Origin of the sequence: Azospirillum sp. (assembly GCF_035628975.1) — a bacterium.
Lineage (GTDB): Bacteria > Pseudomonadota > Alphaproteobacteria > Azospirillales > Azospirillaceae > Azospirillum.
Genome location: NZ_DASPIS010000031.1, coordinates 1 through 57,671, shown reverse-complemented (window position 1 = coordinate 57,671; position 57,671 = coordinate 1). Strand labels below are relative to the sequence as shown.

Annotated in this window: 46 protein-coding genes, 3 tRNA genes and 1 rRNA gene (1 of these 50 running past the window's edge); 24 read left to right on the top strand and 26 right to left on the bottom strand. The window is 68.6% G+C overall.

Features of this window, described 5'->3' with window-relative positions; translation table 11 throughout:
* On the bottom strand, nt 1-1,115 hold the 5' portion of the coding sequence (icmH, locus tag VD964_RS06550) for a type IVB secretion system protein IcmH/DotU (protein WP_324866778.1). 124 nt of this gene lie to the left of the window's left edge; only the first 1,115 of its 1,239 coding nucleotides appear in the window; its start codon is at nt 1,113-1,115; its stop codon lies off the left edge, out of view.
* A 228-nt stretch (nt 1,116-1,343) separates the two neighbouring features.
* Nucleotides 1,344-3,761 carry a penicillin-binding protein 1A gene (locus VD964_RS06545; protein ID WP_324866776.1) on the bottom strand — a complete coding sequence of 806 codons (2,418 nt, stop codon included), beginning with the start codon at nt 3,759-3,761 and terminating at the stop codon, nt 1,344-1,346.
* A 378-nt stretch (nt 3,762-4,139) separates the two neighbouring features.
* Between VD964_RS06545 and VD964_RS06540 the strand changes: the two genes are divergently transcribed.
* Both VD964_RS06540 and VD964_RS06535 read left to right on the top strand, forming a co-directional pair.
* Nucleotides 4,140-5,339 (top strand): extracellular solute-binding protein, encoded by a 1,200-nt coding sequence (locus VD964_RS06540; protein WP_324866774.1) that lies wholly within the window; start codon nt 4,140-4,142, stop codon nt 5,337-5,339.
* 148 nt (nt 5,340-5,487) lie between these two features.
* On the top strand, nt 5,488-6,555 hold the full coding sequence (locus VD964_RS06535) for an ABC transporter ATP-binding protein (protein ID WP_324866772.1): 1,068 nt from the start codon (nt 5,488-5,490) through the stop codon (nt 6,553-6,555).
* A 244-nt stretch (nt 6,556-6,799) separates the two neighbouring features.
* Here VD964_RS06535 and VD964_RS06530 read toward each other — a convergent pair whose 3' ends face one another.
* The 4 genes from VD964_RS06530 to VD964_RS06515 form a co-directional block, all read right to left on the bottom strand.
* Complete coding sequence (locus VD964_RS06530; protein WP_324866770.1) at nt 6,800-7,894, bottom strand: Tim44 domain-containing protein; 1,095 nt, start codon at nt 7,892-7,894, stop codon at nt 6,800-6,802.
* Nucleotides 7,895-8,008: 114 nt separating this feature from the next.
* Complete coding sequence (locus tag VD964_RS06525) at nt 8,009-8,440, bottom strand: RNA-binding S4 domain-containing protein (RefSeq protein ID WP_324866768.1); 432 nt, start codon at nt 8,438-8,440, stop codon at nt 8,009-8,011.
* 273 nt (nt 8,441-8,713) lie between these two features.
* A complete protein-coding gene (locus tag VD964_RS06520; protein WP_324866766.1) occupies nt 8,714-11,251 on the bottom strand; it encodes a helicase-related protein in 2,538 nt (845 codons plus the stop codon).
* Nucleotides 11,252-11,448: 197 nt separating this feature from the next.
* Entirely contained in the window at nt 11,449-12,075 is a 627-nt protein-coding gene (locus VD964_RS06515) for a Spy/CpxP family protein refolding chaperone (RefSeq protein ID WP_324866763.1), read from the bottom strand.
* Nucleotides 12,076-12,331: 256 nt separating this feature from the next.
* Here VD964_RS06515 and VD964_RS06510 point away from each other — a divergent pair, with 256 nt between their 5' ends.
* Together VD964_RS06510 and VD964_RS06505 are read left to right on the top strand one after the other, a co-directional pair.
* Nucleotides 12,332-13,075: a response regulator gene (locus tag VD964_RS06510; RefSeq protein ID WP_324866761.1), complete on the top strand. Its 744-nt coding sequence runs from the start codon at nt 12,332-12,334 to the stop codon at nt 13,073-13,075.
* A complete protein-coding gene (locus VD964_RS06505) occupies nt 13,072-14,619 on the top strand; it encodes an ATP-binding protein (protein ID WP_324866759.1) in 1,548 nt (515 codons plus the stop codon). The genes VD964_RS06510 and VD964_RS06505 overlap by 4 nt, the downstream gene beginning before the upstream one ends.
* A gap of 26 nt (nt 14,620-14,645) precedes the next feature.
* On the opposite strand, the gene VD964_RS06500 is transcribed toward VD964_RS06505, so the two are convergent.
* The 9 genes from VD964_RS06500 to VD964_RS06460 form a co-directional block, all read right to left on the bottom strand.
* Nucleotides 14,646-15,572 carry a diguanylate cyclase gene (locus VD964_RS06500; RefSeq protein ID WP_310118876.1) on the bottom strand — a complete coding sequence of 309 codons (927 nt, stop codon included), beginning with the start codon at nt 15,570-15,572 and terminating at the stop codon, nt 14,646-14,648.
* A gap of 116 nt (nt 15,573-15,688) precedes the next feature.
* Nucleotides 15,689-17,221, bottom strand: coding sequence for a chromosomal replication initiator protein DnaA (gene dnaA, locus VD964_RS06495; protein WP_324866754.1), 1,533 nt, complete (start codon nt 17,219-17,221; stop codon nt 15,689-15,691).
* 612 nt (nt 17,222-17,833) lie between these two features.
* Nucleotides 17,834-18,094 (bottom strand): 30S ribosomal protein S20, encoded by a 261-nt coding sequence (rpsT, locus tag VD964_RS06490; RefSeq protein WP_044549314.1) that lies wholly within the window; start codon nt 18,092-18,094, stop codon nt 17,834-17,836.
* A gap of 195 nt (nt 18,095-18,289) precedes the next feature.
* Nucleotides 18,290-19,066: an enoyl-CoA hydratase gene (locus tag VD964_RS06485; protein ID WP_324866751.1), complete on the bottom strand. Its 777-nt coding sequence runs from the start codon at nt 19,064-19,066 to the stop codon at nt 18,290-18,292.
* 106 nt (nt 19,067-19,172) lie between these two features.
* Nucleotides 19,173-19,604 carry a hypothetical protein gene (locus VD964_RS06480; protein WP_324866749.1) on the bottom strand — a complete coding sequence of 144 codons (432 nt, stop codon included), beginning with the start codon at nt 19,602-19,604 and terminating at the stop codon, nt 19,173-19,175.
* Between the two features lie 12 nt (nt 19,605-19,616).
* Nucleotides 19,617-20,459 (bottom strand): bifunctional DNA-formamidopyrimidine glycosylase/DNA-(apurinic or apyrimidinic site) lyase, encoded by an 843-nt coding sequence (gene mutM / locus VD964_RS06475; protein WP_324866747.1) that lies wholly within the window; start codon nt 20,457-20,459, stop codon nt 19,617-19,619.
* A gap of 78 nt (nt 20,460-20,537) precedes the next feature.
* Entirely contained in the window at nt 20,538-21,488 is a 951-nt protein-coding gene (pip, locus tag VD964_RS06470; protein ID WP_324866745.1) for a prolyl aminopeptidase, read from the bottom strand.
* A gap of 128 nt (nt 21,489-21,616) precedes the next feature.
* Nucleotides 21,617-21,693: transfer RNA gene (locus VD964_RS06465), tRNA-Arg, on the bottom strand.
* A 185-nt stretch (nt 21,694-21,878) separates the two neighbouring features.
* Nucleotides 21,879-21,955 (bottom strand) — tRNA-Arg (locus tag VD964_RS06460).
* 231 nt (nt 21,956-22,186) lie between these two features.
* On the opposite strand from VD964_RS06460, the gene gpt reads away from it, so the two are divergent.
* A complete protein-coding gene (gene gpt, locus VD964_RS06455; RefSeq protein ID WP_063636029.1) occupies nt 22,187-22,681 on the top strand; it encodes a xanthine phosphoribosyltransferase in 495 nt (164 codons plus the stop codon).
* Between the two features lie 167 nt (nt 22,682-22,848).
* The gene (locus VD964_RS06450) at nt 22,849-24,501 is read left to right on the top strand and encodes a hypothetical protein (protein WP_324866742.1); all 1,653 of its coding nucleotides are present in this window, start codon (nt 22,849-22,851) and stop codon (nt 24,499-24,501) included.
* A 39-nt stretch (nt 24,502-24,540) separates the two neighbouring features.
* On the opposite strand, the gene VD964_RS06445 is transcribed toward VD964_RS06450, so the two are convergent.
* The 4 genes from VD964_RS06445 to VD964_RS06430 all read right to left on the bottom strand — a co-directional run bounded on the left by VD964_RS06445 (nt 24,541) and on the right by VD964_RS06430 (nt 29,180).
* Nucleotides 24,541-25,365: an ABC transporter permease gene (locus tag VD964_RS06445; protein ID WP_324866740.1), complete on the bottom strand. Its 825-nt coding sequence runs from the start codon at nt 25,363-25,365 to the stop codon at nt 24,541-24,543.
* A gap of 166 nt (nt 25,366-25,531) precedes the next feature.
* A complete protein-coding gene (locus VD964_RS06440; protein WP_324866738.1) occupies nt 25,532-26,482 on the bottom strand; it encodes an ABC transporter permease in 951 nt (316 codons plus the stop codon).
* 27 nt (nt 26,483-26,509) lie between these two features.
* Nucleotides 26,510-28,015 (bottom strand): ABC transporter substrate-binding protein, encoded by a 1,506-nt coding sequence (locus VD964_RS06435; RefSeq protein ID WP_324866737.1) that lies wholly within the window; start codon nt 28,013-28,015, stop codon nt 26,510-26,512.
* A gap of 127 nt (nt 28,016-28,142) precedes the next feature.
* Complete coding sequence (locus VD964_RS06430) at nt 28,143-29,180, bottom strand: NAD(P)/FAD-dependent oxidoreductase (protein WP_324866735.1); 1,038 nt, start codon at nt 29,178-29,180, stop codon at nt 28,143-28,145.
* A 300-nt stretch (nt 29,181-29,480) separates the two neighbouring features.
* Between VD964_RS06430 and VD964_RS06425 the strand changes: the two genes are divergently transcribed.
* From VD964_RS06425 to trxA, 7 genes are all read left to right on the top strand, one after another.
* Complete coding sequence (locus VD964_RS06425) at nt 29,481-29,909, top strand: hypothetical protein (RefSeq protein WP_324866733.1); 429 nt, start codon at nt 29,481-29,483, stop codon at nt 29,907-29,909.
* A 55-nt stretch (nt 29,910-29,964) separates the two neighbouring features.
* Complete coding sequence (gene tsaE / locus VD964_RS06420) at nt 29,965-30,447, top strand: tRNA (adenosine(37)-N6)-threonylcarbamoyltransferase complex ATPase subunit type 1 TsaE (protein WP_324866731.1); 483 nt, start codon at nt 29,965-29,967, stop codon at nt 30,445-30,447.
* Complete coding sequence (locus tag VD964_RS06415; protein ID WP_324866729.1) at nt 30,447-31,475, top strand: aminoglycoside phosphotransferase family protein; 1,029 nt, start codon at nt 30,447-30,449, stop codon at nt 31,473-31,475. The genes tsaE and VD964_RS06415 overlap by 1 nt, the downstream gene beginning before the upstream one ends.
* Before the next feature lies 1 nt (nt 31,476).
* Nucleotides 31,477-32,217, top strand: a complete 741-nt coding sequence (locus tag VD964_RS06410; RefSeq protein WP_324866727.1) for a nucleotidyltransferase family protein — start codon at nt 31,477-31,479, stop codon at nt 32,215-32,217.
* Nucleotides 32,218-32,405: 188 nt separating this feature from the next.
* Nucleotides 32,406-35,384 carry a double-strand break repair protein AddB gene (gene addB / locus VD964_RS06405; protein ID WP_324866725.1) on the top strand — a complete coding sequence of 993 codons (2,979 nt, stop codon included), beginning with the start codon at nt 32,406-32,408 and terminating at the stop codon, nt 35,382-35,384.
* A gap of 160 nt (nt 35,385-35,544) precedes the next feature.
* Entirely contained in the window at nt 35,545-39,066 is a 3,522-nt protein-coding gene (gene addA, locus VD964_RS06400; protein WP_324866723.1) for a double-strand break repair helicase AddA, read from the top strand.
* A 149-nt stretch (nt 39,067-39,215) separates the two neighbouring features.
* The gene (trxA, locus tag VD964_RS06395; protein WP_324866722.1) at nt 39,216-39,539 is read left to right on the top strand and encodes a thioredoxin TrxA; all 324 of its coding nucleotides are present in this window, start codon (nt 39,216-39,218) and stop codon (nt 39,537-39,539) included.
* Between the two features lie 253 nt (nt 39,540-39,792).
* Here trxA and VD964_RS06390 read toward each other — a convergent pair whose 3' ends face one another.
* Entirely contained in the window at nt 39,793-40,617 is an 825-nt protein-coding gene (locus VD964_RS06390; RefSeq protein WP_324866720.1) for a hypothetical protein, read from the bottom strand.
* 112 nt (nt 40,618-40,729) lie between these two features.
* On the opposite strand from VD964_RS06390, the gene VD964_RS06385 reads away from it, so the two are divergent.
* The 5 genes from VD964_RS06385 to gyrB all read left to right on the top strand — a co-directional run bounded on the left by VD964_RS06385 (nt 40,730) and on the right by gyrB (nt 48,752).
* Complete coding sequence (locus VD964_RS06385; RefSeq protein WP_324866718.1) at nt 40,730-41,605, top strand: SDR family oxidoreductase; 876 nt, start codon at nt 40,730-40,732, stop codon at nt 41,603-41,605.
* Between the two features lie 168 nt (nt 41,606-41,773).
* Complete coding sequence (locus VD964_RS06380) at nt 41,774-43,486, top strand: hypothetical protein (RefSeq protein ID WP_324866716.1); 1,713 nt, start codon at nt 41,774-41,776, stop codon at nt 43,484-43,486.
* A gap of 306 nt (nt 43,487-43,792) precedes the next feature.
* A complete protein-coding gene (gene dnaN / locus VD964_RS06375) occupies nt 43,793-44,923 on the top strand; it encodes a DNA polymerase III subunit beta (protein WP_324866714.1) in 1,131 nt (376 codons plus the stop codon).
* A 64-nt stretch (nt 44,924-44,987) separates the two neighbouring features.
* Entirely contained in the window at nt 44,988-46,172 is a 1,185-nt protein-coding gene (gene recF, locus VD964_RS06370; RefSeq protein ID WP_324866796.1) for a DNA replication/repair protein RecF, read from the top strand.
* Between the two features lie 90 nt (nt 46,173-46,262).
* Nucleotides 46,263-48,752 carry a DNA topoisomerase (ATP-hydrolyzing) subunit B gene (gyrB, locus tag VD964_RS06365; protein WP_324866712.1) on the top strand — a complete coding sequence of 830 codons (2,490 nt, stop codon included), beginning with the start codon at nt 46,263-46,265 and terminating at the stop codon, nt 48,750-48,752.
* Nucleotides 48,753-48,960: 208 nt separating this feature from the next.
* Here the strand turns inward: gyrB and VD964_RS29835 are convergent, their stop codons facing one another.
* The 3 genes from VD964_RS29835 to VD964_RS06355 form a co-directional block, all read right to left on the bottom strand.
* Complete coding sequence (locus VD964_RS29835; protein WP_349255953.1) at nt 48,961-49,185, bottom strand: helix-turn-helix transcriptional regulator; 225 nt, start codon at nt 49,183-49,185, stop codon at nt 48,961-48,963.
* Nucleotides 49,125-49,463: a hypothetical protein gene (locus VD964_RS06360; RefSeq protein WP_324866710.1), complete on the bottom strand. Its 339-nt coding sequence runs from the start codon at nt 49,461-49,463 to the stop codon at nt 49,125-49,127. Before VD964_RS06360 ends, VD964_RS29835 begins: the two co-directional genes overlap by 61 nt.
* Before the next feature lie 448 nt (nt 49,464-49,911).
* Nucleotides 49,912-50,379 carry a winged helix DNA-binding protein gene (locus VD964_RS06355; RefSeq protein WP_324866708.1) on the bottom strand — a complete coding sequence of 156 codons (468 nt, stop codon included), beginning with the start codon at nt 50,377-50,379 and terminating at the stop codon, nt 49,912-49,914.
* A gap of 559 nt (nt 50,380-50,938) precedes the next feature.
* Here VD964_RS06355 and VD964_RS06350 point away from each other — a divergent pair.
* The 6 genes from VD964_RS06350 to VD964_RS06325 all read left to right on the top strand — a co-directional run bounded on the left by VD964_RS06350 (nt 50,939) and on the right by VD964_RS06325 (nt 55,768).
* The gene (locus VD964_RS06350; RefSeq protein WP_167393416.1) at nt 50,939-51,355 is read left to right on the top strand and encodes a curli assembly protein CsgF; all 417 of its coding nucleotides are present in this window, start codon (nt 50,939-50,941) and stop codon (nt 51,353-51,355) included.
* An 88-nt stretch (nt 51,356-51,443) separates the two neighbouring features.
* Nucleotides 51,444-52,532 (top strand): CsgG/HfaB family protein, encoded by a 1,089-nt coding sequence (locus tag VD964_RS06345; RefSeq protein ID WP_324866704.1) that lies wholly within the window; start codon nt 51,444-51,446, stop codon nt 52,530-52,532.
* A gap of 178 nt (nt 52,533-52,710) precedes the next feature.
* Complete coding sequence (locus tag VD964_RS06340) at nt 52,711-53,301, top strand: hypothetical protein (protein ID WP_324866702.1); 591 nt, start codon at nt 52,711-52,713, stop codon at nt 53,299-53,301.
* 131 nt (nt 53,302-53,432) lie between these two features.
* Nucleotides 53,433-54,104, top strand: coding sequence for a hypothetical protein (locus VD964_RS06335; protein WP_324866700.1), 672 nt, complete (start codon nt 53,433-53,435; stop codon nt 54,102-54,104).
* Nucleotides 54,105-54,345: 241 nt separating this feature from the next.
* Nucleotides 54,346-54,720 carry a hypothetical protein gene (locus VD964_RS06330; RefSeq protein ID WP_324866698.1) on the top strand — a complete coding sequence of 125 codons (375 nt, stop codon included), beginning with the start codon at nt 54,346-54,348 and terminating at the stop codon, nt 54,718-54,720.
* Between the two features lie 280 nt (nt 54,721-55,000).
* Complete coding sequence (locus VD964_RS06325; RefSeq protein WP_324866696.1) at nt 55,001-55,768, top strand: response regulator transcription factor; 768 nt, start codon at nt 55,001-55,003, stop codon at nt 55,766-55,768.
* Nucleotides 55,769-56,359: 591 nt separating this feature from the next.
* Here the strand turns inward: VD964_RS06325 and VD964_RS06320 are convergent.
* The 3 genes from VD964_RS06320 to rrf form a co-directional block, all read right to left on the bottom strand.
* Nucleotides 56,360-57,265, bottom strand: a complete 906-nt coding sequence (locus VD964_RS06320; protein ID WP_324866694.1) for an NAD(P)/FAD-dependent oxidoreductase — start codon at nt 57,263-57,265, stop codon at nt 56,360-56,362.
* 143 nt (nt 57,266-57,408) lie between these two features.
* A tRNA-Met gene (locus tag VD964_RS06315) sits at nt 57,409-57,485 on the bottom strand.
* A 79-nt stretch (nt 57,486-57,564) separates the two neighbouring features.
* A 5S ribosomal RNA gene (gene rrf, locus VD964_RS06310) occupies nt 57,565-57,671 on the bottom strand; the annotation flags it as partial.

Below are 57,671 nucleotides of genomic sequence, written 5' to 3'. Positions count from 1 at the left end.
CGCTCAAGCAGCTTGCGCACGGCGTCGGCGCGGGCCTCGGTCAGGGTCCGGGCGGTGGGCAGCCGGCCTGTGGCCGGGGTCTGGTCGTCGGTGTGGGCGACCACCAGGACGCTGCCGGGCTCCGCCGCCAGGGTCTGGCCCACCCGTTCCACGATGGCGCGGTGGCGGGCCTTCACCGCCTCGCTGCCGGTGGCGAACATCGCCGCCGCGGGGATGCGGATCACCAGGGCGCCGTCCTCCCCCGCCAGGACCTCGACGGCGCCGATGCGGATTTCCGGGGCGAGCTGGCCGGTGATGCGGGCGATCAGGGCGGGACCGGCGGTGGGCGGCGGCGGCGGAACCATCCGCGCGATCTCGATCGGGCGGTCGGGCAGCAATGCTTCGATGCGTGCCGCCACCGGCTCCGCCTGCCGGTCGAGGGCGCCGGCGAGATGGACATAGAGGCCGGACAGGCCCAGCGCCACCGCCGCCCACAGGATCCAGCCGGGCAAGGCAGCGCCCAGGGTGATGCCCAGTGGGCGGAACGGCTCCGCCACCCCGGCCCAGGCCGGCGACAGATCCGCCGCCACGTCGCCGCGGGCGCGGCGCAGGATGCGGTACAGCTCGTCGCGCAGGCGGGCGAGGTCATGGGCGCCGCCGGGCTTGTCGCGGAACCGCCCCTCGAAGCCCAGGGACAGGCAGGCGTAGAACAGCTCCAGCGCGTGGCGGTGACGGCGCGGGTCGCCCAGCATGCCGTCGAGCAGGTCGAAGAAGCGCACCCCGGCACCGGGCTCCGCGACCGAGGCTCCGCCATGGCCGGCGGCGCGGGCGACATCGTCCAGCGTGGCGGCCAGCGCGACACGGGCGGCGGCGATGTCGTCCGGGTCGAGGCCGGCGAGGGCGGCTTCGCGGTCGAACCGCTCCAGCGCCGCGGCGGCGGCAGAGCGCGGGGAGTCGGCAAGAGCACGGTCGCGCAAGCTCCCGGCCAGCGCCAGCACCGGGGCGGCGACGGTCAGCAGGGGGTTGAGGGAGTCGCGGGGACGGGGGCGCAGGGGCGGATTGGTGGCGTCTCGGATGGGCGGAGGCGCGGCCTCCACCAGCAATTCCGCTCCGCCCGCTCTTTCTTCCGCCTTCATGTCTCGTCCGCTGTGGGGGAAATTCGGGGGAGGTATAGCAGCGTCGGGGCGGTGGGGGGAACCTGGGGGTAGGGCGCCGGCTGCGGTTGCCCCCTCCCCATCCCTCCCCCCTCGGTCGGCCGAAGGCCGATCCGATCGCGGGAGAGGGTGCCTTGTGCGAAGCGGCGGCAGTCCCCTCCACCTCGAAGAGGGGGAGGGTTAGGGAGGGGGCAACCGCAGCCAGCTCCCCTACCGCACCCCGCTGTTGCTGTAGTCGTACTGCACCCGCGGCGCGGTGGCGGGGGTGCCGGCGATCTTTTCGATCAGGGAGCCGATGCCGCCCGACCTCGGCTCGGCGGAGGCGACCGGGACGCCGCCCTGCGGCACCGCACCGGGCGGCGGGCTCCAGGCGGGGGCGCCGTCCAGGCCGGGGAGCGGTCGGGCGGGCTTGCCGGCGTGGGCGTCCATCATGAAGTCGCGCCACAGCTTGGCCGGCAGGCTGCCGCCGGTGACCTTCTTCATCGCGTCGTTGTTGTCGTTGCCCAGCCACACCCCGGCGACCAGATCGGCGGTGAAGCCGACGAACCAGGCGTCGTGATAGTCCTGGGTGGTGCCGGACTTGGCCGCCGCCGGGCGGTTCAGCCGGGCGCTGCGGCCGGTGCCGTAATCCAGCACGCCGCCCATCATCTGGGTCAGCTGCACCGCATGGGCGGGATCGACCACCGCCCCGCCGCCGCCGCCCTGGCGCCGGTACAGCACGATGCCGTCGCGGCTCTTGATCTCGGTGATGGCGTAGGCCCAGACCGGGGCGCCGCGATTGGCGATGCCGGCATAGGCGCGCACCAGTTCCAGCGGCGTCACCTCGCTGGTGCCGAGCGCCAGCGACAGGTCGCGGGTCAGCGGCGAGGCGATGCCGAGGTTCGACGCGATGCGCCGCACCCGGTCGGTGCCGACCCGGTCGATCAGCCGCGCCGTCGCCGTGTTGGACGAATGGGCCAGCGCCGCGGCCAGCGTGACGGTGCCGCGATACTTGCCGTCATAGTTGCCGGGGCTCCAGGTGCCGAGCTGGACCGGCGCATCCTCGATCGCGCTGTCGGGCGACCAGCCGGCCTCCAGCGCCGCCAGATAGACGAAGGGCTTGAAGGCGGAGCCCGGCTGGCGCATCGCCTGGGTGGCGCGGTTGAATTCGCTGCTGTCGTAATCGCGGCCGCCGACCAGCGCGCGCACCGCGCCGTCGGGGCTCATGGCGACCAGCGCGCCCTGGCGGACATTGGCGGCGGCACCGGGGCCGGCGAGCAGGGCCTCCATCCGCTGTTCGGCGGCGCGCTGCATCTTCAGGTCCAGCGTGGTGCGAACGATCACGTCGCCATGGTCGGGACCGGCGAAGCCCGACACCAGATCGGTCACCCAGTCCGCGAAATAGCGGCCGTCGCCGCCCGGCTTTCGCTTGGGCGAGGGCTTGGCGGCGCGCGCCGCCTCATATTGCGCCTGGGTGAGGTAGCCGGCGTCCAGCATCGCCGCCATCACCACCCGCGCCCGTTCCGCCGACTCGTCGGGGTTGGAACTGGGGGCGTAGCGGGACGGCGCCTTAAGCAGGCCGGCCAGGACCGCCGATTCGCGAACGTCGACCTCGGTCGCCGGCTTGCCGAAATAGGTGCGGGCGGCGGCGTCCACCCCGAAGGTGCCGGCGCCGAGATAGACCCGATTCAGGTAGGCGGTGAGGATCTGGTCCTTGGTGAAGCGGCTCTCCAGCCACAGCGCCAGCATCGCCTCCTGGATCTTGCGCTTCAGCGACTTCTCCGGCGTCAGGAACAGGTTCTTGGCCAGCTGCTGGGTGATGGTCGACCCGCCCTGCACCGCCCGGCCGGAGCGCCAGTTGACGTAGACGGCACGCGCCAGACCCAGTGGGTCGATGCCGAAATGGCCGTAGAAGCGGCGGTCCTCGATCGCCAGCACGGCATCGACCAGATGCGGCGGCAAGTCGCGCACGCTGAGCGTCGTGCCGTGCAGGTCGCCGAAGCGGGCGAACTCCGTCCCGTCGGCGGCCAGCACGGTGATCGAAGCGCGGCGTTCGAACTGCGCCACCTTGGAGATGTCCGGCAGGTCGAGCGCGAACCAGGCCAGCACCATGCCGAGGGCGATGCCGCACCAGATGGCGGCGACCAGCCCCCCCTGCACAAGCCGCCTGCCCCACCCCCCGCCCTTGCGGGGAGGCTGCGGCGCCCGGCCGGGACGCCCGGCGGGCGGGGCCGGCGGCTGCGGCGGCTGTGCGCCGCCGGACCGGTGGGCGGACGGCTTGGACGAGCGGAGCTTAGACGAGCGGAGCTTGGGCGCGCTGAGCTTGGGCAAGGAGATCCTTGGCAAGGTGAAGGACGGCAGCGTGAAGGACGGCAGATTGAAGAGGGGCAGCCCGGACCGGCGGCGCGGCCGCTGGACCGGCTTGTAGGGCGTCGGCGGCGGGGCGGCCGAGGGCGGCGGCGCCTTGCGGCGCGGCTTTCCGCGGACGAGCGACGCCAGCGCGGCGGACGCGATGTTGCGGGCGATACCGCCAGCCGACAGCTTGTCGAGCGGCGACGGGTCGTCGCGGGTGCGGACAGGGCGGGGGCCGGCATAAAGCTGACCCGTCCGGTGCTGCTCCGTCATGTGGTCCGGTCGGTCGGCGGTCACGGCGTGCTCGCAAAGCCCAGTAAGGTCGGTGTCATGCCAAGGGGAACGTCCCCCGCAAAGGTCCTCATACGCCCACGCCCGCTTCGCCGAAAGACCGCTGGCGGGCGGGCGATTATTTGTCCCGCGACCGTGGCGAAAGAATGACGCTGTCCACAATTGCGGAGTAGCGCCCGGGAACGGCGGCTGAGACCGATATGACGGCTCTATGAAGTTTGTCGGGTGCCCGACTTCCGGCATGGACGGGGCGCTTTCGTCTCAGGCACACTTTGCGCCTTGAGCGGGGCCGCGCCGCCGGCCGAGACACCAACCCGTCTGAACGCCACCCCTTCAAACGCCACCCCTTCAAACGCCATGCAAGAGCCAGGGAGACCGGACGTCATGTCCAAGATCGAGAACACCCGGATCGATCACGCCAAGACCGAGTCCCAGCGGTCCAGCGCCGAGACGCAGCGCGCCGCCAAGAGCTTCACCCGCCGCCTGCTGCTGCAGAGCGCCGCGGCTGCGGCCGGCGTCGCCTCGGTCGGTCCCTTCGTGCTGCGCGAAGGACGTGCCGCGTCGGGATCGGTGAAGATCTTCTCCTGGGCCGGCTACATCAGCCCGGACATGCTGGCCGATTTCGAGAAGAAGACCGGCGTCAAGGCGACCCTGACCGAATACGGCACCAACGACGAGCTGCTGAACCAGTTGAAGGCCACCGGCGGCGCCGGCTTCGACATCATCCATCCCACCGTCGACCGCGTGCCGAACTATGTCGAGTTCGAGCTGGTGCAACCGCTCGACGAATCGAAGGTGAAGTGGGAGGGCTGCCTGAAGTCATCGGTCGAGGGTTCCGCCGGGATGGGCGGTGTCGTCGGGGCCAAGCGCTATTTCGCCCCGGCCGACTGGGGGACGGAGGCGCTGGCCTTCGACATGAAGAAGGCGCCGCTGGCCTACGGCACCGCCAGCTACGGCGACCTGTGGGCGCCGGCCAACGCCGGCAAGGTGACGGTGCGCGGCCATTCCTCGCTGATCGGCATCGCCCTGTGGCTGGAAAGCCAGGGCAAGCTGCCCCACCCCGTCCGCGACCAGTTCAAGGACGAGGCGAAGGCCCGCGCCAACTTCGACGCCATCCTGAAGGTGGCCGCCGCCAACAAGAAGTCGGTCGCCCAGTTCTGGACCAACGAGAACGAGGCCCAGGGCGCCTTCCGCACCAACGGCTGCGTCATCGGCCAGACCTGGGACAGCAGCGCGGTGGCGCTGCGCAAGGAAGGGCTGCCGATCCGCTTCGTGGCGCCGAAGGAGGGTGCGCTCGCCTGGATGGAGGGCTTCGCCATTCCGAAGAAGGCGGAGAACCTGGAGAACGCCTATGCCTGGATCAACTGGTTCTACACGCCCCAGGCCGGCGCGCTCTACACCAACCATTCCGGCATCGCCAGCACCTCGGTCGGCGCCGAGGCGCACCTGACCGACCTGAACAAGCAGTTCTTCGCCGACGCCTATCCGGGCGACGCGCTGCAGAAGCTGTGGTGGTGGCCGATCCAGGAGGCGTGGTACGTCTCCATCCGCAACGAGTACCAGGATCGCTTCCTGGCGGCATAACGTGCAGATCCCCTCTCCCCCCCGGGGAGAGGGTTAGGGTGAGGGGGACGCGCGGCAGGATTTCAACGAAGGTCCCGCGATGCTTCCCCCTCACCCCGACCCTCTCCCCGGGGGGGAGAGGGAGATAAGTCCGCATACAGCAGGGGCCATGAGCCAAGACGTCCAACTCGACCACGTCACCATGCGGTTCGGCGACACAGTCGCCGTCCGCGATGTGTCGCTGACCATCGGGGCCGGGGAGTTCTTCAGCTTCCTGGGGCCCTCCGGCTGCGGCAAGACCACCATCCTGCGCATGATCTCCGGCTTCATGGAGCCGACGGCGGGCGCCGTCCGCATCGGCGGCCGGGACATGAAGGGAATCGGGCCGAACAAGCGGCCGACCGCGCTGATCTTCCAGAACCTGGCCCTGTTCCCGCTGATGACGGTGGCCGACAACATCGGTTTCGGGCTGGAGGTGCGCGGCGTACCGACCGCCGACCGCAAGCGCCGAGTGCGGGAACTGCTGGAACTGGTGGCCCTGCCCGACACGGCGGACAAGCGGGTGACCGACCTGTCCGGCGGCCAGCGCCAGCGCATCGCCATCGCCCGCGCGCTGGCGGTGGAACCGGCGGTGCTGCTGCTGGACGAGCCTCTCTCCGCACTGGACCTCAAGCTGCGCCAGCACATGCGGGCGGAACTGCGTGACCTCCAGAAGCGCACCGGCGTCACCTTCATCTACATCACCCACGACCAGGGCGAGGCATTGACCATGTCCGACCGGATCGGCGTGATGTCGCGCGGCGTGCTGGAGCAGGTGGGCGACGGCAAGACCATCTACGACCATCCGCAGACCGCCTTCGTCGCATCCTTCGTCGGCGAGTCGAACCGCTTCTCCGGACAGGTCGCGGAGGCGGCAGAGGGCTGGGCGGTGCTGGACACCGCCTTCGGGCGTCTGCGCGGACGCAACCCGCGGGGACTGGCGGCGGGCGACCGCGCCACCCTGTTCGTCCGGCCGGAACGGCTGGCCCCGGAGCGTCTGGGGGCGGGCGAGAGCGACAACAGCCTGAGCGCCCGCGTCAGCCACAGCGACTTCGAGGGCGCCTTCGTCAACGCCTTCCTCGACGGCGGGCTGACCGTGCAGATGCCGCATCTGGGCCAGGAGCCGGCCTTCGTCCCCGGCGAGACGGTGCGGCTGGGCTTCCGGGCTACGGACGCGGTGGTGTTGCCGACGGGGTGAGATATGCCCTCTCCCATACCCCCCTCTCCCCCCCGGGGAGAGGGTCGGGGTGAGGGGGATGCACAGCGTGGCTCTGGTGGAAACCGGGGGGTACGCAATCCTTGAAGATCCTCGCCGCGCGCCCCCCTCACCCTAACCCTCTCCCCGGGGGGGAGAGGGGATATCTTCGCGGTTAAACAGCGCACAAACGAAAACGCCCCGGCCGATTGGCCGGGGCGTTTGGCATTCCTATAACCCGCAAGCCTTAGCTGGCCTGCTGGATCGCCGACAGCTGCCACTGACCGCCGCGCGGGCGGACGAAGGTCCACAGCTCCGTCGCTTCGGTCGGCTGCGAGGCATTGCCCTCCACCACGCGGCCGCTGGCGCGGTCGACAGTGGTGTCGATCAGCGAGAAGCGCATGGCGACGGTGGCGTATTCCTGCGCCCCTTCACGCCAGCCCTCGGCCAGATCGCCCTGCAGCAGGCGGACGTCGCTGACCTTGTTGACCACGCCCCGGTTGCGGTTCTCGGTCAGGTCGTCGGTGAAGTAGGCCAGCATCTCCGGCGTCGTGGCGGCGCGCAGGGCGTCCACATCCTCACGCCCGTAGGCGGTCTGGACGGTGACGAGCAGACGCTCGAACGACTCGAAGTCCGCGGGCTGGATGCCGATCTCGTCGGAAGCCTGACGGCGCTGGGCCGGGCCGGCATTGCCGCCGCCCATCGGGGTGCCACCGACCGGGTTGTAGCGGACGTCGGCCGCGTCGCGGTTCATCTGGCCGCCCTGCGGGCCGCCGGCATAGGCCGGGTTGCCGCCGCCCATCTGGTTGCCGAGCGGGCCGCCGGCCGGCGCGGTGTTCGCCGTTTGCGAGCGGCTGCGGAAGAAGCGGATGGCCAGACGGACCAGGAAGACGACCAGCAGGATCTGCAGGATGAAGCCCAGGATGCCGGCGAAGCTGCCGAGCCCCTCGAAGAAGCCGCCGCCGAACAGCATCGCGCCGATGCCGGCGCCGATCAGGCCGCCCATCAGGCCCGACATGAAGCCGCCGCCGAAGAAGCCGCGCGAGGGTGCCGCCGCCGGGGCGGTGGCCTGCGAGCCGGGGCGCTGCACGCCCGGAGCAGCCGCCGGGGCGGCGGAGCGCTCCATCGGCGAGACCGCGTTGGGCGCGGTGGAGGTGGCGGCCGGCGCCTCGGTCGTGCGGCTGCCGCGGCTGCCTGAGGAGCTGCTCTTGCCGGCGCGGGCGTCGGCGGTGCCGGCGGCCAGCGCCATCACCAGCGCAACCGCCACGGCGGTGGCGGCGCGGGCGCCGCGCATCTTGGTGGAGGTGGCGGAAAGGCTCGAAGGTCGGGTCTTCTCGCTCATGATCGTGCTCGCTTGTCGCATCTGGTCGGTTATCCAGCCTTCCCACATGGGGGTGGTGGCCGCCCCGTTTAAGAGGCGGTCTCACTTTTTTCCAGCAACAATCGGTGCCGCCGCTTAATCAGTCTCATTTTGCAGCGCACCATCCATCATCGGATCGCCCTTCAGGGCCTCGATCGCCCGCCGGTCGCGCTTGGTCGGGCGTCCGGCGCCGGGCTGCTGGAACGGCGCACGGTAGGGATCCTGCAGCCGCTCCTCCGGCACCGGCGGGGCGAGATCCTCGTACAGCGCCTGAGCCTCCGGCGCCGGTCCGCGGCGGCTGCCCAGCGCCACCACCTTGATGACGCGGATGTGCCGTCCCTGGGCGAAGGTCAGCACGTCGCCCGGCTTCACCGACGCATGCGCCTTGGTCACCACCGCCCCCGACAGCCGCACGCCCCCGTCGTTGCACAGCTTGGCGGCAAGGCTGCGCGTCTTGAAGAAGCGCGCGTACCAAAGCCACTTGTCGATCCGCAGCCGGCCGGGGGTGGAGTCGTCGGTGTCGGTCATCGTGCGCCCCCCGTCCAAGATCCCCTCTCCCCCCCGGGGAGAGGGTTAGGGTGAGGGGGACGCGTTGCAGAGATCTTCAAGAATCGCGCACCCCGGCCCTCCTGTGAAAATCCACGCTGTGCATCCCCCTCACCCCGACCCTCTCCCCGCTTTCGGCGGATCTTCGATCCGCCTGTCGCGTCAGCGCAAACGAAGTTTGCGCGTGAGCGGGGGGGAGAGGGGGAAAAGGCGCTGATCGATTGTGCGTTCATTCCACCCCCTTAGAAAACCGGTTCACATCCCCGACAGCTGCCGCAGCTTGGCAAACGGGTGGTCCTCGTTCGTCGGCTTTTCCCGCCGCTGCCGGTTCGCCTGCTGCTGGCGGGAGGGCCGCTTCCGCTTCCAGGTCACCGCCCCGTCCTCGGCCACCATCCGCACATAGCCGAGCCCGGTCAGCACCGCGCCCAGTTCCTCCGCCGACAGGCCGACGCGCTGGCCGAGCGCCACCTCGCGGATCGGGGTGTTCGACTTGGACGCCGTCAGCAGTTCCGTCTCCAGCCGGTCGAGCATGTCCACGCGCAACGCCCGGCCGCCGGCCAGCGGGTAGCCGATGGCTTCCCAGAAGGCGGGCGGCGCGCCGCCGTCCTTGACAGGCGGGGCTTCCACCGACACGCGGCCGGGCGGCGGGATCGGAACCGGCAAGGGATGGCCCTTCGACACCGCCCACAGCAGCCCGCGCAGGCTCACCGCTGCCGGCTTGGCGAGCGCCGTCAGATAGAGGTGGGACACGCCCAGCCGGACGCCCAGCTTGCCCAGCGCCTTGCGGTCCTCGCGCTCCAGCTGTTCGACCATGGCGGCGACGGGTGCGCGCGGCAGCACGCCCAGCCCTTCCACCAGCTGGAAAGCCACCCCGCGGCCCGGGCCGGACAGACCCTCCGCGACGGAGAGGGCGAACAGCGGTTTCAGCCGGGCGGCAATGTGGTCCTTCAGCCAGCGGTCCAGCCGGGCCCGCACGCGCTCGCGCTGGGCCTGGTCCAGCATGCCCTCGTCGAACGGCACCACCAGCGGCGCCAGCACCGACGGCCCGGCGGCCAGCCGCGCCACCGGCAGATCGTCGGCGCTCAGCACCCCGTCCGGCCCAAGGGTGAAAACGTCGTCGGGCTCGGCCTCGAAGGCGCGCAGGCGCTTGGCCAACTCGTCGCGCAGCGCCCGGCGGGCGGCGGTCAGCAGCGACTTCGCTTCGTCGGAGCGGTCGGGCGCGTCGGGGACGAAGCGGAAGCCCTCCAACCGCCCCACCACATGCCCCTCCACCACCACCTCGCCGTCGGCGCGCACGCCGCCCAGCAGCGAGCGGCCGTCCTTCAGCGTGCGAGCCAGCGTGGCGGAGCGGCGGTCGATAAAGCGCTGGGTCAGCCGTTCATGCAGGGCATCGGACAGCCGGTCCTCGATGGCGCGGGTGCGCTCCTGCCAGTGCAGCGGGTCCTTCAGCCATGTCGGCCGATTGGAGATGTAGGTCCAGGTGCGGATATGGGCGATGCGGGCGACCAGCGCGTCGATGTCGCCCTCGGTCCGGTCGAGCCGGGCGATCTGCTTCGCCACCCAATCGTCGTCCAGCCGGCGTAAGGGCGCGCGCAGGCTGCGAAAGATCTGGCCGAGCAGCTTGGTGTGGGCATCCGACAGCACCTTGCGGAAGTCGGGGACCTGACAGACCTCCCACAGCAGCTTCACGGCATCGCGACCGCGCGCGAGGTCCATGATGTCGGGATCGCGCACCAGCGCCTGCAGGGCCAGATGGTCGTCGGCCTCGCGCACGCGGGACAGTTCCTGGATCGGCGCCCGTTCCTCCAGCGATTTCAGCAGGAAGCCCGGCGTGTCGAAACGCAGGTCGCTGTTGCGCCAGGACAGCGCCTTGACCGTCTCGAACTCGTGGTTCTCGACGCGGGTGACCAGATCGGCGTCCAGCTCCCCCACCTCGTCGGTGGTGCCGAAGGTGCCGTCGCGCATGTGCCGCCCGGCACGGCCGGCGATCTGCGCCACCTCGGCGGGCCTGAGCCGGCGCGGGGCGAAGCCGTCGAACTTGACGATGCGGGCGAAGGCGACATGGTCGACGTCCATGTTCAGCCCCATGCCGATGGCGTCGGTCGCCACCAGATAATCGACCTCGCCCGCCTGATACAGCCCCACCTGCGCGTTGCGCGTGCGCGGGCTGAGCGCCCCCAGCACCACGGCGGTGCCGCCGCGCTGGCGCCGGATCATCTCGGCGATGGCATAGACGTCGGTGGCGGAAAAGGCGACGACGGCGGAGCGCGGCGGCAGGCGCGTCAGCTTCTTGTAGCCGGCATAGGTCAGCTGGGAGAAGCGCGGCCGGCTGATGAACTCCGCCTTCGGCACCAGCCGGCGGATCATCGGCTGCATCGAATCGGAGCCCAGCACCATCGTCTCGACCATGCCGCGGGCGTTCAGCAGCCGGTCGGTGAAGATGTGGCCGCGTTCCGGATCGGCGCAGAGCTGGATTTCGTCCACCGCCAGGAAATCGACGGCGCGGTCCAGCGGCATCGATTCGACGGTACAGACCCAATAGGACGGGTTGGGGGGCAGGATCTTCTCCTCCCCCGTCACCAGCGCGACCGCGTTCTTTCCCTTGATCGAGACGATGCGGTCGTAATTCTCCCGCGCCAGCAGGCGCAGGGGAAAGCCGATCATTCCGGACCGGTGACCGAGCATGCGCTCGATCGCCAGATAGGTCTTGCCGGTGTTGGTCGGCCCCAGCACGGCGACCACACGGCCCCCCCGCCCGAGACCGCCGCCCGCCGAAGCGTGAGAGGACGTCATGGTGTTAAGCTTTGGGGTGCGGAAGCCCGCAATGCAAGCGGCGGCTTGTCTTTATCGCCTTCTGCTATGCCGCAAGGAATCTCTATCTCCCCCAAACGACAAGGGCCGCCGAATGGGGGTTCGGCGGCCCTTAGTCTCACGGCGGCTGCGTTGGGGGGCTTGGGATCGCCGCCGGGAGCTTGTCCTTTCCTGTTACGTCAGTTCTTGGGCTGCTCCTGCGGAGCTTTTCCCGGACCGTTTCCGGGACCCATGCCGCCGGGACCCATGCCGTGGTGGCGCGGGCCGTCATGGTCGCCCCAGCCGCCATGATGGCCGCCCATGTGCTTGCCCATGTGACCGCCCATATGGCCGCCCGGGCCCTGGTTCAGCATGCGGTCGGCCTGCTTCTGCTGGTCGGGCGTCAGCTGGGCATAGAGGTCGGTCAGGGCCGGGCGGACGGTCTGGACCTGCTGCAGGTGGGCCTGCATCATCTGCTCGGCGCGTTCCAGGCGCTGCGGCAGGGCGGCGGGACGGGGGGCGTCCTTGAACTTCACGCACAGATCCTGCGTCGGCTTCAGGCTGGAGCGGGCGGCGTCGGCGAACTTGGTCCAGGCGGCGCGCTGCTGTTCGGTGATGTTCAGCTTCTTCTCCGCATAGGCCAGCTTGCCGGCCAGACGGGCCTCCTGGTCCTCGCACATGCGGGCGAAGTGGCGGTCGGGTCCACCGGCGCCGGGCCCCATGCCGGGGCTGGGACCACCCGGCTGCGGGCCACCCTGAGCGAAGACCGGAACGGCCACGCCGAGACCGGCGACCAGCAGGGCGGACGTCAGAAGGGCGCGTTTCATGGTGACAACTCCTCAGTGTTTGGACCGTGCATCACGGTGCTCTCTAAACCCCGGATGGAGGGGGCTTATTCCGTTGGGACGTTGCCGGCTGCATCGCCGCCGCTGTCCCGATGACCAGACAATGGGCGCCAAACGTTGCGGCCGAATGTCCGCAAACCCGCCATTTGGTAACAGAGTGTAACCGCCCGCCCTCCCGTAACCCGGCGTTACACATTTCCCCTTCACCCCCGACGCCCCTCGCCCGATCATGGGAGCCATGGACCGCACGCCCCACCTCCTCGTCGTCGACGACGACCGCGAAATCCGCTCTCTCGTCGCCCAGTTCCTGACCAAGCACGGCTTCCGGGTCACCGGGGTGCGGGACGGGGCGGAGATGATGCGCACGCTCGACGGCGCCCGCGTCGACCTGATCGTGCTGGACCTGATGCTGCCGGGGGAGGACGGTCTGTCGCTCTGCCGCCGCCTGCGCGCCGCGCCGCAGACGGCGCAGACCCCCGTCATCATGCTGACCGCCATGGGGGAGGAGACCGACCGCATCGTCGGGCTGGAGATGGGCGCCGACGATTATCTGGCGAAGCCGTTCAGCCCGCGCGAATTGCTGGCCCGCATCAAGGCGGTGCTGCGCCGCGTCTCCGCCCCGCCGGTGGCGGGCGCCCCGGCGGCGGCCGGCACGGTGTTGCGTTTCGAAGGCTGGTCGCTGGATCTCACCAAGCGGGAGCTGCGGTCGCCCGACGGCGTGCTGGTCCAGCTGTCGGCCGGCGAATACGACCTGCTGGTCGCCTTCGTCGAGCATCCGCAGCGGGTGCTGACCCGCGACCAGCTTCTGGATCTGGCGCGCGGCCGCTCGGCGGTTCCCTTCGACCGCTCCGTCGACGTGCAGGTCAGCCGCCTGCGCCGCAAGATCGAACCCGACCCGGCCGAACCGACCCTGATCAAGACGGTGCGCGGCGGCGGCTATCTCTTCACTCCGTCGGTGACCAGCGGCAGCGTGTCGTCATGACGGCCCGGCCGGACGACATTGCCGGAAAGCCCAAGGCGCCGCATCGCCCATCGGTCCGCCGACGCGCCTTCCGCCGCCTGGGCCTCCGCTTTCCCGACAGCCTCGCCGCGCGCATCGCGCTGACGGTGGTGCTGGCGCTGCTGCTGACCCAGGCGATCAGCGCGCTGGTCTATCTGACCGACCGCAGCGAGGGACCGCCGATCCATGGGCCGAACGTGCTGGTCCAGCGCATCACCGCCATCGTCCAGCTGGTGGAAAGCACCCCGCCGCCGGGCCGCGAGAGGGTGGTGCGCGCCATCGACGATCCGGTCCTGCGTGTGGAATGGCGCGCCGACCGCCCGCCCCCGCTGCCGGCGGAGAGCTATTCCAGCGGCCGGTTCGACGGGCTGAAGCGCCGGCTGCGCGAATCGCTGGACACGCCCGACCGCAACATCCTGGTCGAGGTCCAGCGCCCGCCCCGTGAAGGGGGCCGTGACGACGACCACCATCACCCGCCTTTCATGGGAGGCGACGACAACCGGCGCTGGGGTCCGCATGTCCGGCTGTCGGTGCGGCTCGGCGACGGGTCCTGGCTGAGCTTCACCGGCGGCGATCCGCTGGCCGGCCCCTTCGGCATCGTCCGCTTCCTGTTCTGGATGGGAGCGGTGGTGGCGGTGATCCTGCTGGTCTCGCTGCTGGCCGCCCGCCGGGTGACGGCACCGCTCGCCGGATTCGCCGCCGCCGCCGAACGGCTCAGCGTCGACGGCGAGGCCCAGCCCCTGCCCGAGGAAGGCCCGCGCGAGCTGCGCGCCGCCACCCGCGCCTTCAACCGGATGCAGGCGCGGCTCGCCCGCTTCGTCGCCGACCGCACCCAGATGCTGGCGGCGATCAGCCACGACCTGCGCACGCCGATCACCCGCCTGCGCCTGCGCGCCGAGCTGGTCGACGACCCGGAGATGCAGCGGCGGATGCTGGCCGACCTGGACGAGATGGAAGCGATGATCTCCGCCACGCTGGCCTTCGCCCGCGACGATGCCCAGCGCGAGCCGCGCGTCCGCTTCGACCTTGCCGACCTGCTGCAGAGCCTGTGCGACGACCGCGTCGATGCCGGCCACCGCGCCGTATATGAAGGTCCCGCCCATGTGGTGGCGGAAGGCCGCCCGGTGGCGTTGCGCCGAGCCTTCGCCAACCTGATGGACAACGCGATCAAGTACGGCGGCGGCTTCACCGTTCGGCTGGCGGAGGGGGCGGGCATGGACGGGCAGTCCGGCGGTTCGGCAGGCGGTCAGGGCCGCCAAGCCCTGATCCACATCGACGATGACGGTCCCGGCATCCCGGAGGCGGAGTTCGAGAAGGTCTTCGCCCCCTTCTATCGGCTGGAACGCTCGCGCTCGCGCGATACCGGCGGCGTCGGGCTGGGCCTGTCCACCGCCCGCAGCATCATCCGCGGCCATGGCGGCGACGTGACCCTGTCCAACCGCGACGGCGGCGGCGGGATTGGGGGTGGGAGCGGGGGCGGCGGGAGTTCGAGCGGCCTGCGCGCGACGGTGACCCTGCCGCTCTGAGCCCGGCCGCTCTGAACCCGGCCGCCTCACATCACGTAAAAGCGCGCCTTGACCGTCACCCCTTCCGCCCCGCGCAGGACGGTGCGGTTGCGGCCGCTGCGCTTGGCGAAGTAGAGCGCCTCGTCGGCCTGGGTCATCAGGTCGTTGACCGAGTCGGTGTCCTGAACCAGGCACATGCCGATGCTGACGGTGAAGGCGAAGCTGGCCCCGGTCCCGGTTTCCACCATGAGTTCGGCGGTGGAGCGGCGGATCGCCTCGACCCGCGCAAGCGCCGTCTCCAGGTCGCCGGCAGGCAGGCACAGGCAGAACTCCTCCCCGCCCAACCGACCGAGGAAGCCGCCGTCCGGTACCTGGGCGGCGCAATGGTCGGCGAAGCGCTTCAGCGCGAGGTCGCCGTTGGTGTGGCCGTGGGTGTCGTTGATCGTCTTGAAATGGTCGATGTCGAACATGGCGACCGCCAGCGCGGTCCCGTCCTCCTTCGCGGCGCGATAGGACTGCTCCAGCCGCTCCATGAAGTAGCGGCGGTTCAGGACACCGGTCAGGTAATCGGTGTGCAGCATCTCCACCATCACCCGGTGCATGCGGGTGATGCGCTCGCCGGCCCGCACGCGGGCACGCAGCATCGACAGGTCGATGGGTTTCGCCAGGAACTCGTCGGCGCCGGAATCGAAAGCCTCGATCCGCCGGGCGGTCTCGGTGTCGCCGGTCATCAGGATGGTGAAGGTGCGGTGCTGGTCGTCCTCGGCCCGGACGTGCCAGCACAGTTCCAGCCCCGTCATCACCGGCATTTCAAGGTCGGTGATCAGGATATGGATGTCGTGGCTGCGGTAGATCGACAGCGCCTGCGCCCCATCCTCGGCCAGCAGCACCCGGTAGCCGTTGCTTTCCAGATCCGCACGAATCTGTTCGCGGAAGTATTCGGAATCGTCAGCGACGAGAATATTTGTTTCCACCGCAACACCCATGCCGTCCGCAAAGAATCCGTGCGGGCGGACCTTAGCAAACTTCCCGACGCGATGGGATGGTGGCGTGGCGACACGCCGCGGTTGATCATCGGATCAAGCGATCTTCAGCTTTCGAGCATCCGGCGCAGCAGTTCCACGTCTTCGGCGAAGGACGGGTCGGTGGCGCGCAATTCGTCCACCTTCTTGACCGCGTGCATGACCGTGGTGTGGTCGCGGCCGCCGAACTTGCGGCCGATCTCCGGCAGGGAGCGGGCGGTCAGCTGCTTGGCCAGATACATGGCGATCTGGCGCGGGCGGGCCACCGCGCGGGCGCGGCGGGCGGAATGCATGTCGGCGACGCGGATGTTGTAATGCTCCGCCACCCGCTTCTGGATTTCGTCGATGGTGACGCGGCGGTCGTTGGCGCGCAGCAGGTCGTGCAGCACCTCCTGCGTCGTCTCCAGCGAGATGGAGCGGCCGACCAGCTCGGCATGGGCGACGATGCGGTTCAGCGCCCCTTCCAGTTCGCGCACATTGGACGTGATCTTGTGGGCCAGGAATTCCAGCACCTTCATCGGAATGCTGGCCTGGAGCGCGTCGGCCTTGGCCTGGAGGATGCCCAGCCGCAGTTCGTAGGTGGTCGGGTGGATGTCGGCGACCAGCCCCCAACCCAGGCGCGATCGCAGCCGCTCCTCCATGCCTTCCAGGTCGGACGGGCTCTTGTCGGCGGAGATGATGACCTGCCGGTTCTGGTCGACCAGCGCGTTGAAGGTGTGGAAGAACTCCTCCTGCGTGGAATCCTTGCCGCTGATGAACTGCACGTCGTCGATCATCAGCACGTCGACCGAGCGGAACTGCTGCTTGAAGGCCATCGTGTCCTTGAAGCGCAGCGCCCGGATGAACTGGTACATGAACTTCTCGGCCGACAGGTACAGCACCTTGCGGTTCGGGTCGTTCTTGCGGATCTGCCAGGCCAGCGCGTGCATCAGGTGGGTCTTGCCCAAGCCGACCCCGCCATAGAGGAACAGCGGGTTGAAGGTCACGGTGGTGGCGTCGGCGACGCGCCGGGCGGCGGCATGGGCCAGCTCGTTCGGCTTGCCGACGACGAAATTCTCGAAGGTGAAGCGGGGGTCGAGGGCGGCGGACAGGTCGGACCGGTCCTCCAGAATCGCCGGGATGGCGTTCGGCGACTCGTCCGACGCCCCGCCATAGGAAGCGGAGGTGTAGACCGTCGACGGCGCCGGTTCCGCGGAGAAGCCGAAATCGGACGGGCGCGGGGGCGGTGCCGGACGGGGCGCCGGGCGCGACTCGGCGGAACGGGACTCCGCGGCACGGGGTGCCGGAGCGGGGCGGTCGTCGTCGATGTCGTCATTGTCGGCGACCAGCGCCGCCGGCGGGTTGGTGGAGGCGACGATGACGTCGATCGACTGGACTTCCGGATTCTCGCCGGACCAGAGGGCGCGGATGCGGTCGGCATAGTGGGTCAGCACCCAATCGCGCATGAAGCGCGTGGGCACGACGATGCACACCTCGCCGCCGACAAGGCTGGCGACGGACAGCGGCTGAAGCCAGCTCCGGTAGGCGATCTCGCCGACCTCTTCCTTCAGGCGTCCGCGAATGCGCGCCCACTGCTGATCCAACGACACGCCGACCGACATGCTCCCTTACTCCCGCTCCTTCCCCCCGGCCAGCCCCCACCGCCGAGGCGGCGCGGGATCGACCCCGCGACCGGAACCGCCGTTCACCGGTGCCGAACACACCGATGGTGTGCCCGCGGACTGGTGCCCCGGCCGCCCGCCTGGTCCCGCCCGGACGCATCCAGGCAGGGTTGACCCCGAACGGAACATTATAACCAAAACGCACACGCATGAGTCGACGGGATTGTAAATCCCGCCCCAAGCGCGACAGCTTGTAAGTAAAAGAAGATCGTGCGATCGACCGGGACTCAACAAGCCCTGATCCGGCGTAAGACCTTCAGTATTTCACTTCTGTGTTCGGCCGGCCACAGAGTGTTGCATCACCCCATTTCGCCCCGCCGAATTGGAGCAAAAGTCTAACCATACCAACGAAATCTGGCAATGGGACAGATGGCGAACGGCCTAAAAAGATAAAAACCTTCGCTCTGACCACAAGGCCGATCCCGAATCTCATAAGCGCGCCTAACAACAATCTAAGACAATTGTCGAGTACTCATACATTTACTTTAAACGCAAAAAGCCGCGCCCCGAGTCACGGGCGCGGCTTTTTGAAACCAGCGGATGAAAGCTCTATCAGAGAGCCTTGATCGCAGCCGACAGACGCGACAGCTTGCGCGACACGGTGTTCTTGTGCAGCACGCCCTTCGAGACGCCACGCATCAGCTCCGGCTGAGCGGACTTGAACGCGTCGGCGGCGGCGGACTTGTCGCCGCTCTGGATCGCGCCCTCGACCTTCTTCACGAAGGAACGGATACGGCTGATGCGGGCACGGTTGACTTCCGTGCGACGCTCGGTCTGACGAATGCGCTTTTCAGCGGACTTATGATTGGCCATGGAAACCCTACTCCGAACGACACGGCTGTCGTGATGCGAGCGCGCCTTATACGCGGCAGCGCACCTCGAGTCAAGGCGTGGACGCCCGATGATTTTGACTAATCGTACGCGGACGACATCTTGATGGGATCTGGTCCATCCCCCGCAAGATGCAGGGGACGGCCCAGGCGGCAGAGTCAACGCAGGTGCAGCGACTCAGCGGTTCTTCCAGCCGGGCTGGCGCTTCTCGGCGAAGGCGGCCATGCCTTCCTTCTGGTCTTCGGTGGCGAAGGTCGAATGGAACAGGCGGCGCTCGAAACGAATGCCTTCGGCCAGCGTCGACTCATAGGCGACGTTGACCGCCTCCTTCGCCATGGCGATGACCGGCTGCGACAGCGAGGCGATCTTGGTGGCGACCTTCACCGCCTCCTCCACCAGCTCGGCGGCCGGGACGATGCGGGAGACGAGGCCGCAGCGCTCGGCCTCGGCGGCGTCGATCATGCGGCCGGTCAGGACCATTTCCATCGCCTTGGACTTGCCGACGAAGCGGGTCAGGCGCTGGGTGCCGCCGGCGCCGGGGATGGTGCCGATGGTGACCTCCGGCTGGCCGAACTTGGCGGTGTCGGCCGCCAGGATGAAGTCCGCCATCATCGCCAGCTCGCAGCCGCCGCCGAGAGCGAAGCCGGCCACCGCGGCGATGGTCGGCTTGCGGCACTTGGCCAGCCGCTCCCACTTCGCGGTGATGAAGTTGGAATTGTAGACATCCATATAAGAGAAGCCGGCCATCTCCTTGATGTCGGCGCCGGCGGCGAAGGCGCGCTCCGACCCGGTCACGACGATGGCGCCGATGGCTTGATCGGCCTCGAAATCGTCCAGGGCCTGACCCAGCTCGGTCACCAGTTGGTCGCACAGCGCGTTCAGCGCCTTCGGACGGTTGAGCGTGATCAGGCCGACCGGGCCGCGGGTCTCGACGAGGATGGTTTCATAGGACATGGCTGCAGCACTCTCCCGATGGGGCGAGCCCGGTTGCTTCCGGGACTCGTGGTTGTGTAGGGGCGTCTGTTGAGGACCCGCGCGAGTATGGCGGGTGTTCCCGCCGTCAGCGCGGCGTCAAAGTGAAGCGGACGGCGGTCGTGGCCTTCGGTTTGGCCTGTTGGGGGAATTCCAGCCGCAGTTCCTCGCCCTCGCGGACGAAGACGCGGTCGGACGCCCGGCGCCAGCCCAGCTGCGGCAGGGTCTGGTCGTAGAAGGCCAGCACCGCCTGGCGCGGCACCTCCCCCGACAGCACCGCCTGGATGATCCGTCCGCCCGGCTTGTCGAAGACCAGAGGCTCCGATTCGGCGGTCGCCAGCCCGGGCATCACCGGAACGTCGGTGAAGCCGGGGACGAACGGCCCGGAGTCGGCAGCGACCGGTTGGGCGGCGAATGCCGGAGGAATGGGAATAAGGAAGCTCCCCAGGCCCGCGACCGCGGGGCCGGCAAGGAGAAAAGCGGCGGACGCCGCCCGGAGCATGGCCGGTAGAGCCGTCATGCCCCAGCTATATCACCGTTGGCGCGCCGCACAAAAGAAAGTCGAGCGGCCTGACTGTACAATCCGCTGAACGCCCCCCGTCCGGGAGCGGTCGCAGTCGCAATCGGGGCAGCCCTCCCCCTCCCGATCGTAGACGGCGAACTGGTGCTGGAAATAGCCCAGTTCCCCCGACGCCTGCCTGTAGTCGCGCAAGGAGGAGCCGCCGGCGGCGATGGCGCGCTCCAGCACCTCGCGCACCGCGGTGGCGAGACGGTCGACCTCCTCGGGCTTGAGGCTGGCGGCGGTCCGGGTGGGCAGGATGCCGGACTGATACAGCGCCTCCGACACATAGATGTTGCCGAGGCCGGCGACGACGCTCTGGTCCAGCAGGGCGGCCTTGATCGGCGTCATCCTGCCGGCCAGACGGCGGGCGAGTTCGGGGCCGGAGAATTCATTGCCCAGCGGCTCCGGTCCCAGGTTGCGCAGCATCGGATGGTCGCCCAGCGCGTCCGCCACCGTCAGGTCCATCAGGCCGAAGCGGCGGGCGTCGTTGAAGGTGACGATCGTGCCGGCGTCGGTCTCGAACACCACATGGTCGTGCTTGTCGAAGGAATCGGGGCGTTCCGGCGCGATGATCATGCGGCCGGACATGCCGAGATGGGCGATCAGCACGCCGCCGTCATCCAGATGCATCAGGATGTATTTGGCCCGCCGCCGCACCGACTCGACGCGCCGGCCGGTCAGCCGCTCGCAGAAGCGCGGCGGAAAAGGGGTGCGCAGGTTCGGCCGCCGCTGCTCCACACGGACCAGCCGCCGGCCTTCGAGATGCGGGGCGAGGCCCCGGCACACCGTCTCGACTTCGGGAAGTTCAGGCATCGGCAGAGTGTGGGGTGGGTGGCGGATGGGTGCAAGGGCGGTTGTCGAAGCCCTCTCCCGCCCCGGGAGAGGGAGATCTCACCGGTATTCCTTGAAGCGCTCCGTCGCCTGGATCAGCGCGGCGCGGATGCCGGGTTCCATGGCGGAGTGGCCGGCGTCGGGAACGATGCGGTAGTCGGCTTCGGGCCAGGCGCGGTGCAGCGCGTCGGCGGAGATCACCGGGCAGACGATGTCGTAGCGACCCTGGACGATCACCCCCGGAAGATGGCGGATGCGCGATACGTCGCGCAGCAGCCTGTCCTCCGGCGTGAAGCGGTTGGAGCGGAAGTAATGCGCCTCGATCCGCGCCAGCCCCAGGGCGTGGCGGTCCTCGCCGCTGGCGGCGATCAGGTCCGGCGACGGCAACAGGGAAGAGCAGCTGCCTTCATAGATGCTCCACACCCGGGCCGCGGCCATGCGCACCATCGGGTCGGGCGAGTCGAGCCGCTTCCAATAGGCCTCCAGCAGGTCGCCGCGCTCGTCTTCCGGAATATGGCCGGCGAAGGCGGCCCAAGCCTCCGGAAAGAGGACGCGCATGGAATAGAGGAACCAGTCGATCTCGCTCTTCCGCATCAGGAAGATGCCGCGCAGGATCAGGCCCAGGCAGCGCTCCGGATGGGTTTCGGCATAGGCCAGCGCCAGCGTCGAGCCCCAGGAGCCGCCGAACAGGTGCCAGCGTTCGATCCCCAGGTGCCGGCGCAGCGTCTCGATGTCCTCGACCAGCCTCTCTGTGGTGTTCTCCCGCGTTTCGCCCAAGGGCGTGGAGCGGCCGGCCCCCCGCTGGTCCATCACGACGATGCGGTAATGGGCGGGATCGAAGAAGCGGCGGTGGGTGGGCGAGGCCCCGGCCCCCGGCCCGCCATGCAGGAACATCACCGGCACGCCGCGCGGATTGCCCGCCTGCTCCCAATAGACCGTATGGATCCCGTCGACGGCGAGCGTGCCGGTCTGGAACGGGTCGATGGGCGGATAGAAGTCGCTGCGGGGCATGGCCATGCATCCAGTGGTGCGGGCCACAAGTGTAAAGGAGCCACCGGGGCTCGCGCCAGAGCGACGAAGTCGTGAAACGACAAAGGCCGCCCGGAGGCGGCCTTGCATGTCGAAGTCATGGAGGAGGATGGCGCGCCCGAAGAGATTCGAACTCCTGACCCTCAGATTCGTAGTCTGATGCTCTATCCAGCTGAGCTACGGGCGCCTTATCCACCAAACGTCTCGCCGTCGAAGTGTCCCCCGGCGTCGAGGCGCGCAACCTACTCAAATCCGTCATCGAAGGCAAGAGCTTTTCACGAAGAAAAACGCGAAGCTTTCTTGCGGATTTCGACGGTGTCCCAGACGACAAAGGCCACCGCGGAGGTGGCCTGTATTGTCGAACGGGAAGGATGGCGCGCCCGAAGAGATTCGAACTCCTGACCCTCAGATTCGTAGTCTGATGCTCTATCCAGCTGAGCTACGGGCGCCTTATCCACCGTCTGTCCCGGCGTCGGCGGCAGGCCGTCGGCGTCGAGGCGCGCAACATACTCAAACACCCCCTGCCCCGCAAGCGCTTTTTTCACGAATTTTCGCCTGCCTTCCAACGTCCCTGCGACGCCCCTGCGACGGTCAGTCCACCGCGTACGAATCACCCCCGATTGCCGGGCGGCGGCGGCTGGGTTATACAGTCCACTTGCTGTTTTTGGAGAGTCAGTACCGTGGCCGAAGCCCCCTTCAACAAGCATTTCCCGGTGTCCTGGGAAGAGCTCCACCGCAACGCCAAGGCGCTGGCCTGGCGCCTGATCGACCGTGGCCCGTGGAAGGGCATCATCGCGATCACGCGCGGCGGCATGGTTCCTGCGGCGATCATCGCGCGCGAGCTCGAGATCCGCATGATCGACACCGTCTGCGTCTCCAGCTACGACCACCAGCAGCAGCGCAATGCGACGGTGCTGAAGGGTGTCGAGGGCGCCAATGCCGGCGACGGCGAGGGCTGGCTGATCATCGACGACCTGGTCGACACCGGCAAGACGGCGGAAGTCGTGCGCAAGATGCTGCCCAAGGCGCATTTCGCCACCGTCTACGCCAAGCCGGCCGGCCGGCCGCTGGTCGACACCTTCATCACCGAAGTCAGCCAGGACACCTGGATCCACTTCCCCTGGGACATCGAGCTGCAGTTCTCGCAGCCGATCGCCAAGCTGCGGAACAGCTGACGGCCAACCACCGGCACGGCTCCCCGCGGCATGCGGGGGCCATGCCGGTGCGCCGGTTCGCGCGTTCCGGCTCATTACATAAAAATTTACCGTTTGCGTCCTAAATGGCGCGCGGCGGAGCGTCTGCGCCCGCCATCGCCTTACCAACATCGCGTGGCGGCCCGCGCATGACCGACGATTCGACCGGCGATATACGCCCGGATGAACTGCACCAGGACGAGTTGCGGCAGAAGATCGACGCGCTGGTGGCACGGCTGCCGGCAAGCCTCGTCTACAGCCTGCTGAGCGAGATCGAGGGCATGGACAGCGAGCCGACCGACCGGGTCCAGCTCGTCCGCCAATATGTCATCGAGTATCTGAACCGCCAGCGCACCAACCGTGCCCGGCGCCTGTTCACCAACCTGTTCGAAGCCTTCCTGATCGACGACGACGTGCTGTACCACGCCGGCCTGTCCATCCCCGGCATGCTTCAGCGGGTCGATGTCGGCGCCCTGTGGGAGGCGCTGAGCCGCGACGCCTTCCCGCTGCTGGCGGTGGAGGCGCAGGAGACGCTGGACGAGATGGCGCGCGGCGACGTGATCGACCGCATCCTGCGCTCCCCCGTCGCCATGGTGATGAAGGAGCGGATGCGCGTCGCCGCGGTGAAGCATCTGGACGCCGTGCTGGCGAACAAGAAGGCAACGGACGAACTGCTGGGCGGCCTGTCGCGCAATCGGCCGCGCCGCACCCGGCTGATGTCGGGATTTCTGGAAAAGACGCCGGCCATCGACATCGGCACGCTGCGGCTGATGCATCTGGTTCTGGCCAATGCCGAAGGACCGGTGAAGCCGGTTGCCGACCGGCTGGAGGATTTTCCGGCCTCGTGCGGCGGCGAGGCGGAGGCGAACCGGCTGGCCGACCTGCTTCAGGACGCGACGGAGCAGCTGCGCGACCGCTGCGGCGACGATCTGGCCAACCTGCTGCCGCTGTCGGTCCTGACGGTGAAGCGCAATTATCCGGTCGCGGCGCTCTATATCCGGCAGAGCGGCGTCGATCCCGGCCGCGGCGATGCCTTGACCGCGGCGCTGACCGGCCATTTCGTCGGCGTCACCCGCGCGCTGACCGCGGCGCTGACCGTCATCCTCAAGCTGAACGACCGGGTTCCCGGCTCCGCCATCCGGCCCAGCGCCAAGGAAAAGGCGCGGCTGGAGGCACTGGTGCAGCGGCTCGATCAACTGGTCCATGCCGCCACCTCCGCCGGATTGATGGAGGACCGCCGCAGCGAGCCGGCCTTCCGCAACGCCTGGACCCAGGCGGCCAAGATCATCGGAGCGCGGGTGGCAGCGGTGGCGATGGAACGCTCCGCCCAGGCCGCCGCCGCCCGGCGCCAGCCGGTCATCGACCATGGCGACGTGGTGTGGCTCGACCGGCTGCTGTGGCGCTGGCAGGCGATGTCGCGCGACTTCGGGTTCGAGACCTACGATCTGGTGAAGTGGCGCGAAAACCTGCTGGAGGAGCTGCGCGCCAACGTCGAGAAGGCGATGAAGTTCGAGGATGCCGACCCGCTCGACGAACGGATGGAGCATCTTCTGCGCATCAACGCCATCGCCGGGGTGTTCGGCCAGCGCGTCAGCGCCTGGATCCCCACCTTCAGCCACAACATGACCCGCCTGCTGTCGCACCGGCTGGAGCGCGGCGGGGTGTTGGGCGCGGAAGAGCAGGCGATCATCGACGACCTCGTCGCCACGGCGCGCACCGAAGTCGGCAAGTCGCGCTACTGGAAGAGCAACGAGCTGATGGACCTGATCGAGCTGTCGGAACGGACGCGGCCGGTGGGGTGAGCGGGGTCAGTATTCCTTGCGACGTTAGACCCCCACCGACTACATCACTCCCGAAGACCGGTGCCGTGGGTCGAGCCAGTCGCGCAACCCATCCCCCAGCATCGTCAGCCCCATCACGCAGAGCGCGATCGCGACACCGGGGAACACCGCCTGCAGGGGTGCGGTGAACAGATAGGTCTGGGCGTCGCCCAGCATCTTGCCCCAACTGGGGCTGGGCGGCTGGATGCCGAGGCCGAGGTAGCTCAGCGCCGCCTCGTTGACGATGGCGACGGCGAACAGGACGGTGGCCTGGACCACGATGATGCCGGCGATGTTGGGCAGCACATGCACCAGCGTCACCGACAGCGGTCCCCGCCCCAGCGCCAGCGCCGCACCGACGAAGGGCCGCCGCCACGCCGCCAGCGCCGCACCGCGGGTGACGCGGGCCAGCACAGCGGCGTTGAACAGAGCCAGCGCCACCACCACGTTGATCGCCCCGGCACCCAGCGCCGCGGTCAGCAGGATCGCCGTCAGCACGGCCGGGAAGGCGAAGACCAGATCGCCCAGCCGCGCCACCACCTCGTCCCCCCAGCGCCCCAGCCCGGCAGCCAGCAGCCCGAGCGGCACCCCGCCCAGCAGCCCCAACCCGACCGCCGCCGCCCCCACCGCCAGCGAGTTGCGGGCGCCGACCATGATCATCGACAGCACGTCACGCCCGAAATGGTCTGTGCCCAGCCAGTGGGCGGCGCTGGGCGGCTTCAGCCGGGCGATCACGCGCACCTGCTCCGCCGGGTAGGGCGTCCACAGCAGCGACAGCAGCGCCATGGCGACCAGCAGCAGCGTCAGGACGGCGCCGAGATGGAGGGAGAGGGGAAGGCGCCTCATGCTGAGTGCCATCGGCGATGCCCCCTTGAACCTATCTGCCCCCTCCCCAACCCTCCCCCGCTTCGCGGGAGAGGGAGCTTAGCGCGAGAGCGGCGGAGTTCCCTCTCCCGCCAAAGGCGGGGGAGGGTTAGGGAGGGGGCAAAGATCCGCACCCCGACACCCCGCCTCACGACGACACCCCTTTCGGCCGCGGGTCGGCCAGCGCGCAGGCAATGTCCACCACCGCGCTCACCACCACCACGAACAGCGCCAGCAGCACGACCACGCCCTGCACGACGATCAGGTCGCGCTGGCCGATGGCCTGATAGAGCAGCCGGCCGAGCCCCGGCAGGGTGAAGACATTCTCCACCACCACCGCGCCAGCCACGAGGAAGGAGATCTGCAGCCCCAGCACCGTCGCCACCGGGATCAGGGCATTGGGCAGAGCATGGCGCAGCAGGACCGCCGTGCGGCCCACCCCCTTGGCGCGGGCGGTGCGAACATGGTCCTCGCCCAGCGTGTCGAGCACGGCGGTGCGGGTGACGCGGGCGAGGATGGCGGCCTCCGGCACCGCCAGCGCCAGGGCCGGCAGCACCAGCGCATGCAGCGCCGGACCGATGCCGCCGCCCCATCCCGGAAATCCGCCGGCCGGGAACCAGTGCAGGGTCAGCGAGAACAGCAGGATCAGCAGGATGGCGATCCAGAAGCTGGGCATCGACACGCCCAGCTGAGCGAAGCCCAGCACCGCCCAGTCCCCGCCCCTGCCCCGCCGCGCCGCGGCATAGAGGCCGAGCGGCAGGGCCAGCATCGTGCTGATCGCTAGCGACAGCAGGGCCAGCGGCAGGGTCACCGTCAGCCGTTCCGCCACCAGCTCCGTCACCGGACGGGCATAGGTCAGGCTGACGCCGAGGTCGCCGCGTGCCAAGTCGCCGGCCCAGTCGAGGTAGCGGGTAAGGATCGGCTGGTCGAGACCCATCTGGCTGCGCAAGGCGGCCAGCGTGTCGGGCTGGGCATTGACGCCCAGCATCAGCAGCGCCGGGTCGCCGGGAACCAGCTGCAGCACGGTGAAGACCACGACGGTGGCCAGCCAGACGGTGACGATCAGGCTGACCAGCCGTCGCAGCAGGAAAGCGAGCACGCGGGGTCTATCCTTACTTGCTCGACGCTATTTCCAGGCGGCGTTGGTGACGTCGTTGGCCTGGACCGGGCGGTTGACCCACATGCCGGTCAGGCCGGCCTTCTGCACCGTCACCGACGGCAGCATGAACAGGAAGCCGTTGACCGCATCCTCCGCCAGAATCTTCTGCTGCTCGCCATAGAGCGCGTTGCGCTTGGCCGGATCCTGGCTGCGGTTCAGCTCTTCGTTCACGGCGTTGAAGCGCTCGCTCTTGTAGTTGAAGTAATAGTCGGGCCGGGCGTAGATGTCGATGTCCAGCGGCTCGGTGTGGGCGATCATGGTCAGGTCGTAATCCTTGCCCTTGAACGTCTTTTCCAGCCAAGCCGCCCATTCCACCGGCTCGATCTTCGCGCGGATGCCGACTTCCGCCAGCATGGCGGCGACCAACTCGCCGCCGCGACGTGTATAGGGCGGCGGCGGCAGGCGCAGGGTGGTGTCGAAGCCGTTGGGATAGCCGGCTTCCGCCAGCAGCGCCTTCGCCTTGGCCGGGTCGTAGGGGTAGAGGCCGGTCAGGTCGACATAGCCCTCGCGGTGCGGCGGGAAATGGCTGCCGATGGCGGCGCCGTTGCCGTACAGCACGCCCTCGATCAGCGTCTTGCGGTCGATGGCGTGGGCCATGGCGCGGCGGACGCGGACATCGTCGAAGGGTTTGCGGGCGTTGTTGGTGGACAGGACCGTCTCACCCTCCGTCGAGCCGACCGTCACCGTGAATTTCGGATCGTTGCGGAACTCCGGCAGCGCTTCGTAGGTGCTGAACAGGGTGAAGGCGTCGATGTCGCCGGCCTTCAGCGCCGCCACCTGGGCGGCGGGGTCGCTGACGAAGCGGAAGGTCACGCGGTCGAGCTTGGGCTTCGCCCCGTCATAGTCGGGGTTGCGGACCAGCACGACCCGGTCGCCGGCGACCCAGCGGTCGAATTTGAAGGGACCGGTGCCGACGGGCTTCTGCTTGTTGGTCGGCGCCGATTCCGGAGCGACGATGGCGGCGTCGCCGCTGGCCATGTGGAACAGGAACAGGCCGTCGGGCCGCGACAGGGTGACGACCACCGTCTGCGGGTCCGGCGTTTCCACCTGGGCGATGGGGGAGAAATAGGCCTTCTGCGCGTTCACAGAATCCGCGGCGCGGGCGCGGTCCAGGGTGAACTTCACGTCGGCGGCGTCGGCGGCGGTGCCGTCATGGAACTTCGCATTCGGGCGCAGGGTGAAGCGGTAGGTCAGCCCGTCTTCCGAGACGGTCCAGCGCTCCGCCAGGCCGGGGACCAGCTTGCCCTCGCCATCGACGCGCAGCAGCGGTTCGAACAGGTTGGCGTAGGTGACCTCCTTGATGGCGCCCGCTGCACCGGCGGTCGGATCGAGGTGCGGCGGCTCCAGCGCCATGCCGACGACGAGGTCGGTGCGCGGCTGGGCCAGGGCCGTCTGGGATGCGGCGGCCAGCGCCAATCCGGCGATGGCGGCCAGGCTGAAGCGATGGGTGAAGCGCTGCTTGGCGGTCGACATGATGGCAAACTCCCCCGTCTCGTCGTTCCCGACGTTTTCGTTGCCGCGATGATGCGGTGCGGCGCGGGAGAGCGCAAGCGAAGCCCCACCCGCTTTCCGTTAGGCCCGCGGGTGGGGCGCCTGAGGATCAGGCCGCGCCGGGCACGCCCTTGGAGGTGGAGTATTCGAAATGCAGCGCCTCGCCCGGATAGACCAGCGGGCGGATGGAGTGGGCGGCCTGGGCCGCTTCGGCGAAGCCGCAGAGGATCAGCTTCAGCTTGCCGGGATAAGTCGCGATGTCGCCGATGGCGAAGACGCCCGGGACGTTGGTGGCGCAGCCGGGCTGGGCCACCGCGATGTGGCTGCGCTCCAGGTCCAGGCCCCAGTCGGCGATGGGGCCGAGATTCATCGACAGGCCGAAGAAGGCCAGCAGCGCGTCGGCCGGCAGCGCCTTTTCCTCGCCGTCCAGCGTGGCGACGCGCACGGCGGTCAGCTGGCCGTCCTCGCCGTCCAGGCCGGAGAGCTGGTAGGGCACCACCATCTCGATCCGCCCCTCGCGCACCAGCGCGTCCATGCGGGCGACGCTTTCCGGCGCGGCGCGGAATTTGGGGCGGCGGTGGACGACATAGACGCGCTCCGCCACGTCGGCCAGGGAAATGGCCCAGTCGACCGCGCTGTCGCCGCCGCCGGCGATCACCACCTTCTTGCCGGCGAAGTCCTGGCGGCGGCGCACCATGTAGAAGACCGACTTGCCCTCATAGGCCTCCAGCCCGTCGAGCGGCGGGCGGTTGGGGCCGAAGGCGCCGCTGCCGGCGGCGATGATCACCGCCTGGGCGTCGATCTTCGTGCCGATGCTGGTCTCCACCAGCCAGCGCCCGCTGTCCTGGCGGGTCAGCTTCTCCACCTGCTGGCCCAGGTGATAGGTGGGCGCGAAGGGGGCCGCCTGCTCCGCCAGCCGGTCGATCAGGTCGGCCGCCTCGATCGAGGGATGGGCCGGGATGTCGTAGATCGGCTTTTCCGGGTAGAGCGCCGTGCACTGGCCACCGACCATGTCCAACGCATCCACCACATGGCAGCGCATCTTCAGCATGCCGCATTCGAACACGGCGAACAGGCCGACGGGGCCGGCGCCGACGATGACGACATCGGTGGTGAGGACGTCGTGGCTGGATGCGGTCTGCGACATGAAAGCCAATTCCTTGAGACGGGGTGCCGGGTGGAGGATGATGCGGAAGGGTCGGCGAACGGTCCTTCCATTGTCCGCATTTCCCGGCCGGGTCAACCCCCCGCAAGGGGAAAGCGGTGCTGTGTCGCGTGTGAGTCAGGACGGTGGGGTGTCTGGACCCGAATACAATTTTGCATAAATTCGCTTAAATTTGTCGATTGCGTGCCGGAGAGTGCAAGGCGGACAGTGGAAGCACGCGACGGATGGCCAGGATTTCCATCCCGGAGGCCGGTCCGGATGCCAGTCGGGTGGAGGCCCGGAATGAAGGAACTTCGCTGTCTGGTCTTCACCGACCAAGAGGTGGTGCGGGCCGTGCTCGACCGGCGCCGCCGGGTGAAGGATCCGTTGCCGGTCGGCACCGTGTCCAAGGTCGCCTACCACCGCAACGAGGGGCCGGAACAGGAGGGCATCGAAACCCGCCTGACCATCACCGACGATGACGGCGCGGTGACCGAACTGGTGCTGGCCGACACCGAGGTGACGGCTGCGCTGGTCGGCTATTGCATGGGCCGGCGCATCCCCCTGCCGGTGGCGTCGGACAAGATGCTGCACCTGATCAACGGCGCGCTGACGCTGATGATCACCATGAACTTCAACAAGGCGCCGCGGCTGGTGGTGGCCGGTGCGGCGGAAGGTGCGGGATCGGGTGCGGGGGACCGGCTGTCGCCGAAGCGCCGGGTCGGCCGCTGACCCACCCTTCTTTACGGCTTGCGGGCGGGCGGCGGCTTCGCACAGTATCCGCGCCATGTCGGACATCTCCCCCTACACCGTCACCGTACCGCTGCCGGACGAGGCCGCCACCGCGGCGCTGGGCCGCCGGCTGGGCGTCCTCCTGCGGCCGGGCGACCTCGTGGCGCTGCGCGGCGATCTCGGCGCCGGCAAGTCGGCGCTGTCGCGGGCACTGATCCGCAGCGTCACCCATGAGGACGCCGAGGTGCCGTCCCCCACCTTCACCCTGGTGCAGACCTACGACACCGCCATCGGGCCGGTCTGGCATTTCGACCTCTACCGTTTGTCAGGGCCGGACGAGGTGTATGAACTGGGCTGGGACGACGCGCGGGCCGAGGCGGTGGCGCTGGTGGAATGGCCGGACCGGCTGGGTCCGCTGCTGCCGCCCGACCGGGTGGAGGTGAAGATGGAACATGACGGGCCGGACGCCCGCCGCGCCACGCTGACCGGCCATGGCACGCTGGCGGCGCGGGTGGCCGCCGGCGACTGGACGCTGTGATGGGTGACGTGTCTTCTGCACGAGAAGCGGAGATCGCCGCCTTCCTGGTTGCCAACGGCCTGTCCGTTGCCGTGCGGGAACCGTTGGCCGGCGATGCCTCCGCCCGCCGCTACGAACGCCTTCGCAAGGCCGATGGCGAAACCCTGATCCTGGTGGACACCCCCGCCCCGGCAGAGGATCTCGTCCCCTTCATCGCCATCGGCGCCGAACTGGCGGCCATCGACCTGTCGGTTCCCGTCGTGATCGCATCGGATGTGGAACGAGGGTTGGCGATCCAGGAAGATTTCGGAAGCGAAACTTTCTCGCGCCTGCTGGCCGATGGTGCCGATCCGCAACCGCTCTACGGGGTGGCGACCGATGCGCTGATCACCATCCACCGCGGCTGGCCGGAGGGGGCGGCGGAGCGGCTGGGCCTGCCCGTCTATGATCCGGCGCTGTTCATCGCGCAGACGCGGCTGTTCATCGACGCCTATGTGCCGGTGGTGCTGGGGCGATCCTTGAGCGAGGAGGATCGTTCCGATTTCGATACGGCTTGGCGCACGGTGCTGGAGCCGGTCTGCGCCGGTGCGCCGTCGCTTCTGCTGCGCGACTATCATGTCGACAACCTGATGCGGTTGCCGCGGCCGGGAGTAAATGCTGCCGGACTGATCGACTTTCAGAGCGCGGGCTGGGGACCTCGGGCCTACGACCTCGTCTCCCTGCTGGAGGATGCGCGGCGCGACGTGGCGCCCGATCTGGCCGAGGCGATGGTCGCGCGCTATCTCACCGCTTTCCCCGATACCGATGCCGCCGCCTTCCGCCGCGCCATGGCGATACTGGGGGCGGCGCGCCACACGCGGATCGTTGCCATCTTCGTCCGTCTGGCGCTGAGCCAGGGGCGGCGGTCCTACCTTGTCCATCTGCCGCGGGTCTGGCGCCTGCTGGAGGCACAGCTGGCGAAGCCGGAGCTTGCACCGGTCGCCACATGGTTCGACCGCCATCTGCCGCCAGCCGCCCGTACCGCCTTCGTCGTTCCGGAGACGATCTGAGATGACCGTGACCATTCCCGACACCGCCATGGTGCTGGCCGCCGGCCAGGGCCTGCGGATGCGCCCGCTGACCAACCACATGCCGAAGCCGCTGATCCCGGTGCTGGGCAAGCCGATGCTGGACCATGCGCTGGACCGGCTGGCCGCGGCCGGCGTCGGCCGGGCGGTGGTCAACAGCCACTATCTGGGCGCGATGATCGGGGAGCACCTGAAGGACCGGGCGGCTCCGGCCATCACCCTGTCGCCGGAGGATACGCTGCTGGAGACCGGCGGCGGGGTGAAGAAGGCGCTGCCGCATCTCGGCACGGCGCCGGTCTATACGGTGAATGCCGACATCTTCTGGCTGGACGGGCCGGTTCCGGCGCTACGCCGCCTGGCCGCGCATTGGAACCCGGCGGAGATGGACGCGCTGCTGCTGTTGATGGCGACGACCAAGTCGGTCGGCTATGACGGGCTCGGCGACTATCACATGGACCCGCTGGGACGCCTGACCCGCCGGGCCGAGCGCGAACTGGCGCCCTTCGTCTATGCCGGGGTGCAGATCGTGAAGCCGGAACTGTTCGCGGCGGACACGCCGGACGGTGCCTTCTCCACCAACCTGATCTGGAACCGCGCACAGGCGTCGGGTCGGCTGTTCGGCCTTGCCCATGACGGGCTGTGGTTCCACATCGGCACGCCCGCCGGGCTTCGGGAAGCGGAGGATCTGCTGGCCATCGGCGGCGTGCGGGCGGTGGCGCATTGAGGGCGTAGAATAAGGTACAATCGATGGGGAGTTTTGCCCCCACCTTGATCCTCCCCCGCTGGGCGGGGGAGGAGACTGCCGCCACTCTCCCGCCCAAGCACTTACCCCCTCCCCCGCATCGGACGGACCTTCGGTCCGCCGAGAGCGGGGGAGGGTTGGGGTGGGGGCAAGCGATACACGGACCTTCCATGCTTCCCGATAGCTCCACCCACCCCAAAGTCTACAGCATCCCCGCGGGTGCGCCCTTCGTCGACATGCTGGCGGCGGGGATCATGGAGCGGGTGGGCGGCGACCCGATGGCATTGGCCGGGGTCACCGTGCTGCTGCCGACGCGGCGCGCCTGCCGGGCGCTGCAGGCGGCCTTCCTGCGCCGCTCCGGCGGACAGCCGACCTTGCTGCCGCGGATGGCGCCGTTGGGCGAACTGGATGCCGGTGACCTCAGCCTGACCGAGGAGGAGTTGCCCGACGTCCCGCTCGACCTGCCGGAGGCGATCTCGCCCTTGAACCGGCAGATGACGCTGGCGCGGCTGATCCTGGGCGCCGACGGGCTGTCGGCGACCACGGCACAGGCGGTGCGGCTGGGTGCCGACCTGGGTCGGCTGATCGACGCGGTGTGGACCGAGCGCGCCGGCTTCGAGAAGCTCGAGTCGCTGGTGCCGGAGAATTATGCCGAGCATTGGCAGGTCACCCTGAAATTCCTGCGCATCGTCACCGAGGTCTGGCCCGCCATCCTCGAGTCGGGCGGCGAGACCGACCCCGCCAAGCGCCGCAATCTGGCGCTCGAGACGCAGGCCGCACTCTGGCAGGCCGCCCCGCCGCCGGGCATGGTGATCGCCGCCGGCTCCACCGGCTCCATCGCTGCGACGACGGAACTGCTGGCGGTCATCGCCCGGCTGCCGCAGGGGGCGGTGGTGCTGCCGGGCCTCGACACCGGGGCCGACGACACCATCTGGGACGCCATCGCCGGCGACGAGTCCCACCCGCAGCATGGCCTGTCGCAGCTGATCCATCTGCTGGGCGTCGAACGCGCCGAGGTGCAGCCCTGGACCGACGCGCCGGAGCCGCGCGGCGCCCGCGCCCGCCTGATCGCCGAGGCGATGCGCCCGGCGGCGACCACCGAAGGATGGCGCGAGCTGTCCGGGGTCGATGCCTCCGCGCTCGACGGGCTGACCCGCATCGATGCCGCCACGTCGGAGGAGGAGGCGCAGGTCATCGCGCTGCTGATGCGCCATGCGCTGGAAACGCCGACCAAGACCGCGGCGTTGATCACCCCCGACCGCAACCTGGGCCGCCGGGTCGCCATGGCGCTGGCGCGCTGGGGCATCCTGGTCAACGACTCCGGCGGCCAGCCGCTCGCCCACACCGCGGTCGGCACCTATCTGCGGCTGACGGCGGAGTTGGTGGCGAGCCGCGTCCATCCGCTGGCCCTGCTGGCGCTGGCCAAGCACCCGATGGCGGCGGGCGGCCGCGACTCGGCGGATTTCCGCGCCGCCGCCCGCGCGTTGGAACGCGTCGTGCTGCGCGGCCCCCGCCCGGCGGAGGGCTTCGACGGCGTGCTGGCGGCGCTGGAGCAGACCGAGCGCTTCGACCATGAGGAGCAGCAGGAGTTCCTGCGCACTTGGCTGGTCGATATCGGCCAGCGTGCCGCGCCCTTCCTTGAGGCGCTGACCAGCGAAACGCCGCTGGCCGACCTCGTGCGCGCCCATGTCGCCTTCTGCGAATCGCTGGCCGCCGACGACGAGTTGACCGGGGCGGAGCGGCTGTGGCGCCAGGATGACGGCGAGGAGGCGGCGCGCTTCGTCCACGACCTGCTGGACGCGGCCGAAGGCTTCCCGGCGATCCCCGCCAAGGATTACCCGGCGCTGCTCGATGCGCTGATGAGCGCGCGGGCGGTGCGTCCCCGCTATGGCCTGCACCCGCGCCTGTTCATCCTGGGTCCGATGGAGGCGCGCCTCCAGCATCTCGACCTGACCATCCTGGGCGGGCTGAACGAGGGCACCTGGCCGCCGGCGGCATCCGCCGATCCCTGGATGTCGCGGCCGATGCGGCGCGATTTCGGTCTGCCCAGCCCGGAACGGCTGGTCGGCATGTCGGCCCACGACTTCGCCCACGCCTGCGGCGCGCCGGAGGTGGTGCTGACCCGCGCCGCGCGGGTGGAAGGCACGCCGACCGTGCCGTCGCGCTGGCTGCTGCGGCTGGAAACCGTGCTGAAGGCGCTGGGGCTGGACGGTGCCATCGAAGAGCGCGGCGCCTGCTGGCTTGGCTGGGCGCGCGGGCTGGACGAGCCGGACCGGGTGCAGCCGGTGTCGGCGCCGGAGCCGCGCCCGCCGCTGACCGCCCGGCCGCGCAAGCTGTCGGTAACGGAGGTCGAGACCTGGATGCGCGATCCCTACGCCATCTATGCCCGGCATGCCCTGCGGCTGCGGGCGCTCGACCCCATCGCCGCCGATCCGGGCGCGTCGGACCGCGGCCAGATCATCCATGACACGCTGGATGCCTTCGTCCGCGAGTATCCCGGCCTGCTACCGCACGATGCGCTCGACCGGCTGATCGCGCTGGGGCGCGAGCGCTTCGGCCCGCTGCTGCGCAGCCACCCCGACGTCTGGGCCTTCTGGTGGCCGCGCTTCGAGCGGGTGGCCGGCTGGTTCGTCGATCTGGAACGCGAGCGCCGCCCCCGAATCCGCCCGCTGGCGACCGAGGTGCCGGGCCGGCTGGAGCTGTCCGGCCCCGGCGGCCCCTTCACCCTGACCGCCAAGGCCGACCGCATCGACCGCGGCCCCGACGGGCTGGTGGTGATCGACTACAAGACCGGCACCCCGCCGAGCGCGCGGGAGATCGAGCTGGGCTTCGCTCCGCAGTTGCCGCTGGAGGCCGCCATCGCCGCGGCGGGCGGGTTCAGCGGCGTGGACAAGGGCGACGTGGCGGAGTTGACCTTCTGGCGCCTGTCCGGCGGCGACCCGGCCGGCGAGGAAAAGCCGGTGAAGGGCGACCCGGCGGCATTGGGGGAAGAGGCGAGGGCCGGGCTGGAGGCGCTGATCGCGCAGTTCGACGACCCCAGCACCCCCTACCGCTCCCGCCCGCGCCCGGCAATGGCGCCGCGCTACACCGACTACGCGCATCTCGCCCGCGTCCAGGAATGGTCGTCGGGCGGCGGGGAGGGGGAGTGATGCGAATGAGCGCAATTGGCGAGACTCTCCCTCTCCCCCCTGGGGAGAGGGTCGGGGTGAGGGGGACGCATCTCGTGCTTTTCCCAAAGGTCCTGCGGCGCATCCCCCTCACCCTAACCCTCTCCCCGGGGGGGAGAGGGGATTTTTGGACGCTGTGCCCATGACCATGACCGATCTGCCCCCCCGCAGCCTGCCGCTCGACCCCAACGTGGCGCAGCGGCGGGCGTCCGATCCGACCGCGTCGGTATGGGTGGGTGCCTCGGCCGGCTCGGGCAAGACCAAGGTGCTGACCGACCGGGTGCTGCGGCTGATGCTGTCCGGCACGCCGCCGGCGCGCATCCTGTGCCTGACCTTCACCAAGGCCGCCGCGGCGGAGATGGCGATCCGCATCAACCGGACACTCGGCCTGTGGGCCACCCTGCCCGACGAGGCGCTGGAGGACCGGCTGGCCGACCTGTGCGGCGAGCGGCCGAGTATGGAGGCGCGGCTGAACGCCCGGCGGCTGTTCGCCCAGGTGGTGGACTGCCCCGGCGGCATGAAGATCCAGACCATCCACGCCTTCTGCCAATCGTTGCTGCGCCGCTTCCCGCTGGAAGCCGAGCTGGCGCCGCATTTCGACGTGATGGACGACCGCACCGCCGACGGGCTGCTGACGGAGGCGCGCGACGCCGTGCTGCATGCCGGCCGGACCGAGCCGGACAGCCCGCTCGGCCGCGCCATGGGCCGGCTGACCGGCGACCTGAACGCAGAGGATTTCGCCGATCTGCTGGCGGAGTTGGCCAGCCAGCGCGGGCAGGTGGAGAAGCTGTTCGAACGTTTCCATGGGCTGGATGGGCTGATCGACGCCATCCACGACCGGCTGGGGGTGCCGGCGGGCGTGACCGAGGAATCGATCCTGACCCACGCCTGCCATGACGACCAGTGCGAGCCGCCGGCCCTGCGAGAGGCCTGCCAAGCCTTGTCGGGCGGCAGCGCCGGCGACCAGGAACGCGGCATCGCCATCCAGCACTGGCTGGACGCCGCCGACCGCCGGGTCCGCGCCTTCGAGGCTTACAAACGCCTGTTCCTGACCGCCGAGGGCAGCCCGCGCAAGACGCTAATCACCAAGAAGCCGGCCACCGCCTACCCGCAGGCGCTGCTGTCCCTGCAGAAGGAGGCGGAGCGGCTGGTGGAAATCGCGGAGCGGGTGAAGGCCGCCGGCGTCGCCGCCTCCACCACCGCGCTGCTGACGCTGGCGCAGGCAATGCTGGACGCCTACCGCGAGCGCAAGGCGGCCCGCGCCCTGCTGGACTACGACGACCTGATCCTGGCGGCCAACCGGCTGCTGAGCGGCAAGGACGGCACGCCGCGGGTGCCCTGGGTGCTCTACAAGCTGGACGGCGGCCTGGACCATATCCTGATCGACGAGGCGCAGGACACCAATCCCGACCAATGGGCCATCGTCGCGTCGCTGGCCGGCGAGTTCTTCGCCGAGTTGGAGGCCGCCGCGCCGGACGGCAAGATCCGCACCGTTTTCGCTGTCGGCGACGAGAAGCAGTCGATCTTCAGCTTTCAGCGCGCCGATCCGGCGGAATTCGCCCGCATGCGCCGCCATTTCCAGGACAAGGCGGAGTCGGCCGAGCGGCTGTGGGCGGGGGTGGACCTCGACATCTCCTTCCGATCCACCGCTGCGGTGCTGGAGACGGTCGATGCCGTCTTCGCGTTGGACCGTGCGCGCGACGGCGTGGCGTCGGATGCCAGCCCGGTGATCCGCCACCGCGCATTCCGCCGCGGGCAGGCCGGATTGGTCGAGCTTTGGCCGCCGGTGAAGCCGGCCGAGGTGATCGAGACGCCGGCCTGGGCACCGCCGGTGGCGCGCGAGTCCGCCGACTCGCCGTCCGCCCGCCTCGCCTCGGTCATCGCGGCGACGGTGCATCGCTGGATCGACAGTGGGGAGAAGCTGGAGGCCAAGGGACGGCCGGTGCAGCCCGGCGACGTGATGGTGCTGGTCCGCCGCCGCACCGCCTTCGTCACCGAACTGGTCCGCGCGCTGAAGGACCGCGGCGTGCCGGTGGCCGGTGTCGACCGCATGGTGCTGACCGAACAGCTGGCCGTCATGGATCTGGTGGCGCTGGCCGATTTCCTGCTGCTGCCCGACGACGATCTGACGCTCGCCACCGTGCTGAAGGGGCCGCTGATCGGGTTGACGGAGGAGGAGTTGTTCCGCGTTGCCCATGGCCGGCGCGGCACGCTGTGGCGCTCTCTGGTGGCGCTGGCGGAGACGGAGCCCGACTTCCGCCCGGCGCGGCGCTATCTGGGCGATCTGCTGGCGCGCACCGACTTCTCGGCGCCGTACGAGCTGTTCGCCGGGCTGCTGAACCGGCCCTGCCCGGCCGACGGGCGGTCAGGACGGCGGGCGATCCTGAAACGGCTCGGCCCCGACGCCCAGGACCCGCTTGAGGAGTTCCTGGCCGTCTGCCTCGCCTTCGAGAAGACGGAACCGCCGTCGCTGCAGAATTTCCTCGCCTGGCTGGCGGCCAGCGACGCGGAGATCAAGCGCGAGCTGGAACAGGGCGGCGGTACCGTGCGGATCATGACCGTCCACGGCTCCAAGGGTCTGCAGGCGCCGATCGTCTTCCTGCCCGACACGCTGGGCAGCCCGACCCAGAGCCCGCCGATCCTGTGGCCGGACGACGACTGCCCGGTGCCGCTGTTCGCCGCCCGTCGTTCCCAGGAGGACGGGCTATGCGCCGAGGCGCGGGCGCGGGCCAACCGGCGGCGCGACCAGGAATACCGCCGGCTGCTGTATGTCGCGCTGACGCGGGCCGAGGACCGGCTCTACATCTGCGGCCATCAGGGCAAGCGCGAGCCGTCCGACGAGTGCTGGTACCGGCTGGTCGAGGAGGCGATGCGCGAGAACGGCGTGCCGCATGACTTCGACTTCACCGGCCTGTGTCCCGACGGCTGGGCCGGGGAGGGCTGGCGGCTGGTCGGCGCCCAGACCGCAGCGGTGCCGCGCCATGTCGAAACGGAAGAGAGCGCGTCCGCCGAGCCGCCGCCGCCCTGGATCGCCGAGCCGGCCCCGAGCGAGCCGGAGCCGTCGCGCCCGCTCACCCCGTCGCGGCCGGATGGCGAGGAACCGGCGGTGCGCTCCCCGCTTGGCAACGATGACGGCCAGCGTTTCCGCCGGGGCCTGCTGGTGCACCGGCTGTTGCAGACGCTGCCCAATCTGGCTGAGGAGGCACGCGAGGCCGCTTGCCGCCGCTTTCTCGCCCGGCCGGCGCACAAGCTGACGCCGGAGCAGCAGGACGCCATCGCGCGGGAGACGCTGGCGGTGCTGAGCCATGCGGAGTTCGCGCATCTGTTCGGCCCCGGCTCGCGGGCGGAGGTGCCGCTGGTCGGCGTGGTGGCGCTGGGTGACGGCAGCCGGGCACTGGCCGGCCGCATCGACCGGCTGGCCCTGACCGGGGACACGGTGTGGATCGTCGACTATAAGACGAACCGGCCGCCGCCGCAGGATCTGGAAGACGTGCCAATGGTTTACCGGAGGCAGATGGCGGCCTACCGCGAGGCGTTGCGGGCGGTTTACCCTGGCCGCCGGGTGCGCTGCGTGCTGTTGTGGACCGATGGTCCCTACACCATGGAGCTGCCGCCCTCGGTGCTGGACGCGGCGGCGGCGGGACTGGCCCCGCGGACGGGGTGAGAGGTGGCCGGCGGGTCCCCCGAAAGATGGGGTGACTTGACCGGCCGGGCGCCTCCGCCCTACATTTTGCTCAATTCCACTGACGGGGCGATGGCCGCCGGCCTTCCACAACCGGTCCGCGGCGCTTCCGAATCCAGGCTAGAGGTCACATGAGCACCACCATCAAGGTTACCGACGACAGCTTCGAGCAGGACGTCCTGAAGGCCACCGGCCCGGTCCTGGTCGATTTCTGGGCGGAATGGTGCGGCCCCTGCAAGATGATCGCCCCGGCGCTCGACGAGCTGGCCCGCGACTATGAGGGCAAGGTCACCGTCGCCAAGCTGAACATCGACGAGAACCCGGGCACCCCGGGCAAGTACGGCGTGCGCGGCATCCCGACGCTGATGCTGTTCAAGGACGGCAGCGTCACCGCCACCAAGATCGGCGCCCTGCCGAAGGGTGCGCTGTTCCAGTGGGTCGACTCGGCGCTGTAAGCGCCTGCCGGTCCAGGTAAGGAAAAGCCCCGCCCGCGGTTGCCGCGGCGGGGCTTTTTCGTTGGGGGTGGTTTCAATGTGGGCCCCCTCCCTTCCCACGCTTGTCAGCGTGGGCCCCTTCCCTCCCCCGCCCTCGGCCGGCCTAAGGCCGGTCCGATCGCGGTAGAGGGAGTTGGTCGCGGACAGCGGCAGTCCCCTCTCCCGCGGAACGCGGGGGAGGGTTAGGGAGGGGGCAATCGATGCCTAAACTCCCTCACTGCGCCTTCTTAGGCGGCTCCTTCGCCTTATCCTTACCCGCAGCCCCCGCAAGCTCCGCGGTGCGGGCGAGGTTGTCGGCGGCGGCGCGGCCCCATTCGCTGTCGGGAGAGACACGGCGGGCCAGCGCCCAATCGTCGCGCGCGGCGGGCAGGTTGCCGCCCATCGCCTTGACGTTGCCGCGCAACAGGATCGCCTCCGGATCGCCGGGCTTCAGTTCCAGAGCATGGTCGATGTCGGACAGCGCCTGCCGGTAGTTCGACAGCGCCTTGTGGGCGGTGGCGCGATAGAGATAGGCGTCGGCCCGCCGCGGGTCGCGCGACAGGGCCGCATCCAGGTCGGCGATGGCGTCCCAGAAACGCTCGCCCTCGGCACGGGCGAAGGCGCGGTCGATCAGCAGGTCGGTGTCGCCCGGCATTTTGTCGAGTGCCTTGCCGTAGAGCCGCTCCGCCCGCCCCTGGTCGCCGGCACGCAGCCACGCCCAGCCGGCGCGGCCGAGCAGCGAGGCGGCGGCCTTGGGATCGTCCTTGCCCAGCGTCGGCACCAGCGCCTCCATCTGGGTGCCGGCCGCCTTGAAGTCGCCGGCATGGAACAGTGCCAGCGCTTCGCAGAGCTTGGCGTGATCGCCGCCGCCCTGCTCCTGCCAGCGTTTTGCGTCGGCCTTGGCGCCGTCGGGGTTCGCCTCCGCCTTGGCGGCGCAGGCCTGGAGTTCGCGGTTGCGGTCCAAGGCGGACGAGGAACCGGATGCGGCATGCGCCGCCGGCAGGGCTGCGAACAGCCCCAGGGCCAGCACGCCGGAAAGGTAAGGATTGCGTCGGGTCATGGTGCCTTTACACTCCGCCATCGCCGGGCAGGGCGCAAGCCCGCAAGCCAAGCCCATAAGCCAAGCCCCGGCATTACGCATTCCCCTCCTGCCCCAACAGGAACCGCCCGCGATGACCGATCCCCGCCTGTTCGTCTTCGGCCCCGGCTACAGCGCCCGCGTCTTCGCCGACGCGTTGCGCGCCGACGGATGGCGCGTCGCCGCCACTTGCCGCAGCGAGGAGAAGAAGGCGGAGTTGGAGGCCCAGGGGATCGAAGCCTTCCTGTTCGACCGCGGCCGGCCGCTGGCCGATGCCAAGGCGGCGCTGGCCGGCACCACCCATCTGCTGGTCAGCATTCCGCCGGACGGCAAGGGCGACCCGGTGCTGGACCAGCATGCCCGCGATCTGGCCGACCTGCGCACGCTGGACTGGGGCGGCTACCTGTCAACCACCGGCGTCTACGGCGACACCGGCGGCGAGTGGGTCGGCGAGGCGGCGTGGCTGAAGCCGACCGGTGAGCGCCAGAAACGGCGGGTGGAGGCGGAACGCGGCTGGCTGAACCTGTACCGCCAATACGGCGTGCCGATGCATCTGTTCCGGCTAGCCGGCATCTACGGCCCCGGCCGGAGCGCCATCGATTCCGTGCGCGACGGCACCGCCAGGCGGGTCGACAAGCCGGGTCAGGTCTTCTGCCGCATCCATGTCGACGACATCGCCAGGACGTTGCGCGCGTCGATGGCGCGGCCGACGCTGGGCGCCGTCTACAATGTGGCCGACGACCTGCCGAGCCCCTCGCACGAGGTGGTGGAGTATGCCTGCCGCCTGCTGGGGGTGGAGCCGCCGCCGCTGATTCCCTTCGATCAGGCGGAGATGTCGCCGATGGCCGCCAGCTTCTACGCCGATTGCCGCCGGGTGAAGAACGACCGCATCAAGCGCCAACTCGGCGTCACGCTGGCCTATCCCGACTACCGCGCCGGGCTGGAGGCGCAGCTGGCGGCCGGGCTGTGACCGGAAATCCGGCAAAAGGTAAAGCTAAGATTACAAAGCAAATGATTGGCATATACCGGTAATCATAAGATTTAGCCAAAGACACACATGGAAAAGGCAAAACTTATTTAATAATCTCTCGGGATCATAAGTGTCCGGGTGACGACTATCCCGCGAGGTGTTGGGCGCATGAACAGCACGCCGACGGTCACGACCTCCTTCCCCTCCGCCACCTCCGCGGCGGGCGTGGACGCCATCGACTCCAGCGCCTTCCGCCGCCAGATGGACGAGGTCGTCTCCCGCATCCCGATGCACGCCATCCGCTCCGTCCTGGACGCGGTGGAGGGGGCGCCCAGCCCGAACGGCGAGCGCGCCCGGCATCTGCGCGACGCGCTGGTCGAGCATTTCAACAGGCTGCGGCCGATGAAGGCGCGCCGCCTGTTCACCAGCCTGTTCGAACCCTTCCTGGTCGACGATCCCATCCTGTACCGCGCCCCGGAGTCGGTGCCGGCGCTGATCCAGCGGGTCGACATGGGCGGCATCTGGGCGGCGCTGGCCCGCTATGCCTTCCCTGGCCTCGCGGCGGAGGTGCAGAGCCGGCTGGACGCCATGGCGCGCGAGGCGATGCTGGACGCCGTGCTGTCCAGTCCCGACGCGATGGTGATGCGCGAGCTGATGCGCCGGGAAGCGTTGGACTTCCTCTATGCCATGGCCGGCGACCGCAAGCTGACCGACCGCTTCCTGGCGCTGGCGAACGACGAGGCGCGGCACGACGCCGGGCTGCGCACCCAGTATCTCGGGCGCAAGGCGCCGATCGACGGCGACCTGCTGGGCTTCGTCCGCGCCCTGCTGGAGCACAACGAGGTTCTGGTGCCGCTGACCGAGCGGATGCGCCGCGACATCGAGGAGATGCAGGGTGCCGGCGACCCGCGGTCGGCCGAGGTGGATTGCCAGTCGGCGCTGATGGTCGGCTTCGTCCGCCGGGTGCGCGATCTCGGCCTGCCCTTCCGCGACCAGTCGCAGGTGCTGGCCTGGTTCGCCCCGCTCTATGGGCTGAACGTCAAGCGCCGCTACGACGTGTTCCTGCGCCATGTGCGCGAGCATGGCGGCCCGGCGGTGCGCGAGTCGCACCCGCTGCTGCGCGCCCTTCTCTGTCATTTCCAGGCCGCCTGCACCACCATCCGCGAGGTGGTGGACGGCATGTTCGGGGATATGGAGATCCAGGATGGCGGGGTGCTGTCGGCCCCTGCCCCGACCCGCACCCTGTTGGGCGAGGCGGTGGAGCGGTTCGACCGCGCATTGACGGCGCTGTCCGGCACTGGTTTCCTCGCCAGCCGCTCCACCGGCCCTGCCCTGCGGGCGGAGCTGGCCGCGGTCAGCCGCGACCTGACCGGCACGGTGATGCCGGCGCTGGCCGCCCGGCTGCAGGCGGCGATGAACGCCCGCCACGCCCCGGTGCCCGACCATGAGGACATCGTCTGGCTACTGGAACTGGTCTGGCGCTGGGGCCGCACTCTCGGCAACGCCGGCTATGCCAACCCGGAGCTGAAGTCGCTGCGCCTCTATGCGGTGGAGACCGGGCGCCTCGCCTTCCTCCAGGCCATGAAGGCCGAACCGCATGAGAAGCCGGCCCACCGCATGGCCCACATGCTGCGCATCCGCCGGCTGATGGCGGCGATGGGCGAGACGGTGGACGGCTGGATCAGCCCGGTCAGCCAGGGGCTGCACCGGGTGGTTCACAGCTATCTGGAGGCGGCGGGGGAAATAACCGACGACGAATGGTCGGTGATCGACGCCTTCGTCGGCAGCGTGCGCAGCGAGCTGAGCCGGTCGAGGAATTGGCAGAGCGCGGATTTCGTCGACATTCTGCGGCTGCATGAAGGGAGGCGGAGGGGGGAGTGATCGCTGCGGTTGCCCCCTCCCCATCCCTCCCCCGCCCTTGGCGGGAGAGGGGGCAGGACTCTTGCCTTCGTGAGTTATACGCGAAGCGGCGGCAGTCCCCTCTCCCACCGTAAGGTGGGGGAGGGTTAGGGAGGGGGCACCCGCCGCAACCACCCCTCTGCCGAAGGCCTTAACCGCAACAATTTGGTTCGACGCAACCATCGATGTGGTATGATGCGCGCCCGCTCGGGGCGGGACGGCCGGACAACGGCCCGCAACCCCGGTGGGTCCGCAAAAAGTTCTCCCTCCGGCCGAGACGACGCCAGCATGAACATCACCATCGAACGCGCCGCCCTTCTCCGTTCCCTGGGTCACGTGCAGAGTGTGGTCGAGCGGCGGAACACCATTCCGATCCTCTCCAACGTCCTGTTGCGCGCGGGCGACGGCGAACTGTCGCTGGCCGCCACCGACATGGACCTGGAGATCGTCGAGACGGTCCCGGCGACGGTCGGGCGCCCCGGCGGCACCACCGCCCCCGCCCACACCCTGTTCGACATCGTCCGCAAGCTGCCCGACGGCAGCCAGGTGGAGTTGGATATCGGCGGCGACGGCACCATCCTGACGCTGCGCGCCGGCCGCTCGCAGTTCAAGCTGTCCTGCCTGCCGGTGGAGGATTTCCCGCAGCTGTCCAGCGGCGAGCTGAAGCACAATTTCTCGGTCGCCGCCGCCGACCTGCGCGGGCTGATCGACCGCACCCGCTTCGCGATCTCCACCGAGGAGACGCGCTATTACCTGAACGGCATCTACCTGCACGCCGCCAAGAGCAAGATGGGCAGCCTGGAGACGCCGGTGCTGCGCGCCGTCGCCACCGACGGCCACCGGCTGGCGCGGGTCGAAATGCCGCTGCCGGACGGGGCCGAGGGCATTCCCGGCGTCATCATCCCGCGCAAGACCGTCACCGAGATCCGCAAGCTGGTGGACGAGGCCGCCGACCGCATCGAGCTGTCGATGTCCGACAACAAGATCCGCTTCGGCTTCGACAGCGTCGTCGTCACCTCAAAGCTGATCGACGGCACCTTCCCCGATTATGAGCGGGTGATCCCGGTCGGCAACGACAAGGTGATGGAGGTGGACGCCAAGCTGTTCGCCGCCGCCGTCGACCGCGTCGCCACCATCTCCACCGAGAAGAGCCGGGCGGTGAAGCTGTCCCTGGTCCGCGGCGCGCTCACCCTGTCGGCCACCAGCCCGGAATCGGGCAGCGCCACCGAGGAGCTGGAGGTCAATTACGCCGAGTCCCCGCTGGAAATCGGGTTCAACTCTCGCTATCTGCTGGACATCACGCAGCAGATCGAGGGCGAGGGCGCCCAGTTCACGCTGGCCGACGCCGCGTCGCCGACCATCATCCGCGACGTCGCCGACTCCACCGCGCTCTACGTCCTGATGCCGATGCGTGTGTGATGGGGCTGCGGGGATCCTCCCCACCCCAGGCGGAACGGACCAGTTGCAGCACACGGCAGTTTCGATGAGCGGCGGCACCCCGGTGTCCGCCTCGACCACGGCTTTGGCCCCGGCTCTTGCCGTGCGGCGGATGACGCTGACGCGCTTCCGCGGCTACGAGTCCGCGCGGCTGGAGCCGGACCGCCGGCCCGTCGCCCTGATCGGCCCGAACGGGGCCGGCAAGACCAACCTGCTGGAAGCCGTCAGCTTCCTCGCCCCCGGCCGCGGCATCCGCGGCGCCCGGCTGGCGGAGGTGGAACGGCTGGGCTCGCCCCCCGGCGTCGGATGGGCGGTGGCGGCGATGCTCGATACCCCGATGGGTCCGGTGGAGATCGGCACCGGCCGCGAGCCGCATGACGGCACCCGGGCCTCCGATCGAGACCGCCGGCTGGTGCGCATCGACGGCCACCCGGCCAAGGGCCAGACCGCGCTGGCCGACCATGTCGCCATGGTCTGGCTGACCCCGCAGATGGACCGCCTGTTCATCGAAGGGTCGAGCGGGCGGCGCCGCTTCCTCGACCGTCTGGTCTTCGGCTTCGATCCCGCCCATGCCGGCCGGCTGTCGCGCTACGAGCATGCCCTGCGCGAACGCGCCCGGCTGTTGCGTGACGGCCGCTTCGACGAGGGCTGGCTCGGCGCGCTGGAGGACCAGATGGCGACCACCGGCATCGCCGTCGCCGCGGCCCGGCGCGAGGTGGTGCAGCGGCTGCGCGCCGCCTGCGCCCGCTCGGTCGGCCCCTTCCCCGGCGCCGACCTCGCCGTTGCCGGCACGGTGGAACGCTGGCTGGACGAAGGTCCGGCCCTGGCGGCGGAGGATGCGCTGCGCGACAGCTTGCGCACCGGCCGCCGCGCCGATGCCGATGCCGGCGGCGCCACGGTGGGGCCGCACAAGAGCGACCTCGCCGTCCGCCATGCGCCCAAGGACATGCCCGCCGCCCTCTGCTCCACCGGCGAGCAGAAGGCCCTGCTGATCGCCATCGTGCTGGCCAACGCCCGGCTGTTGGCAGCCGAACGCGGGGCAGCCCCCATCCTGCTGCTGGACGAAGTGGCCGCCCATCTCGACCCCGACCGGCGCGCCGCGCTGTTCGGCGAAATCCTGGCATTGGGCGCCCAAGCCTGGATGACCGGTACCGACGAGGGGGTTTTCGACCCGCTCGGGCAGGACGCCCGCCGGTTCCGCATCGAAGACGCCCACATCCGCCCCGGATAGAGGCGGAAATGCGGGCCGAGACCCAAAAAAAAGGCGTGCTCACGCACGCTAAACCGCCGAATCCGCAACCGAATCTGTTATAGTCGACGCATGGCACAGGAAGCACTGAAGAACGACCTCCCGCAGTCGGAGCCCCAGCAGGCGGACTATGGGGCGGAGTCGATCACCGTTCTGCGCGGGCTTGATGCCGTGCGCAAACGCCCCGGCATGTACATCGGCGACACCGACGACGGGTCCGGCCTGCACCACATGGTGTACGAGGTGGTCGACAACGCCATCGACGAGGCGCTGGCCGGCTATTGCGACAAGGTCGAGGTTCTGCTGAACGCCGACGGATCGGTCACGGTGCGCGACAACGGTCGCGGCATCCCGACCGACATCCATTCGGAGGAAGGCGTCTCGGCGGCCGAGGTCGTGATGACCCAGCTGCATGCCGGCGGCAAGTTCAACCAGAACAGCTACAAGGTCTCCGGCGGCTTGCACGGCGTCGGCGTGTCGGTGGTGAACGCGCTGTCCGAAACGCTGGATCTCCGCATCTGGCGCGGCGGCCGCACCTGGACCATGCGCTTCCGCCATGGTGTCGCCGAGGCGCCGCTGGCCGATGTCGGCGAAGCGCCGATGGTGCCGGAGAAGGGCAAGCAGCTGTCGGGCACCGAAGTCACCTTCATGCCCTCGGCCGAGACCTTCACCAACATCGAGTTCGACTACGCCACGCTGGAACACCGGCTGCGCGAGTTGGCCTTCCTCAATTCCGGCGTCCGTCTGGTTCTGACCGACGCGCGCGGGGTGGAGCCGAAGGTGCAGGACCTGCATTACGAAGGCGGCCTGGAAGCCTTCGTCAACTGGCTCGACCGCTCCAAGACGCCCTTGCACAAGCCGGCGATCACCCTGAAGAACGAGCGTCCGACCGAACATGGCGGCGTGGTGACGGTGGAATGCGCGCTGCAGTGGAACGACAGCTACCACGAGACGACGCTCTGCTTCACCAACAACATCCCGCAGAAGGACGGCGGCACCCACCTCGCCGGCTTCCGCGCGGCGCTGACCCGTGCCATCAACAACTACGCCAACGAATCCGGCATCGCCAAGAAGGAGAAGGTCAACCTGTCGGGCGACGACGCCCGTGAAGGCCTGACCTGCGTCCTGTCGGTGAAGGTTCCGGATCCGAAATTCTCCAGCCAGACCAAGGACAAGCTGGTTTCGTCGGAAGTCCGTCCCGTCGTCGAGGCGGTGGTGGGCGAGGCGCTGGCCCAGTATTTCGAGGAGCATCCGGCCGACGCCCGCCGCGTCGTCCAGAAGGTGGTGGAAGCCGCCGCCGCCCGCGAGGCCGCCCGCAAGGCGCGCGAGCTGACCCGGCGCAAGGGTGCGCTCGACATGGCTTCGCTGCCCGGCAAGCTGGCCGACTGCCAGGAACGCGACCCGGCGGCGTCCGAACTGTTCATCGTCGAGGGCGACTCGGCCGGCGGCTCGGCCAAGCAGGGCCGTTCACGCCAGTTCCAGGCCATCCTGCCCCTGCGCGGCAAGATCCTGAACGTGGAGCGCGCCCGCTTCGACAAGATGCTGGGGTCTGCGGAGATCGGCACGCTGATCGCCGCACTCGGCACCGGCATCGGCCGCGACGAGTTCAACGCCGACAAGACGCGCTACCACAAGATCATCATCATGACCGACGCGGACGTGGACGGCAGCCACATCCGCACCCTGCTGCTGACCTTCTTCTTCCGGCAGATGCCCGACCTGATCGAGCGCGGCTATCTCTACATCGCCCAGCCGCCGCTCTACCGTATCAAGCGCGGCAATGCCAAGGAACGGTACCTGAAGGACGACCGGGCGCTGGAAGAGTATCTGGTCGAAGCGGCGCTGGGTGACCTGTCGGTCCAGCTGTCCGACGGCACCCTGCTGATCGGCGAGCAGCTGTCCGGTCTGGTCGATCAGGCCCGCACCGCCCGTCCGGCGATCGACACGCTGTCGCGCAAGGTCGGCAACGCCATGGTGGTGGAACAGGCGGCGGTCGCCGGCACCCTCTCCGCCAGCCTTGCCGAGGACAAGGTCGCTGCCGAGGCTGCGGCCAAAGCGGTGGCCGAGCGGATGAACGCGATGGACGCCGATGGCGGCTGGCGCGGCGAAGCCCTGCCCCAGGGCGGCTATGCCGTCATCCGCGCCCGGCGCGGCGTCACCCACCGCCACCTGTTCGACGTCGACCTGCTGAAGAGCGGCGAGGCCCGCCGGCTGGACGGGCTGGCCGCCGACCTGAAGCGGGTGTTCGGCACCGCGGGCAAGGCCTTCGAGAAGCAGAAGGAGACCCGGGCGCTGACCGGCCCCGTCGCCCTGTTCGACACGGTGATGGAACTGGGCCGCCGCGGCGTCACCATCCAGCGCTACAAGGGCCTGGGCGAGATGAACCCGGACCAGCTGTGGGAAACCACGCTGGACCCGACCAAGCGCTCGCTGCTGCAGGTCCGCGTCAGCCACGCCGATCAGGCGGAAGAGGTGTTCTCCACCCTGATGGGCGATGTCGTCGAGCCACGGCGCGAGTTCATCCAGGACAACGCACTGAAGGTGTCGAACCTCGACGTCTGATCCATGCACCCTGTGGTCAGTTAAGCAAAAGATGAGAAACCGGATCCCATGTTTGAGACACTTTTAACCGTTGTCTCACGGGAGACGGCGGGGTCCCTCTCCGGACCCTGAGAGCAAGCAAAGAGGGCGGGGCCACACGGCTCCGCCCTTTCCGTTTGCGCTGCCAGTCCATCACCGCCTTCGAGCGGAGGAGCGGCACCCCCGGATGTCAGTCCTTGGGTCGCTTGCGCCGCGGCGGCTCTCCGACACTGTCGATGATCAAGTCGGAGAGCATGAGTGAGGGATGCGTTTCCAGTCCGCGAGCCAAATCGACCACCATAGCCAGCGATGGACTGGAACGGCCGCGCTCCAAGTCGCTGAGATAGGGCACGCTCATTCCTGCGCGAAACGCGAGCTCTTCCTGGGAGAGGCCCTGTGCCGGATCGCGTCCCAGCGCGTGGTGTCTGAGGCGTGAGGCTGGCCGAGCAGCAGCAGATCCTCCGGATCGGTCCGGCTGGATTGAAGCACCTGCTCCAGGAATTCCAGCACGTCGCCCGACGAGAGATGACCCGGCGACCGCCGCACGGCGCGCCATTCGGGCGCGGTCCGCAGCATGGCGGCCAGCGTGCGCAGATCGTCGCCGCCAAGCGGCGGCACCCCGGTCCTCCTTGCCGCAGCGCGGGTCTGGTTGATCTCGGCGAGCAGCGTCTCCTGGCTGCAGGGCGATCGCATCGCGGCGCCCACGATCGCCAGCGAATGCCCGTCGCAACGCCTCGGCCCAATCCTCGTCCCAAGTGGGCGCCTTGTCGGCGGCATGCTCCTCCGCTCCGCTGCCGACCGCAGCGGTCGGTGGCGCGGCCAGCAGAGGTGCGGGTAAACGCTTCGCCAGAGCGAGCCACACCGCGGCGGCGTCGATGGCGTGGAGCAGCCCCGGCGGCCGCAGATCGCTTATGAACGCGGTGTCGCTCTCCACGATCACCGGCCGGAGCCATGCCATCCAGTGGCGCATGGCGTCCTCCGCGCAATGGTCGAGGCGAGCGGGGCCGTGCTCCGCGACCGCGGTCCGTCGCCTGATCGGCAGGCGGCGGCAGAAAGCCAGAAAACCTCCCAGGGGCGAAGAGCCCGGTCCGTCGTGGTCCGCAGCCGGTGTGTATGGAAGCATGGTCACGGTGCCTCCCCGCTAGACACTGGCATCCTTGAAGGTCGGCCGATCGAGCGCTCCGGAGATCCGGGCGAGCGCCGTCATCGCCTCGTCGCGGACTCCGAAACGCCGGAGGACGGCGAGGCCGGCCGGCGTGACGTGCAGCAGCTTGGCCCGCCCGTCATGGCGGTGCGGCCGCTCCTCGATGAGGCCGCGGCTCAGCAGCGGCTTGAGCGAATAGGCGAGCGGCCGGTCGCGGTGGAACAGCGCCATGCCCAGTCGGCTCGGCTGCTGAGGCCCCCGGCTCAGAATGTAGAGGATGGCCACCTGCAGGGGACTGAGGTCGGGAATGCGGCACCAGTGGATCCAGTGCAAGATGGCGTAGTGGAGAGTGTCGAGACGCTCATGCGCCTGACACAGCTCGTCGAGCGCCCGGCCGGCGTCGAAGGGTTTGCCCAGAGGATCGGTCGGACCTGGAGCCCGATAGATATCTGCGTGTTCGACCATGGCGCGCCGACTCTGCTCAAGAATTCAGGAAGTCGCGGATCATTATAGGTGCGATTCCCACCCGCTGCGCCGTTTCGGAAGCCGGATGCCCGACCGACGGAGCGCTCCCTTCACTGGAAGGGGCTGCATGTTTCGTCCCATCCTTTCGACTGGGCGGGTCCCCCGATGTCTCCGTCTGAAGGAGCGCGACGGGGAGGCAGACGAACCGGCGGGTGGCTCCCGCTGGGATGGGACTGTCAGCCATCGCCTTGGGGAGGGGCGACAGCCGACAGCTTCCATACGACGGAGAGCCGGAGCCGATACCGAAGATGCCGACACAATTTCGCTTTCCGGCAGTACAAATCAATCAACGCGAACATCGACGGGCCATGAGGCCGCTGAAGAACGGATCGCGAGGGGCACCTCTCTCCAGACGATCTCCACAAGCGGGCGACGGCCATCCGGTCCAGGCCGGGCGATGCCCGCTCAGTCACACCCCCTTCGTCTCGGCCATCTTTGTCCGGGCGCTCCCCGGACGTCTTGGCCCCTGAAGAAGCAACATCGATCTGGAGATCGAGCCATGCGCGAGATCCGCAAGCTCCCGATACTGAGCACCGCCCTGCTCGTGGCCTTGGCCGGCGCGGCCGGCGCCGGAGAGCTGAAATACAAACCGATCAATCCGTCCTTCGGCGGTGATCCCTTCAACAGCAGCCATCTGCTCGGCATCGCCAACGCGATCAACAAATTCGAGGATCCAAAATCCTCGACGGCGGCGACCTCCGACAGCCTCGACACCTTCGCGAGCACCATCCAGGCGAGCGTCCTGAGCCGGGTGGCCAGCCAGATTGCCGATCAGATTTACGGCGAGAACGCCAAGACGAGCGGCACCGCATCGGTCGCGGGAACCACCATCCAGTGGACCCAGGTCAACGGCCAGATCAAGCTCACGCTCAACAACGGCAAGAGCACGCAAATCATCGAGATGCCGGCCTACTGACCAAATCGCTCCAGCCGGGAAGAAAATGCCCAACCGGTGAGTTGCCGGAACGGCCCGACGTGTCCTCGACAACGGGGGAAGTGTTATCATGTCCAGGGGAATTGCAATCCACAAACAGGCGCTGGTGCTGGCACTCGGCGTTCTTTCCCTCTCGGCCTGCGCTTCGATCCGCCCGGAGAACGCATTCACCGAACAGCCTCTCCCCGAGCACCGGACGCAGAGCCTGGATGAACTGCTGACCCTGCCGCCGCCGGCCCGTCCGCTCACCGTCGCCGTCTATAGCTTCACCGACCAGACCGGCCAGAACAAGCCGAACGACAACTTTAGCGAATACTCTCGTGCCGTCACCCAGGGTGGGAACGCGGTGCTGATCAACGCGCTGAAGCGCGTCGGCGACAAGAGCTGGTTCAAGGTCGTCGAGCGCAGTTCATTGCCGCAGCTGCTTCAGGAACGGCAGATCATCCGCCAGACCCGGCAAGCCTATGGCGGCGACAATCTGCCGCCCCTGCCGCCCCTGCTCTATGCGGGACTGCTCGTCGACGGCGGCATCATCGGGTACGACAGCAACACGCTGACCGGTGGTTTTGGCGCCCGCTTCCTGGGCGTCGGCGGTGATGTCAAATACCGCCGTGACACCGTGACCGTCTATATCCGTGCCGTCTCGGTGCAGACCGGTGAAGTGCTCAAATCGGTGAACGTCAGCAAGACGATCTATTCGGCCGCTCTCGACGGCAGCGCTTTCCGCTACATCGGCTACAAGGACCTTCTGGAGATCGAGGCGGGCGTCACCACCAACGAACCGGCGACGCTCGCGGTCAAGCAGGCCATCGAGAAGGGCGTGCATGATCTGGTGCTGGAAGGCGTCATCGACGGCTACTGGTCCTTCCGCGATCCCGACGCGGCGGCACGGCTCGTGCCGAAATACCTGCGGGACCGCGACGGCGCTTACAACGTGACCGTGATCCACAACCCGAATGTGGCCGGAAACGGCACTGGCGCGGCACCGGTCACGGTCGCTCCGCCGCCCAAACAAACCCCGACCCCAGGGGCGGAAGCTGAGGAACAGAAGGTCGCCCCCTCGGCGCCCGGCCAACTCCCGCCCCAGAGTTCTGCCCCGGTTTACGTCCTTCCCGGCGACCACAGCCGGAGCCCGATCCCCCCGTCCATCCAGAGGTGATCGGGAACTGCCGCCGGCACATTCCCCCGGCGCCGGCGGCAGCATTTTTAGAAGATATTTGCGCCAAAAGTATTCGTTTGCCCATTTGAAGATGTCAGCGGTGGAACTGAGGCATTGGGCATGGCCCGCGTGTGCGGACCCAGTTCCGTCGACGTAACGCGAACCCAAGGAGCCAATCATGAAAGCTTATCTCTTTGCCTCCGCCGCCATGATCTCTGTGTTTGCCGCCGGTGCGGCGATGGCAGGTGGCCCCGGCGGTGGTGACTCGGGCTTCCCGTGGACCCCGGTGAACGGCTCGAACGAAGCCTATGTCGATCAGATCGGCGACGGCAACTTCAACGCGCAAAGCCAGGTCGGCCGCGACAACCTGTCCCGCAACTGGCAGAAGGGCGACAAGAACACCGCCTATGCCGACCAGAAGGGCAAGCTGAACGACGCGGCGGCGACGCAGAACGGCTCGTGGAACTACGCGAACCAGATGCAGAACGGCGATGGCGACTTCGCCCGCATCGACCAGCTCGGCCTGCACAACACCGCGTACCAGTCGCAGACCGGCGACCGCAACGACGCTCAGATCCTGCAGACCGGCTTTGGCTGGGGCGGCGTCGACAACTTCGCTTCGCAGCTGCAGGTGGGCCGGGACAACGAGGCGCTCGTCGTGCAGAAGGGCATCGCGAACACCGCCTACCAGAACCAGCAGAGCGACGGCAACAAGGCGGTCGCGAATCAGCTTGGAATGCACAACTACAGCACGCAGTTCCAGAAGTAGATGATGCTGGCCCGGACTGGCCTGGGAGAGGGAGGCCCCCTCTCCCGGGCCGTCGGCCTAGGCGCCGCATGCATGAAGGCGCGGGCTCGCGGCGGCCCGAAAGGCAATCTCGCGCATCGAGGAGAGGAGCCATGTGCAGACCCATCCTATCCCTCGCACTGCTCTCGCTGTTGACGGCGACCGCGCCGGCCTTGGCCGGTGGCGTGGCCTACGTCGATCAGGTGGCCTACGACCCCGCCCGTACCCGCGAGGGAAACTGGGCAAGCGTCATCCAGAGCGGAGCCAACAACTGGGCGTCCCAGCGACAGATCGGCGAAAACACCGCCGCCATCCTGCAGAGCGGGGCCGACAACTACCTGATCCAGGAGCAGAACGGCACAGGCAACCATGCCCGCGCCGTGCAATCCGGAAGCTCGAACAGCGGCAGCCAGGAGCAGGGGGTGAACGGCAATACCGCCCTGCTGCGCCAGGAGGGTGAGAGCAATGCCGCCAAGCAACGCCAGCTCGGCAGCGCCAATCTGGTCATCGCCTCGCAACGCGGCATGAGGAATACGGTGGTCCAGGTCCAGGTCGGACGGGACAACACATCGACGGTCAGCCAGAGCGGCCAGGACAATTCCGCACAGACGACACAGCAGGGCGCCTGGAACAAGGCGACCATCGAACAGACTGGCGGACAGAACTACGAGGTCGTGCAGCTTGGAGTTGGCAACAGCTTCGACAGTCAGGGCGTCACCCTGTCCAACGGCACCAAGATCACCCAGACCGGTGTCGGCGCAACCATCAAGGTCAGCAGCCGATAGGTGAGCCATGGCACAGTCGGTCCTCACCATCGCGGTGACTGCCGCGCTTGTCGCGTCCGCCCCTGTACAGACAGACGTGCGGGTGGACGCCTGCCAATGCGGGAGCGCATCAATGTCCGGAAACCACTCCATCATCCGGCAAAGCGGCCCGCCGGGGGTCTGCACCGTCGCACAGGATCGCGGATTTTGCGCGGTATCCCAGGCCCAACGGCCGACCCCGAACGCTGGGGCAGGACGGGCTATGGACGGTCGGGCCGTCGCCGCATTGCAGCGCATCGGCATTTCGCTTTCGCCTGATGCGGCGACGGAATTCGTGACGACCATTCCTCCGGAGCAGTGGACGGTGGAGCAGACTCCTGATCTGCTTGTGGCTCTGCTGTCCAGTGTCCTCTGGCAGCAGCCGGATGCTCTTGCCGCGATCCATGTGGCTCTTCACAAGGAGGCCGCACAGCTCCATCAGGCCATCGTGACGCCCGGCGCCCCGGTCTCCCTCAACATCGATCCGTTCCAAGCGAGCGTCGGATACGGCCATCTCGAGCTGAGTCGGGGAACGTTCCGGGCGTCGCTGTGGCTCCCGCTTCCCCCCGCTCAAGAGCCGGCGCGCAACGGGAGATGATTTTACCAATAGCTGCACTCTATTGCGCGGCACCTGCCACCCGCAAGGGGCTTGTCGCACAAATTATTCTCGTATAGCGGGCAGGGAACCGGAACGGGTTCTGTTCACAGGAAGGCTCTGAAATGCAGGGGGCCTCCTTATTGGCTAACTCGATGAACATAGCTGATACTACAGATTATGATTTCATTGATTTCGCGCGCTTTCGCCATTAATTTCACAGAACTCTTTACCTTTTCGCATTGGTCGAGTTTCTCGGGTGTAATGCGATGGAGGTGTTCCCGTGACCAACGAAAGCGTCGCGATCGTCGCGGAAAGCAAGCTGTTCCGCGCCGGCATAAAGTCTCTGATCGGATCTCAACTACTGGTTAGCATGGAAGCGGATTGTGCGGTGGAAACGTCGCGTTGGCGCACCGTACCGAACCTGATCCTGGTCGACGCCGTGGAAGGCAACGAGGCGTCGGTCTTCGTTGATCTGGACGCCCGCTTTCCAAGGTCGCCGGTTGTCTTCCTCTTGCGCCATGCCTCGCGCGAACAGGCCCTCGATCTGCTGCGGCTGGGCGCTCACGGCGTACTCGGTCCCGACCTGCTGGCGGACGCATTGGTCCTGTCCCTGCGCCTCGTTCTCATCGGCCAAATCGTCGTTCCGAGCTTTGCTGTCGATCTCAGCCTGACGGGAGAGACGCACTATCAACCTGTTGGTTTCGACGCCGATGCGGATCTCACCCCGCGGGAAAGGCAGATCCTGGACATGATCGTCCACGGGCAGGGGAACAAGGCGATCGGACTGGCGCTCGGCATCCGCGAACCGACGGTCAAGTTCTACGTCAAGAACATCATGCGCAAGCTGAGGGTTTGCAATCGCACGCAAGCCGCGGTCTGGGCCCTGAATCATGTCGCACACGCCGATAACGAGATGTCCGTCGGTGTCGCCGAAGCCGCTGCTGGCGTCATTGGTTCAAGCGAACCGCCAGACGTCTCCATCCCCTCCACAAGCCCGTCGGCAACCGTCCTCTCATCTGTCCGGGAGACGGCCGACGTCATGGCATGAGATGAGGTGGACCCGGTCGGCGAGACAGCCGAGGTGGCGCGTTTAGTGAGAGTTCCGCGGGGGGCTCTGTTGCAAAGATTGCCGGCAGGCGGCGGAATGGCTGGACGCTTGAGGGAGTCGAGCCGTGTCGGACTTCAAGGGGTGCCATTTCGAGGGTGAGATCGTGCTCTGGGCGGTGCGCTGATACTTGCCGATAGGCTCGCCGACGCCAACCTGGAAATCGCGGTCCGACAGGTGGAGGCTTTAGCGCAACGGTGCCGGCCAGCAGCAGGATCGTCGGCGTTCCATCCGGTCCGACACAGCGATAGCAGAGTTATGCGAAAAGCGCCGACCCGCGCGATCTGCGGGACCGGGCTAAGCCCGGCGGGGTCGCGTGGAACGGCGCCAGTGGCTGGGTGCTCGTCTCGCTTATCAAACTTTGCGCAAAAGCCTGTGCGATTTCTCATCTTTTGCTTAACGCTCTATCAGATTTTGTTTAACTGCGGCACATAACTCATTGATCTCATTGTTCAGGCTTTCTCATTGTTTGTGACAATGACCAGGCGGAGCCGCAAGGCTCCGTCCCTTTTTCTTTGAGGATTTCTTTGCAGATCAGCCGCGATGACGCAAATCGTTGTGGATGGCGGTTGCGGCAATCGCCGCCTCTCCCATGGCGACGGCGATCTGATTGAGGGTTGAGACGACATCGCCGGCCGCATAGAAACCGGGAACCGAACTGCGTTGGTGCCGGTCGACGATCAGGCGCCCATCAGCATCCATCTCGGCACCAACCTGCTCGGCCAGACCGGACCGGGCGGTGATGCCCAGCGCCGAGTAGAGCGTATCGAAATCAAGGATTTGACCGCTCTCCAAGGTCAGGCGAGTGCTCTGGTCCGTTCCGGCATCGACTGCGGTCACCGGCTCCTCGATCACCGCGATGCCGGCGGCATCAAGGGCGATGCGCTCCTCCATTGTCAAAGTCATCGGCTCGCCCAGCGTCAGCAGGGTCACCGTCGGGCTGTAGGCGCGGATGAAATTCGCTTCGCCGACCGCCTGCGCTCCATGGCCGAGGACGGCGATCCGCTTGTCGATGACCTCGTAACCGTCGCAGATCGGGCAAACACGGATCAGTCCGCGCTGCATCGCCTCATAGAGATGAGATACCTGCGGCTGGCCGTCGATGACGCCGGTCGCCAGCAGAACGGTGGCGGCGTCCACCTCCCTGCCGTCTGCCAGCATGGCGCGGAAGCCGCCTGCCACCCGCTCCAGCGCGGATACCGACCCGGTCTCGATTTGGCCGCCATAGGTCTCGGCCTGGGCGCGGATGCGGGCGAGCAGATCGGTGCCGCGGATGCCTCCCGTGAAGCCGGCGAGGTTGTGGGAGGTCGGAATCCAGGAGCAGCGGCTCCTCGCCTCGTCCACCACCAGGGCAGACCGGCGATAGCGGGCCAAGTAGATGGCGGCGGTCAAGCCGGCGGGACCACCGCCGACGATCAGGCAGTCGAGCATGGACGGCATGGCGTTCCTTGTCCTGAACCGGGCAAGCGAAACGTGCCCTTTGGTTCCTAGACAAGCGGAGCGGCCGGATGTCACGCTCGCCAGCAGTGAATGCACACAGCAAAAAGCCCGCCGAGCGTGAACTCGGCGGGCTTTTCTTGATTTGGTTGCGGGGGCAGGATTTGAACCTGCGGCCTTCAGGTTATGAGCCTGACGAGCTACCGGGCTGCTCCACCCCGCGGATGTCTCGGTATGGGGTGATGGATTTCGTGACGATGCCAGCGTATTTGCTTCGGTTTGACGTCTCTTGAGCCTGAGTGACCTGGCGGCGACCTACTCTCCCACGTCTTAAGACGCAGTACCATTGGCGCGGAGGCTTTTCACGGCCGAGTTCGGGATGGGATCGGGTGTTTGACACCTCGCCATG

Bases quoted from the DNA above. Each gene is read 5' to 3' on its own strand.
- VD964_RS06540 (WP_324866774.1), top strand. From the start codon at position 4,140: ATGTCCAAGATCGAGAACACCCGGATCGATCACGCCAAGACCGAGTCC.
- VD964_RS06535 (WP_324866772.1), top strand. From the start codon at position 5,488: ATGAGCCAAGACGTCCAACTCGACCACGTCACCATGCGGTTCGGCGAC.
- VD964_RS06530 (WP_324866770.1), bottom strand. From the start codon at position 7,894: ATGAGCGAGAAGACCCGACCTTCGAGCCTTTCCGCCACCTCCACCAAG.
- VD964_RS06525 (WP_324866768.1), bottom strand. From the start codon at position 8,440: ATGACCGACACCGACGACTCCACCCCCGGCCGGCTGCGGATCGACAAG.
- VD964_RS06520 (WP_324866766.1), bottom strand. From the start codon at position 11,251: ATGACGTCCTCTCACGCTTCGGCGGGCGGCGGTCTCGGGCGGGGGGGC.
- VD964_RS06515 (WP_324866763.1), bottom strand. From the start codon at position 12,075: ATGAAACGCGCCCTTCTGACGTCCGCCCTGCTGGTCGCCGGTCTCGGC.
- VD964_RS06510 (WP_324866761.1), top strand. From the start codon at position 12,332: ATGGACCGCACGCCCCACCTCCTCGTCGTCGACGACGACCGCGAAATC.
- VD964_RS06505 (WP_324866759.1), top strand. From the start codon at position 13,072: ATGACGGCCCGGCCGGACGACATTGCCGGAAAGCCCAAGGCGCCGCAT.
- dnaA (WP_324866754.1), bottom strand. From the start codon at position 17,221: ATGTCGGTCGGCGTGTCGTTGGATCAGCAGTGGGCGCGCATTCGCGGA.
- rpsT (WP_044549314.1), bottom strand. From the start codon at position 18,094: ATGGCCAATCATAAGTCCGCTGAAAAGCGCATTCGTCAGACCGAGCGT.
- VD964_RS06485 (WP_324866751.1), bottom strand. From the start codon at position 19,066: ATGTCCTATGAAACCATCCTCGTCGAGACCCGCGGCCCGGTCGGCCTG.
- VD964_RS06480 (WP_324866749.1), bottom strand. From the start codon at position 19,604: ATGACGGCTCTACCGGCCATGCTCCGGGCGGCGTCCGCCGCTTTTCTC.
- mutM (WP_324866747.1), bottom strand. From the start codon at position 20,459: ATGCCTGAACTTCCCGAAGTCGAGACGGTGTGCCGGGGCCTCGCCCCG.
- pip (WP_324866745.1), bottom strand. From the start codon at position 21,488: ATGCCCCGCAGCGACTTCTATCCGCCCATCGACCCGTTCCAGACCGGC.
- VD964_RS06450 (WP_324866742.1), top strand. From the start codon at position 22,849: ATGACCGACGATTCGACCGGCGATATACGCCCGGATGAACTGCACCAG.
- VD964_RS06445 (WP_324866740.1), bottom strand. From the start codon at position 25,365: ATGAGGCGCCTTCCCCTCTCCCTCCATCTCGGCGCCGTCCTGACGCTG.
- VD964_RS06435 (WP_324866737.1), bottom strand. From the start codon at position 28,015: ATGTCGACCGCCAAGCAGCGCTTCACCCATCGCTTCAGCCTGGCCGCC.
- VD964_RS06430 (WP_324866735.1), bottom strand. From the start codon at position 29,180: ATGTCGCAGACCGCATCCAGCCACGACGTCCTCACCACCGATGTCGTC.
- VD964_RS06425 (WP_324866733.1), top strand. From the start codon at position 29,481: ATGAAGGAACTTCGCTGTCTGGTCTTCACCGACCAAGAGGTGGTGCGG.
- tsaE (WP_324866731.1), top strand. From the start codon at position 29,965: ATGTCGGACATCTCCCCCTACACCGTCACCGTACCGCTGCCGGACGAG.
- VD964_RS06415 (WP_324866729.1), top strand. From the start codon at position 30,447: ATGGGTGACGTGTCTTCTGCACGAGAAGCGGAGATCGCCGCCTTCCTG.
- VD964_RS06410 (WP_324866727.1), top strand. From the start codon at position 31,477: ATGACCGTGACCATTCCCGACACCGCCATGGTGCTGGCCGCCGGCCAG.
- addB (WP_324866725.1), top strand. From the start codon at position 32,406: ATGCTTCCCGATAGCTCCACCCACCCCAAAGTCTACAGCATCCCCGCG.
- addA (WP_324866723.1), top strand. From the start codon at position 35,545: ATGACCATGACCGATCTGCCCCCCCGCAGCCTGCCGCTCGACCCCAAC.
- trxA (WP_324866722.1), top strand. From the start codon at position 39,216: ATGAGCACCACCATCAAGGTTACCGACGACAGCTTCGAGCAGGACGTC.
- VD964_RS06390 (WP_324866720.1), bottom strand. From the start codon at position 40,617: ATGACCCGACGCAATCCTTACCTTTCCGGCGTGCTGGCCCTGGGGCTG.
- VD964_RS06385 (WP_324866718.1), top strand. From the start codon at position 40,730: ATGACCGATCCCCGCCTGTTCGTCTTCGGCCCCGGCTACAGCGCCCGC.
- VD964_RS06380 (WP_324866716.1), top strand. From the start codon at position 41,774: ATGAACAGCACGCCGACGGTCACGACCTCCTTCCCCTCCGCCACCTCC.
- dnaN (WP_324866714.1), top strand. From the start codon at position 43,793: ATGAACATCACCATCGAACGCGCCGCCCTTCTCCGTTCCCTGGGTCAC.
- recF (WP_324866796.1), top strand. From the start codon at position 44,988: ATGAGCGGCGGCACCCCGGTGTCCGCCTCGACCACGGCTTTGGCCCCG.
- gyrB (WP_324866712.1), top strand. From the start codon at position 46,263: ATGGCACAGGAAGCACTGAAGAACGACCTCCCGCAGTCGGAGCCCCAG.
- VD964_RS06360 (WP_324866710.1), bottom strand. From the start codon at position 49,463: ATGCGATCGCCCTGCAGCCAGGAGACGCTGCTCGCCGAGATCAACCAG.
- VD964_RS06355 (WP_324866708.1), bottom strand. From the start codon at position 50,379: ATGGTCGAACACGCAGATATCTATCGGGCTCCAGGTCCGACCGATCCT.
- VD964_RS06350 (WP_167393416.1), top strand. From the start codon at position 50,939: ATGCGCGAGATCCGCAAGCTCCCGATACTGAGCACCGCCCTGCTCGTG.
- VD964_RS06345 (WP_324866704.1), top strand. From the start codon at position 51,444: ATGTCCAGGGGAATTGCAATCCACAAACAGGCGCTGGTGCTGGCACTC.
- VD964_RS06340 (WP_324866702.1), top strand. From the start codon at position 52,711: ATGAAAGCTTATCTCTTTGCCTCCGCCGCCATGATCTCTGTGTTTGCC.
- VD964_RS06335 (WP_324866700.1), top strand. From the start codon at position 53,433: ATGTGCAGACCCATCCTATCCCTCGCACTGCTCTCGCTGTTGACGGCG.
- VD964_RS06330 (WP_324866698.1), top strand. From the start codon at position 54,346: ATGGACGGTCGGGCCGTCGCCGCATTGCAGCGCATCGGCATTTCGCTT.
- VD964_RS06320 (WP_324866694.1), bottom strand. From the start codon at position 57,265: ATGCCGTCCATGCTCGACTGCCTGATCGTCGGCGGTGGTCCCGCCGGC.